Source organism: Streptosporangium sp. NPDC051023 (assembly GCF_040689595.1).
GTDB lineage: Bacteria > Actinomycetota > Actinomycetes > Streptosporangiales > Streptosporangiaceae > Streptosporangium.
This window is the reverse complement of record NZ_JBFBCE010000044.1, coordinates 1-57671: the sequence shown is the minus strand read 5'-3', so window position 1 is coordinate 57671 and position 57671 is coordinate 1. Positions and strand designations below refer to the sequence as shown.

Here is a 57671-nt window from a genome sequence, read left to right as displayed (position 1 = left end):
CAGGGCTTCCTGCACGCCTTCCGGCGGTTGTACGGCCAGCCGGGCGGCCCGCCCGACCGGTTCCTGCGCGGTCTGGACACCGAGTTGAGGCGGCAGGAGACGGAGGCCTGGACGGCGGAGCGGACCGTCGCGTGGGCCCTGCGGGAACTGGCCGTGCCGGAACCCGAGTGGGGCGCCGCGATCGAGGCGACCCTGCTGTCGCTGCGCGGCTGGGCGGGCATGATGCGCCAGTTCGAGCACCGGCCCGACCGCGCGCCGGTCGAGGCGCACGCCGCGCGGCTCGTCGACTACCTGGCCGTGCAACTCGTCCTCGACGCGTACGCGGCGCGGTACGCGATGGTCGGCTACCTCGGCCCTCACGCCACGGTCGCCGACCTCGACCGGCTCCCCGGTCCGAGCGGGGAGCCGCCCGCGCGACCCGTCCTCGAACTGGTCTACGAGGCGTTCGTGCTGGCACAGGTGATGCCCGTGGACATGGCGGTCTTCGCGGAGGCCGGGCACGCGACGGCCTGGCTCGAAGCGGTCGCGTCCTGCGACGAGACCGAACGGCGCCGCCTGCTGCACCTGGCCTACGAGCGACGGCACCGGGTCGGGGTGCTCGACGCGCTTTCCGCGCACCAGCAGATCGTGGGCGGGGCCACCCAGGTCACGCCGCCCGCCCGGATGCAGGCCGTGTTCTGCATCGACGAGCGGGAGGAGTCCCTGCGCAGGCACCTGGAAGAGCACTTCCCGCAGGCGGAGACCTACGGCTACGCGGGCTTCTTCGGGGTCGCCATGACCTACCGAGGAATCGACGAGATACGCGCGCGCCCGCTGTGCCCGGTCGTCGTCACCCCTCAACACCTGGTCGTCGAGGAGCCTGCCGCGACGCGCGCGGGACGGCACGCGGTGCCGCGACGCGGGCGGGGCGGGCTGAGCCGGGGATTCACCGTCGGGAGCAGGACCCTCGCGCGTGGGAGCGTGATCACGCTCGGCCTCGGGTTCGCCCACGTCGTCACCCTGGTCGGCCGTTGCCTCTTCCCACGTCTGTTCCACCGCTGGTCCCAGCGTCTGGACCACGGCACCGGCGCCGCGCCCGTCACCAGGCTGGCCCTCGAACGGGCCGCGACCGCGACGGAGGAGCACGGCGACGGCCTGCTGCGGGGATACTCCGTGCCGGAGATGGTCGGCGTGGTCTCCGCCGCCCTGCGGACGACCGGCCTCGGCCGCCGGTTCTCCCCGGTCGTGCTGATCGTCGGGCACGGCTCGTCCAGCCTCAACAACCCGCATGAGTCGGCGCATGACTGCGGCGCGACCGGCGGCGGGCGCGGCGGCCCCAACGCGCGCGCGTTCGCCGCCATGGCCAACCACGCCGGGGTGCGCGAGGGTCTGCGCGACCTGGGGACGGACATTCCCAAGGACACGTGGTTCGTCGGGGCGTACCACAACACCTGCGACGACTCCATGACCTACTACGACGAGGACCTGATCCCCGAGCGGTTCCTTTCCTCGGTCGAGGAGGCGAAGCGGGTCATGGCGGAGGCGTGCGTCCTGGCGGCGCACGAGCGGTGCCGCAGGTTCGAGTCCGCACCCCTCGACCTTCCCCTCGACGCCGCACTCGCCCACGTCGAAAGCCACACCGTCGACCTCGGCCAGCCAAGGCCCGAGTACGGCCACGCGACGAACGCGGCGTGCATCGTCGGACGGCGCTCGCGGACCCGGGGACTCTTCCTCGACCGGCGGGCCTTCCTCGTCTCGTACGACCCGGAAGGCGACGCCTCAGGTGACCTCCTGACGAACCTGCTGCTCGCGGCGGGGCCGGTCTGCGCGGGCATCAACCTGGAGTACTACTTCAGCTACGTGGACCCAGCGGGCTACGGGTGCGGGACGAAGCTCCCGCACAACATCGTGGGACTGCTCGGCGTGATGGACGGCCACGCCTCCGACCTGCGCACGGGACTGCCCTGGCAGATGGTCGAGATCCACGAGCCGGTACGGCTGCTGCTGGTCGTCGAGGCCGAGCCCGAGCGCCTGACGGCGATCCTGGACGCGCACGCGGGGCTGAACCGGCTCGTTGCCAACGGCTGGATCCAGCTCGTGGCGTGGAGCCCGGTCTCCGACGCGATGCACGTGTTCACCCGGGGCCGTTTCCTGCCGTACACCCCGGAGGACGCCGTGTTCCCCATGGTGAACCGCTCCGCGCAGTTCTACGCGGGCAACCGGGGACATCTGGGATTCGCGCACGCGATGGCCGCGTTCGAGACGGTGCTCCCCGAGGGGACGTCCCCGGAAACCATCTTCCCGGGAACCGTCCCCTCGGAAACCGCGGAGCTCTCGGAGGCGATCCCCTCAACGCGGGTGTCTCCAGAGGCGGTCCCCTCGGGGACGGCGGGGAACGAGCCCGCGAGTCCCATGGCGCACGTCCAGGAGGTGCCGTGAGCGACACGGTTCAGCAGTTCCTCCTGCTGTCGATCGTCGGGTTCCCCCTCTGCGCGTTCGCGCTGATGGCGGTGTTCGCCTGGCAAGGGCGGCGACGGGTCGAGCGTGCCGTCTCCACGGCCGTCGTGCTGGCCTTCGGGCTCGCGATGGCGTCCGCGATCGCGCTCGCCTGCATGATGCTGGGCGGCGGCCAGCGGATGGTGACGGTGTCCGTCGGCACCTGGTTCGGCACGGGAGAGTCCGAGTTCCACCTGCTGCTCGTCGGCGACCGCCTCTCGCTTCCCTTCGCCGTCCTCACCGCGCTCCTGAGCGGCCTGATCGGCGTCTTCTCCCAGCGGTACCTGCACAAGGAACCGGGATACCTCCGGTTCTACATGCTCCTCGCGCTGTTCGGCGCGGGCGTCGAGCTCGTCGCCCTCGCCGGAGCCCTGGAGCTGACCTTCGTGGGATGGGAGCTCGCCGGCCTGACCTCGGCGTTGCTGATCGCGTTCTTCCACGAGCGGAGGAAGCCCGTCGAGCACGGCCTGCGCGCGTTCCTGACCTACCGGGCGTGCGATGTGGGACTGCTGGCCGCCGTGGTGTGGCTGCACCACGCCACCGGTTCGTCCACCGTGACCGGCGCGCTCGCGGGTACGGGCGTCCAGGGTGACAGCGGATGGGCGGGCTTTCAGGCCCCCACCTCCACCTGGGACGCCTTCCTGATCGGCCTTCCGCTGCTGTGGGCGTCGATGGGCAAGGCCGCCCAGGTGCCTCTGGGCGGCTGGCTGCCCCGGGCCATGGAGGGACCGACGCCGTCGAGCGCCGTCTTCTACGGCGCGATCTCCGTCAGCCTGGGGCCGTACCTGCTGCTGCGCACCGAATCCGTCTGGTCGGGAGCACCGGCGGTGCGGATCGCGATCGTCGCGGTCGGCGCGCTGACCGCCGTCCACGCCACCCTGGTCGGACGCGCCCAGACGGACATCAAGAGCACGCTGGCCTACGCCTCGATGACCCAGATCGGGGTGATCCTGGCCGAGGTCGGGCTCGGCCTGCGCTATCTCGCGCTGGCACACCTGATCGCGCACGCCGCGTTGCGCAGCGCCCAGATCCTGCGCTCTCCCAGCCTGATCCACGACCACCACCACCTGGAACAGGCGACGGGCAGGCCACTGCCGCCGACGGGCAGGTACCTGGACCGCCTGGTCCCGGCTGGTACCCAGGCGTGGCTGTACCGCTACGCGCTGGAACGGGGCTACTTCGACGCATGGCTGCGGGACCACGTGGTCGGCGGTCTGGCCCGCCTGGTCAGGCGGGCGGAGTCGCTGGACGACCGGTGGGCGCGGCTGCTGAGCACCGGGTGGACTCCGCTGCCCCACACAGGGGCGCGCACGGAGCCCGCGGGCCTGAGCGTCGCGGCGGTGACCGCGGAGGGCGAAGGGCGTGGGGAGACAACGGGACGAGGAGAGCAAGAATCATGATCGCGCTGGTCCCGCTGCTGGTCGCGGCCCTGTTCCTGGCGTCCTCCGCCGTCGTCTCCCGCATCGCCGATCCGCAGGCCGCGCGCCGTACCGCGGTGTACTGCGCGTCGGCCGCGACGGCGCTCTCGATCGTGCTGCCGCCGCTCAACCGGTCCGTCTTCTTCGTCACCGGCAAACAGCAGGTCGCGGGCCTGACCGTCGTCGCGCTGCCGGAGGGCGCCGCCAGGCTCGTCATCGTCGTGACCTGCGCGGCGGGCCTGCTGGTCGTGGCGATGAGCCCGCTCGCGTCGCATCCGCCCGCGACCATGGCCCGGATACTGCAGGTGCTGGCGGTCTCCTCCGGTTTCGTGGCCGTCCGACATGCGGCGGTCGCCGTCGTGCTGTGGGCGCTGTCCGCCTGGCTCGTCTGGGCCGGGCTGCGGCGCGACGGCGGCGGCGAGGGGGCGCGGCGAGGTGACGGGCTCGACCGTCTGTTCGCGGTCTACCACGTGCCCGGCGTCCTGCTCTTCGGCGTGGGCACCGCGCTGGCGGGCGCCGGTCTGCGGGTGACGGGAACCGTCCTCGTGGTGCTCGCGATCATGATCAGGTTCGCGGTCATCCCCCTGCACAGCTGGTATCCCCGGTTCGTCGAGCGGGCTCCGCTGGGGGTGGTGGTCGCGTTCGGCACGGCCCCGCTCGGCGTGCTCGCCCAGCTCGACCTGTCGGCCACGGCGCTGTCGGCGTCGCTTGCGCACGACGTGGCCCTGGTCGGCGGCCTGACCGCCATCGTGGCCTCGGTGTTCGGAGTGCTGCAGAACAACGCGAGGCGGGCGCTGGCCTTCCTGATGATGAGTCAGACCGGGCTGGTCGCGTGCGGTCTCGGCAACGGCTCGCAGGCCGCGGTGTCCGGAGCGGTGCTCACCTGGGAGGTCTCCGCCCTGGCCGTCTCGGGATTCGCCATGGCGCTGGCCGCGCTCGAGGCGCGACGCGGCACGCTGTCGCTGGTCGTTCCCAGCGGGAACTTCGCCAGGACCCCGCGACTCGCCGTGGCGTTCCTGCTGTGCGGGCTCGCCACGGCCGGTTTCCCGCTGTCCCTCGGATTCGCGGGCGGCCACCTGCTGATCCACGGCTCGGTCGCCGAGTCCCCGCTGGTCTGGCTCGCGCTGATCGGGGCCGTCGGCGTCAACGGGATGACGGTGATGCGGTGCTTCTTCACCCTGTTCGCGGGCAGCCGCGTGCACTCGGGTGAGCGCGATCTCGTCCCGTTGGAGACGTACGCGCTGACGATGGCGATCGGCGCGTTGCTGCTCGGCGGTGTCTTCCCCGTGGTTCCGTGAACCGGAGAACGTCTCGACCGGCTGCCGGACTCCGGCGGCCGGTTCTGGCACAGGCCGCCGGACAACTCCGAGATCCGGATGCGGGAACTACCGGTTGGGCAGTTCCTCGGTGTTTTCCTCCGCCCGGTCGTCCGCCGTGGAGCCAGCGCCCGCGCTGAGCTCCTCACGCAGCCGATCGAGGTCAATCCCGTGGCTGCTGTACTTCAGCTCGCGCGCCACCTTCGTCTGCTTCGCCTTGGCTCGACCCCGCCCCATTGGCTGTACTCCTCACGCAGGCCGTGCTCGACCTCTTGTCACCATCGCGTCGCCGGCGAATCCAGCCTGGCGCGGCAGGTCAGGCTGTGCTCGCCGGTACCCGTACCCAGCGGCGCCCTGCCTCATCCTCGAATCGACCGGGATCGGGGCTGGCCGGGCGGCGTTGGGGAACAGAACACTGGCTTATCCTACCTAGAAACCTGACGATTTGAACAATTATGCAATTTGCCAGATCATAAGTGTCTTGTGTTCCTGGGTTGGGTACAACGGGTCGCCGATCCACGAGAAGTGGGCCGCATGACCGAGTTCGCGACAGAGCCGCGGGCGCGCGTCGATGAGATCGACGGAGCGTCCTGATCATGCCGGTGCCGCTCTACCAGGTCAAGGCCGAATTCTTCCGCACGCTGGGGCATCCGCTCCGCATCCGGGTGCTGGAACTGCTGCAACGTGGCCCCCTGCCGGTCCGGGACCTCCTGGTCGAACTCGACATCGAGGCCTCCAACCTGTCCCAGCAGCTGGCGGTGCTGCGCCGCGCGGGCATCGTGAACGCCACCCGGGACGGGGCGACCGTCGTGTACGCGCTGTCGACTCCGGACGTGGCCGACCTGATGGTCGCCGCGCGCCGGATCCTGGCGGACCTGCTGGCCGGCCAGGGCGAGCTGCTCGCCGAACTGCGCTCCGAGCCTCACCCCTGAGCTCTTCCCATCCACCGCGCACGCCCGGATAATCGTCACCGGCGCACGCGGGAAATCGGAGATGCGCGGGACGACAGAACTTTCCCGGAGCCGGAAGCCGAAGACGAGCAGAGCACAGGGAGCCGACATGGACCCGGCCGTACTGACTGCGATCATCTCCGCCCTGGTCGGCGGTGCCGCGGGTGAAGTCGGCAAGAACGCGTGGACCTCGCTGGTCACGCTCGCCAGGAAGCGGTTCGGAGACGGCTCTGACGAGGTGGCCGCCCTGGAGGGGGCGACCGGCGACACCTCGGAGGAGATCACCGGAATCCTCGTGGACCGCGCCGCGACGGATCCCGCGTTCAAGGACGCGCTGGAGTCCTGGACCTCCGAGACGGCAAAGGTCATCCGGCAGAGCCACGACGTCTCCAACACCATAAGCGGCGACGCCCGGATCCACGGCTCCGTGATCCAGGCGGGCGACGTGTTCGGCTCGATCAACCTGGGACCTCGCTGACCGGACGCATGGCTCCGTCGCGGAGTTCGAGGACCCGGTCGGCCAGGGTGATCAGCGCGGGATCGTGGGTGGCGACCAGCGCGGTCACGCCCTCGCTGCGGGCAACGGCGCGGATCAGCCGCATGATCTGACGGCCGGTCTGCGAGTCGAGCTGACCGGTCGGTTCGTCGGCGATCAGCAGGCGGGGACGGTTGGCCAGCGCCCTGGCGATGGCGACCCGCTGCCGCTGGCCTCCGGAGAGCTCGTAGGGGCGCTGACCGGCGTGGTCGGCCAGGCCGACGAGCGCGAGCAGCACGCGGACGCGCTCCTCGCGCTCGGCCACCGGGGTGCGGACGAGCCGCATCGGCACGCCGACGTTCTCCGCCGCCGACAGGACGGGGATCAGCCCGAAAGACTGGAAGACGAAGCCGACCACGTCCCTGCGCAGGGCCAGCAGCCCCTCCTCGGTCAGTGAGGTGACCTCGTGTCCCGCGACCGTGACCCGGCCCGCGTCGGGGCGGTCCAGGCCGCCGACCAGGTTGAGCAGGGTGGTCTTGCCCGATCCCGAGCGGCCGCGGATCGCGACCAGCTCCCCGGGATGGGCCTCGAAGGACACCTCGTGCAGGGCGACGACCTCCTTCGGGCCGCTCCGATAGACCCTGCGCAGCCCCTCGACGACGACCAGCGGTTCCTCACGCCCCATCCTCGGCCCCTCCCGGCTCGCCACCGGCCCGGCCGGCGCCGTCCCCGGCCTCCGCCCGCCGGCCGCCCGTCTCCTCCGGCCAGACGCCGATGTGGTCGTTCTCCAGCCGCAGACGAACGCGGCGTTCCATGTCCAGCTCGTTCATGAAGTCCCTGGGCAGTTGCAGACGGCCGACGCGGTCGAGCACGGCGTACTCCTCGGCGACGACCAGGCCGTCCGAGGAGGCGCGGCGGAGCGTCTCGCTGCTGGTCCGCCCGTCCCTGATGCCGATGGTCCGGTCCACCTGCCCGGAGACCAGGGTGTCGTGGGTGACGATCACCATGGTGACGCCCAGCTCGCGGTTGGCCCTGCGCAGCGCGGCGAACACCTCCTCCGACGTCTCGCTGTCGAGCTCACCCGTCGGTTCGTCGGCCAGGACGACCTGCGGGGAGTTGGCGAGGGCGACCGCGATGGCCACCCGCTGCTGCTCACCGCCGGACATCTCCCCCGGCCTGCGCCTGGCGCAGTACCCGACGCCCAGTAGCTCCAGCAGCTCCCCTGCCCGCGCGCGCGTGCCCTTTCGCGTCGCCTGCGGCGTCGTACGGCTCGGCCGCCCGCGCCGCCCGCCCGCCAGGCGCATCGGCAGTTCGACGTTCTCCGCGGCGGTCAGATAGGGCAGGAGGTTGCGGGCGGTCTGCTGCCAGACGAAGCCGACCACCTCGCGCCGGTACCTCAGCCGGTCGCGCGCCGTCATCGCCAGCAGGTCGACCCCCGCGACCCTGGCGACCCCCGCGGTCGGCACGTCCAGCCCGGACAGCACGTTGAGCAGGGTGGACTTGCCCGAGCCTGAGGCCCCGACGACCGCGACCAGCTCACCGGCGTCGATCAGCAGGTCGAGCCCCTGCAGGGCGACCACCTCGACGCCCTCCGTCTTGTAGATGCGCACCAGGTTGTCGCACAGGATGTGCGCGCCCTCCCCGAAGGCGGGGCTGTGCCGTACGGCCTCGGCCTCCAGCTCGGCCAGCGAGGACGGCAGCACGTCGGATATGTCAGGCGCGTCGGGCTCGGTCGGTCGGCTCACCGTCACTCTCCTCCTCGGAGTCCTCGAAGGGCGGTTCCCAGCGGACGCCCACGGCCGAAAGCCGCGTACGCGAAGGCGCCGAGCACGGCCGCCGCCGCCAGCCCCGCGGCCAGCAGGACCGGCACGGTCAGGTCGGCGGGGTAGGCCTCGACGGTGAGGCCTCCGGTGTAGGCGCTGAGGTCGACGCCCGGCCCCAGCACGGCGGGCAGCGCGAGGCCGAGCAGCAGCCCGGCGACGGCGGTGAGCACGATCATCGGGGAGATCTCCAGCACGGTCAGGCGGCGGGCCTGGGCCTGGGACAGTCCCAGGGCGCGCAGGTGGGACAGGGCGCCCGCGCGGTCGGCCCCGCCGGTCACCAGGGCGACGAACACGGCGGTCAGCGCGTAGCCCGCCAGGGCGATCGTGACGATGCTGAAGGCGCGCTCGATCGTCGCGGTGAACGGCGTTCCGACGATGTCGGCGAGGACGTCGTCGAGGGTCGTCACCTGTGCCCCCGGCAGGCCCGCGGCGGCCAGGAGCCGCCTGGCGTCCAGGCCGTCGCCGTCGACGAACACCGTGTTGGGCGAGGAGCCGTCCGGCGGGGCCAGGACCAGCGGGCCGCCGCCGTACACACGGGACAGGCCGGTGACGACCCCGCCGGGCGTCAGTGTGCGCGGGGGTGTGCCGAGCAGTTGGAGCGTGCCGCGGTCGGCGAGGTCGGGCGAGATCAGCACCGGCGCGTCCGGCAGGACGAGCGGGCCGTCGCGCAGGACGGCCCGGTAGGCGGGGACGTCGATCGCGAGCAGGGTGACCTGCTGCCGGTCGGTGCTCAGCATGGCGATGGTCCGCCTCGCGGTGACGGCCGACCGCACCCCGGGAAGCCGCCTGATCCGCTCGACCGTCTCCGGGAGGACGGGAAGGTAGCTGTCCAGGCGGGCGCGGGCGCCCACCTGCTGCCAGGCGGAGGTCTTCTGTGCCATGGCCAGCCCGCCGGAGATCACGGCGCCGAACACCGCGACCGCGAGGGCGGGGAGCAGGATCAGCGCGGACAGCGTCGCGGCGGGCCTGGCCCTGGCCGCGAGGGTCAGGCCGAGGAAGGGTACGGCGGGCCGCAGCCTGCCGGCCAGCCGTACGGCCAGGCGCAGCGGGTAGGGATAGCAGCGCACCACGACCAGCGCGACGGCCAGGGTCAGCCCGGCGGGTACCAGGAGCAGGAAGGGGTCGGAGCCCCGTTCGTCCACCTGGGTGGTGAGCCCACGTGAGCGCAACAGGTAGGTCCCGGCGAGGGCGAGCACGACGACCGCGACCTCGGCCGTGATCCTCCGGGGCGAGGGACGCGAGGCGACGACGTCGTCACGCCGGTCGGTCTGCGGCCACCGATGGGTGACGGCATGCCCGGCGGCGAGCAGCGCGGTGGCGGCCGCGACGGCGAGCGGCCCGAGGTGCACGATCGGGGTGACCGGGCCCGGCATCGCGTAGGACAGGGCGTATCCGGCCGCCGCCGCGGGCACCGCGACCGCCGAGACCGTCGCCGTCGTCGTCGCGGCGATCCGGGCCAGAGAGGCGCCCCTGGCCCGCAGGAGGGCCAGGCCGTGACGCATCCGCTCGGCCAGCAGCCGGACGGCCAGCGCTATCACGCCGAGGGCCACGGCGAGCAGCCCGCCGACGACGAGGAGGAGCAGGGACTCGGCGACGCGCAGCCGGGCCAGGTGCCCGGTGAGCAGGTCGTCGAGCGTGGTTTCGAGGGAGCCCGGCGAGGGGCCGTCGATCACGACGGGGACGGCCCCGCGGAAGGCGCGCACCGCCTCGACGAGCTCGGGCGCCCGCAGGGTCGTGACCGACGGGCCGTCGACGCCGATCACCCACCGGTAGGTGGTGTCGCGGTACAGCCTGCCCAGCTCGGGCAGGCTCGCGTCGGAAACCAGCCCGGTGGCGTACGAGTCGGGGATGTCCGCCCCCGGCTTGGTGACCTTCATGACCTGGTGGACGGCCACGTTGTGCGCCCAGTAACGATTCGCCGGGTCCAGCGGCTCGAACAGCCCGCTGACGCGGGCCGCCAGCTTCTCCAGACCGCCGAGCAGCACGGTCGAGCCGACGGACAGTTGCATCTCCTCGGCGGCCTTCCTGGCCAGCGCCACCTCCAGCAGCGGCCCGCCGTCCAGTTTCTCCGGCGGCCCCGGGGGACGGCCCGCAACGTAGCGGACACGCCGGGCGGAGTCCGACAGCCAGCCCAGGTCCAGGTACTCGTGGGAGCGGATCTCGCCGTCCACCGAGATGATGGGGTTTTCGCGTTTGTACACGCCGTAGTGGCTGCCACCCGTGCCGAGCGGCGACACGACCGGGTGGAGCTCGGCGGGCAGCGCCTCCCTGAACCTTCGCTCCATCCCCAGCAGGGTCTCGGGGGTGAGCGGTATGTCTGGGCTGCTGCGACGCCGGCTGGACACGACCAGGTCGGTACGGCTCGGCTCGCTGTCGGCCATGGTGTCGCGCAGCGCCTCGTCGTAGGCGGACTGCGTGACCTTGGGCAGGGCGGCGACCAGCAGGCAGGCGCTGAGCACCAGCAGGCCGAGCACGGCGGCGACACCCCGGTTGACCCGTACCAGTGTCCAGGGGTTCATCGGTCCTCCCCGATCCGCAGGGCGCGGCCCATGCCCTGGCGCCGCAGCACGCGGGCCAGCACGGCGACGATCACGAACAGCAGCACGGCGACCGCGGCCAACAGGGCCAGCGTGGCGGTCCAGGGGATGTCCAGCAGCACCCGCGGGGTGACGGCGGCGGCCTGGCCGGTCAGCACGATGTGCGGGACGACCAGGGAGGCGACGACCACGGCGACCGTGGTGCCCGCGGTCAGCGACAGGCAGATGAGAAAGGCCTGCTCGACCGCCAGCAGCCCGAACACCTGGCGGAAGCCGACGCCGAGGGCCCGCAGGATGGCGAACTCGGCCATGCGCTCCCTGGCCGCGACCGCGGCGTTGACGACGAAGCCGAGCAGGGCGAAGGCGAGCGCCGCGAGAAAGCCGAGGACCAGCGCGCCGCGCAGGCCGTTCGCGAGCGGGTCGTCCCTGAGCCCGCCCGCCAGGGAGGACAGGTCGACCACGGTCACATCCCACGCGGGGTGACGGCCGAGCTGTTCGGCCGCCGCCGCGGTCTCCGCCCCGCCCGTGCCCAGCCACCACTCGGTCGGCAGGCGGGGGGTGCGGTGGCCGAACAGGTCCCACGCCTGCATGGTCTGCCAGTCGAGCAGTACGGCCGGTTTGTCAGAAGGCGTCCCGGGAAGCTCGTCCACGATCCCGGCGACCTTGATCACGGTGTTCCGCCGGTCGAGGGTGACCTTGGCCGTCGAGCCCGTGACCAGGTGCTGCCTGGCGGCCAGGTCGGCGGTGAGGATCACCGGCAGCGGGCCGAGGTAGGTGCCCTGCGGAGCGCCCTCACCGGGGAACAGGGCCTTGTCCGGCACGTCCCGCGGCACGGGCACGACCGTGATCCGCTGCGGGGCGAGCGTGTCGTAGATCTCGCGGCGCGGCGGGACCCCGAACGCGGCGGCGAACAGTCCGTGCCCGGTTTCATAGCTCTGCTCCATCGCGAGCTCGGCCGTGATCCCGTGCGCCAGCCGCATCCCCGCCGCCGGTCCCACCTGGGCGCCCTCGCCCGTCTCGATGCGCAGCACGGCCGTCTCGAAACCGGTCCCCACCGGGGGCAGCGGCACGTCGGCGACGATCTCGGCGACGGTCAGCGGGTAGGTCAGCCGTCCGCCACGCCCGTGCAGAGCCGCCAGGTCGATCGCCGTCTCCCGCTCCCCCAGGCCGGGAGTGAACCGGACCGGGTGCCGGACGTTCTCGCCGTCCGCGATCACCAGCGTCAGCGAGGCCGACCCGTACGGCTCGGCCAGCGCGGGGTCGTCGGCCGCGAGCCGCGTCCGCACGAGCAGCCGTTCCGGCCTGCCCGGGATCGGCAGTCCCGGCAGCCGGGGGCGCGCCGCGGTGAGCCTGCGCGCGAGCACGCCGACCGGGTCGCCCGACAGGTCGGGACGGAGCTTGAGCATGCCGGGCAGCTCGCTCCCGTCGACGGCGAGCAGGTTGGTCTCCTCGCCCGCCAGCTCGCTTCCGACCTGGTAGGCCGGGCTGAGCGAGGTCACGCCCGGCAGCGCCGCGTAGGCCGCCGCCCGTCCGAGCGGTCCCAGTTCCGCGTTGTCCGGCGGCGAGGCCACCCGCAGGTCGGTTCCCGCCTGGTGCCTGGCCTGGTCCTCCTGGGAGTCGCGCCAGGTGGCGGTGGTCGCCATGCTGACGACGCCGATCGCGATCGCCATGGTCAGCAGCAGCGCGGGTCCCGAGTAGCGCGCGGGACGGCGGCTGACCTGCCAGGCTCCCAGCGCGGGCGCCAGGTCGGCGCGGCGGGAGGTGAGCCGCTCGGCGATCCGGGAGACCGGAGGCACGAAGCGCAACCCGATCAGGCCTCCGCAGAGCAGGGCGACTGCGGGGCCGGCCACGATCAGCGGGTCGATGCCGAGCTCGCCTCCGGCGGTCGTGGTGACCGGGGCGCCGTAGCGCTGCATCTGCCACACCGCCAGCGCGGCGACAGCGAGCAGCACCACGTCCGCGCCCGCCCGCTGGAGCAGGCCGTACCGCTCACCGCGCCCGCGCGTCCCCTGCTCGGCCACATAGGTACGGCGGGCGCCGCCCAGCGCGGGCAGGGTCATCAGCACGGCGCAGCCCAGCGCCACCGCCGCCGAGACGGCGTAGGCGGCGGGGTAGACGGCCGGCCCCGCGCCGACCTCGATGGGCGTCCCGGACGTTCCCGTCCAGGGAAGCGCGTTGACCGCCCCGAGCAGTGGGAGGGCCAGGAGCGGGGCGACCACGGCGCAGGGCAGCGCGACCAGCAGAGCCTCGCCCGCGGCGAGCAGCGCCAGCCGTACGGCCCCGGCCCCCCGGGAGCGCAGGAGCGCCGTCTCCATCCGCCGGTGGTCGGCCAGCAGCCGGGCCGTCAGCGTCAGCGAGTAGGCGGCCAGCAGCAGCAACTGCAGCACCGGGACAAGCATGGTCGACCTGGCGACCAGGGTCGCGGTGGCGAGCTGGGTGAGCCTTTCCGGCAGGCGGGTGGACAGCGAGCAGCCCTCGCAGCCCGGCCGCGCCCTGAGCACCTTCTGGAGGGAGCCGACCTCGGCGGCGAAGGGCCGCAGCCGCTCGCTCGGGAGCGGGCGCAGGTCGGGTACGGCCAGCCAGGTCACGGACGTGCCCGCGACGAACCGCCGCAGGAACGTCCGCTCGGACACCATGAGCGGCCCGTGGGTGACGTAGTCGCCGATCTCGACGCCCCGGGCGAGCAGCGCCTGGCCGTTCCAGCGGCCGGAGCGGGGCTCCCGCAGCTCGAAGACGCCGACGATCCTGACGCGGACCTTCGCCTGGTCGAGCCGTCCCTCGATCGTGAACACGTCCCCGACGGAGAACCCGGTGTCCCGCGCCACGGTCTCGGTGATCGCGGCCTCGACGATCCCGTCCTCGCCCGCGCCACCCCCGCTCCCGCTTGTCGCGCCGGTCCCGGTCCCGTCTGTCCCGCCAGTCGCGTTCCCAGTCCCGGTCCCGGTCCCGTCTGTCCCGCCAGTCGCGTTCCCGGTCCCGGTTCCGGTCCCGTCTGTCTCACCGGTCGCGTTCCCGGTTCCGGTCCCGCCCGCGTCCGGCCAGGCGCCCCGGACGAGTCGGGCCTGCTCCGCGAGTCCCTGCTGCACGCCGAACCGCAGCAGCTCCGGCTTTGCCCTGCGCTCCTGACCCGGCATGGCGTAGGAGACCGACTGGCCGCTCACCGTCACCGAGACCGGCACGCCCGCGTAGGTCTCGGCGACCTGCGCGCGCAGGGCCCGGTCGGTCGCGTCGAAGGAACCGGTGTGCACCGGCGCGTTGATCACGGCTCCCGAGATCTCGATCGGGACCGTCTCCAGGGTGCGGCGGACGCCCGCGTCGACCACCGTGGTGGCGTACATGGTCAGCCCGACGAGCGTCGTGGTGGCGAGCAGGATCGCACCGAAGGCCGCGAACAGCAGCAGCGGCTCACTGAACGAGCGACGGAACACCAACACCGTGCGCCCCGGCATGGCACCGCCTCCCCGCGCAGTGATCACATCCGTTGCAAGCACATTCCGGGGAAACGGGATTTAGAACAAGTTAAATGCCCACAAGGTGATATAGCTGATATTTCAGAGAAACGAATGTGTGATATTGAAATCGTGACATTCAGCAGGTGTCGGGCTCGCAAACGCCCCGGGACCAGGTGACATCGAATATCCGGCGAGTCCGGTCCGGACTCAGTGCGCGGCCAGGGCGTCGTTCCTCACCGGGCGGCCGTTTCTGACCCGGAACCAGACGGCGCCGCCCGTCTCTCCGCGACGCGCGCCCCATCCGGCCGACAGCAGGTCGACCAGGAACAGCCCCCGGCCGCCAACGCTGTCCGCCACCACCTCACGTACGGCGGGCATGCTCGCGGACGACCCGGCGTCGAGCACCTCGACATGGACCAGGCCGCGCCCGACCCCCAGGCGCACCGTGACGATCCCCTCCTCGCGACGCCCCGACTCCGAGTGCACGACGGCGTTCGTGACCACCTCGCTCAGCAACAGCATCACGTTGTCGAGGGCCTCGCCCCTCACCCAGCCCACCAGCAGCTCACGAGCCCACCCGCGGGCCTCCGGCACCGAGGAGGGCGTGCCCGCGAAGGCGCGCAGGCCCAAGGGGTGCACCGTGTTCCACCGTTCGTCCCAGCACGCGTCCCAGCGCGCCGCCCAGCACCTGGCCCAGCACGTGGCCCACCGCCCGGCCGTCGCCTCTCTGCACTCGCCCTCAAGGAACACGCACGGGCGGGGCTGCTGCGCCGTCACGGCCATGTCGCGTCTCCGTCACTCTCTCGCCACATCCTCGACATGTCCTCGCCGTATCCTCGTCACATCCTCGCCATCTCCTCGTCACCGGCACACTCTGGGGCGGAGAAGACCGGTAACCGTATGTGAAGCACCATCCGCCACGGAGTGGGACGGAACAATCCGTAGAGACCTCCGTAGGGGTACGTGATTCATCCGAGAACACGGTGTTCCCAACCCGAATCAGTTCACCTACGCTTTTCACCTCACGCGATGCGGCAGGGCGATGCGGGACAGGGGCATGCGATGGCCACAGCTCCGAGGCATGAGGTGTCCGGTCTGACACGAACGGCGTCGCCCGTGCTCGTCGGGCGCGAATCCGAGCTGGAGTCCCTGGCCACGACGCTCTCCGGGCAGCCCACGGTGGCGATGATCGAGGGAGAGGCCGGGGTCGGCAAGAGCAGGCTGGTGCTGGAGCTCCTGGCCCGGCCCGACCTGCGGCATCTGCGTGTCATGCTGGGCCGCTGTCAGTCGCTGCGGGAGCCGTTCCTCTACGGCGCGGTGCTCGAGGCACTCGGCGGCCTGCGCGGCCCCTCCCCCCTCGTCGACCGGAACCGGCTGAGCCCGGTGACCGGCGTGCTGCGCGCGCTGCTGCCCGAGCTGTCGGAGCACCTGCCGCAGGCGCCCGAGCCGACGGGTGACCCGCGGTCGGAACGCCACCGGCTGTTCCGCGCGGTCAGGGAGCTGTTGTCCGAGATCGGGCCCGCGCTGCTCGTCGTCGAGGACCTGCACTGGGCCGACGACGGCTCACGGCACCTGCTCCGTTTCCTGATGGCCGACCTGCCGCGCAACCTCGCGATCGTGGTCACCTATCGGCGGGAGGACGTGCCGGGCGGGGTGCCGCTGGGCAGCGCGTACCGCCCGCCTCCCGGTACGGCGAGCGTCCTGGTGAACCTGCGCCCGCTGAACCCCGAGGAGGTGCGCACCCTGGCCTCCGCCATCCTCGGCAGGCACTCCATCTCCACGGAGTTCGCCGCGAAGCTGTACGAGCGCACCGCGGGCATCCCGTTCGTCGTCGAGGAGACGCTGTGGGCCCTGCGGAACTCCGCGGGGAAGGTCCACCTCGACGGCGTGGCGGCCAGGCAGCTGCTGGAGAACGTTGAGGTGCCGGTCCTGCTGCGCGAGGCGATGGCGGAACGGCTCACGGGCATGCCCTTGGCCGCGGTCCGGCTCGCGCAGGCGGCGGCCGTACTGAGCGTGCCCGCAGGCGTCGAGCTGCTGCGCGAGGTCGCCGGGCTGACCGAACGGCGCTGCCACGCGGCGCTGGCGTCCGCGCTCGGCAACGGGGTGCTGTACGAGATCGACGACTGCTCCTACGGCTACCGCCACTCGCTGGCCAGGCAGGCGGTCTACGACACCCTCCCGGGATACGAAAGGAGGCGGCTGCACGCGCGGGCACTGCGGGCGCTCGAACAGTGCGTTCCCCGGCCCGTGGTGCAGATGGCCGACCACAGCCACCGCGCGGGGGACGCCGCGCTGGCGCTGCGCTACGGCGAGGAGGCCGCCGACCTGGCGGCGCGCGTCGGCGACGTGTCGACCACGACCCATCTGCTGCAGCGTCTGCTGAAGGCCCCCGGGCTGGCCACGCGGGACATCGACCGGCTCGCGGTCAAACTCGGCCAGGTCGCGTACACCGGGATCGACCAGTACGACCCGGTGGCCACCCTGGAGCAGTTGCTGAGAGACCCCAGGCTCTCCACAACCGCGCGGGGCGAGGTGCGGTTCTTCCTGGGCATGCTCCTGGTGCGGCAGATCGGCGGCCTCGAAGCGGGACGCGCCGTGATCGAGACGGCCCTGGAGGAGCTGGGGGAACGCCCCGCCCGGCTCGCCAGGGGGGTGTCCGTGCTGGCGCAACCGTTCTACGGGACGACGCCGCTGGCTGAGCTCCTGCCGTGGCGGGAGCGGCTGCGGGGGCTGATAAAGACCTCCGAGGGCGAACTGCGGCTCTCTCTGCAGGCCAACCACCTGTCGTCCCTGCTGCAAACCGGCGACCCGACCATCCTGCGGGACCTGACGTTCCTGTCGCCGAGCACCTCGCTGTCCTCCGGCGAGCAGGGGCAGCTGGCCCGCGTGCACTGCAACCTGGCGGACGCCTGCACCTGCATCGGCCACTACGGACAGGCAAGGACGATGCTGGCGACGGGCCTGCGGCTGGCCATCGACGCCGGGGAGCCGTTCGTCGTGAGCACCGCGCGGGCCACCCAGGCCAGGCTCGACTGGTTCCTCGGCGAGTGGTACGGCCTGGCCGAACGCGCCGCCGAGCTCCTCGACGAGTACCACGACCTGTTCCCCGTCGCCAGCGAGCTGTCGCTCGTCCTCGGCTCGCTCGCGCTCGTCCGCGGCGACTGGGAGGAGGCGGAGGAGCGCCTCGCGGCCACCGGCGTCGGCTCGCCGCACGACGCCATCACGCCCGTCGCCCTCGGCGGCTTCGCGGGACTGGCCGAGCTCAGGCTCGCGCAGGGCGAGGACGCCCTCGCCCTCGCCGAGATCGACCGCGCGCTGTCCGTCGCACGGTCGAAGGGCATCTGGCCCTGGACGGGAGAGCTGGTCCCCGTCGCGGTCTCCGCCCTCGTCAACGTCGGCAGGACCGACGAGGCCGCGGAACTGGCCGACGAGCTCGAACGAGGCGTCGCGGGCAAGGACGCGCCGCTGGCGAAGGCGGCGCTGGAGATGGCCAGGGCGCGTCTGGCACGGGCCGGGGGCGACCTGGCGGCGGCGCTCGACCACTACGACCGCGCCCGGCGGCGCTACCTCGGGCTGCCCGCGCCGTACCACGAGGCGCTGGCCGCCGAGCAGGCCGCGCTGTGCCGGTTGGACGCCGGGACCGCGGACGCGCCGGAGACGGCACGGGCCGCGGAGGAGCTGTCCGCACTGGCCGACAGGTTCGCCGCGATGGGCGCGACGCGCGATGCCGACCGCTGCAGGCACCGGCTGCGCAGCCACGGCACCGTCAAACCGTCCCGCAGAGGACGCCGGGGGTACGGCGACGTGCTGTCCCCCCGCGAGGAGGACGTGGCCAGGCTGCTGGCGCGGGGACGGACGAACCGCGAGATCGCACAGGTGCTGTTCCTGTCCCCCCGCACGGTCGAACAGCACGTCGCCCGCACCCTCAAGAAACTGGGCAAGCAGTCCAGGACCGACCTGCTCGACGACTGACATCGAGCACCGACCGTCGAGCGCCGCGAAATCACGTACCCCTACGGATGTCATCCCGGATTGTTCGAGGACACCCGCCGCCGCAGAGTGGTCCACGACGCCTTCCTCGTCCTGCGGAGCGCGGAAAGGACAGCGGTGGATCTGCCGGGGTCGTGGCTCCGCCGCCGTCACCACCGGCCCGAGGGCGCTGCCAGGCGTCGCCCGTATCCATATCGGAGCACCTCGCCGGCGGTAGGAGTGAAACGGCATCTTCACTCCTACCGTCGCGAGGTCCGGGAGCCAGGGATCGGCAGTGCTGTTGGAAGCCGCCGGACAGGGCATCCCTGGCACGGGCGCGGCCCCCGGGTTCCTGGTCTCCCGGGGGCCCGCCGCACTCGGCGCCCCTCAGATCCGTTCGGCGGGAACCACCTCGGCGATCATCAAGTGCATGTCGCCGGGCAGGTGCTCCCTGTCTGCGACGGTCAGGCCCGCGGCCGCCATCAACGCCATGTAGTCGTAGAAGGTGCGCTCCTGGCCCTGGGTGTACAGGCTCATCATGCGGATGTCCGCCAGGTCCGCGAGCGCGGATGCTGCGGCGTGCGCCCGTACGGGGGAGAGCAGCAGGTCAACGCACCACACCTGCGCCGGGTTGCCGGAGGCCTCGATCGCGGTGCGCACGTTGCACAGGATCCGCATGGCGTCGGAGTCGCCCCAGTTGTGGAGCACGTTGACCAGCACGTACACCTGCCCCCCTGAGGGAACGGCCTCGAAGAAGTCACCGACGACGACCTCGACCCGCTCCCGCAGGCCGAGCGCGTCGAGATGCGTGCCGCCCTCCTCCGCGACGCCGGGCAGGTCCAGCAGCACCCCGGAAAGGTGCGAATGTTCGGTCAGGAGGGCCGCCAGAACGGTGCCGTGACCGCCGCCGACGTCGACCACGGTGCGCACCGTCGAGTAGTCACGTTTGGCGAGCGCCGCGGCGATCGGCGTGGTGCGGGCGGTCATGGAGCGTTGAAACCGGCCTTGGGCGTCCGGGGTTTCGGCCAGGTGCGGCCACGGGGTGCGCGGGGTGGGATGGCCGTCACGAACGGTCTGGGGCAGAGTCCGGATCGCCTCTCTCCAGAACGGGTCAGCGGCCATGAGCACTGCGGGGAGCATGGAGTCTGCGGCGTCGCTGCGCAACCGTGCCCCCTCGGTGGTGAGGGCGTAGTGGTCGGGGGTGTCGGTGGAACGCAGCAGTCCGAGGATGGAGGCCGCGCGCAGGATCCGGCGCAGACTGGCCTCGTCCGCCTCGCACAGTCCGGCGAGTTCGGTCACGGTGCGGGCCTGGTCGGACAGATGGTCGGCGACACCGAGCACTGCGACGGCCAGCAGGGTGCCGAGGGCGGGTTCCCCGTCGAGGATCCGCTCGATCAGCGTTCCGGAGTGCGGCTGTACGAGAGGCTCGGCCGAGGGCGAGGCTCCACGGGGTAACGGGGGGTGCTGCTCGCTGTTCATGACGTTCCGTTCATCGAGGTCTCCCCGCCTGACTGCTTGTTTACGACACTGTCAAGCATGCCGTCGAGGCAGGCGACGGTCGATCCCGCCTGTTGGAGTTGCGAGGTACAGCTGGCCCTACCACCACCCCCGGACCGGTCTTCGACATACCGAGCGAAACGCACTTCCGTAGTTTTATTTGAAACTTACAGTATCTATTTCGTTACAACCGGGGATGACGCGCCCTTCGCCCGCCGACAGCGGCTCGTCCACGGCATGGCGGAGAAACGGGATCGGTGACCGACCGGCCGACTGATGCCACACGCCGATCCACAGGCCGGGCGGGCTCGGAACCCGGCAGACCGGGGGATGCGGTCTGCCGGGTGTCGGGCTCACCCGGCCGTGGTCACTCGACGGTGGCCGCCCATCGGCCGTGCCACAGATGGACGCCCCCATCGGGAGTGATCTTCACGGTAGCGCCGTAGCGCACGGGACTCACCCTTATCGGCCTACTGGGCAAGGCTCAGTGTTCAGATGAAGGAGGCGGTGCAGGCCGGCCGAGTGCCACCCCGGGCCGACCTGCACCACGGATCCCGTGCGCCGCCGGTGACGGCCACAGCGCTCTGGTTGAAGGGTCGGCGATCGTAGGAGACCTGGGCGGCAGGCTGACCTCCGTACGGGGCCTCAACGAGCTGCGACCTGTCCACCAGGCGGTAGACGACTCTCTTGGCGTGCACGGTGCTGACGCCGTCGAGCTTCTGCTCCCGGCCGCTCTCGTTGACCAGGGTCAGGTACAGGCCCAGGTCATCGCCGGACTTCTGCTGGCTCGGTGAGTGTGGTCACCGCTTCAACGGCCGGCAGGGACATCCGCAAAGCACCAACCACCGCTTCGCCACCAGGCGAGCCGGCGAGCCCAATGGCGAATGGTTCGGCAAGACCACGCTGCGCACCTACAACTTCGCGCCCCAGATGGCCAGCCAGGCCGCCGAGATCAAGGTTCAGGTCATGCTCGGCGGCAGCGGCGCCCCGGAATTCGAGTGGAGAAGCCGCCGGTCAGAGCCGGCTTCGTTGGATTCTCCGCGATTACTACTGAGACCCCCATCGCGCGGCGAAAGCGCGGGCCGGATTGTCGATGAAGATCGCGGATGCGAGTTCGGGTCCGAGTTCCCGCTCGATCCGCGGGCGCAGGCCGCTGAGCAGGAACGGCATGCCCGGGCCGTCGGCGGTGTATCTGGCATGCCGGGTGACCGTGTCGGCTCCGAGCAGGATCTGGTGAGCGTGGCCGGCGTCGGCCAGGGCCGCGAGGCTGTCCAGCAAGCGCCAGTCGGTGGCGTGGTGTGCCCGCGACGGGCCGTCGAACGCCAGGAACGCACCGGCCTCAGCGGCCTGCTGGTGGATCCTCGTATCCGGGAATCGGTGCAGGTGCCCGAGGATCACACGGTGCGAAGCAATCCCGTGCGTCCGGCTCAGTAGGTCGAGTACGTCCAGGGCGGCGCTTCCGGCCTCTAGGTGGACACCGATGGGCGCGTCGGTGGCGTGGTGCGCCTCGGCGGCGGCGGCCATGACACGCCGGGCGTGGTCGTCGAGGCGGTGGTATGCGCCGGCGACTTTGATCATTCCCGCCTTCACGGGAGAGCTGGTCAGTTCGTGGATGAAAAGGTCGGCCAGCCCGCCGTGGACGCGCTTCAGCTCGCCTGGGGGATAGTGCCTGGCCTGGTGCATTCCGGTGGCGGAGATGACGTGGACGCCGGATCGGCGGGACAGGTCAGGTAGTTCCTCTGCCCGTGGCCCCATGCCCCAGGGCGTCCACTGCGCCACGGCGCGTCCGCCGAGCGCGGCGAAGGCCTTCAGTTCGGCGAGCGCGGCCTCCGCGTCGTCCAGTTCTTGGCCCGGCAGCGTCGGTGAACTGATGAACAGATGGTCGTGGGCGTCACAGACACCCAACTCCTCGGGCGGGATGTCCCCGAGTACGGTCCGTATCATCGCGTTCATCGTCCGGCACCCTGCTCCGCGTCGGCTAGCGCGGTCGCGGCGACGCGCAGCCCGGCCAGTGCCTTGGGCACGCCGATGTAGGGCGCCAGGTGCACAAAGACTTCGATCACCTCCTGGCGGGTCATCCCGATTCTGAGCGAGGTCCTGACGTGACCGGATAGCTGCGGGTCGACACCGCCGACTGCGGTGAGGGCGGCCAGGTTGATGATCTGCCGGTCACGCAGCGACAATCCATCACGTAGGTAGGTGCCGCCGAACAGGGCGGTGATGATCCAGTCGGCATACCCGGGGGCGATCTGCTCGAGGCCGGGAAGAGTCGTCTGCTGCGTCGCCTCGTCCTGGAGAAGGTCCAGCATCCGGTAGCCCTCATCGCGATCCAGCTGTGCCGGTGTCAGTTGCTCCGATAGCGCCTGGCCTGCAGCCATGGTCCTTCCCTCACTCCTCAATCGTCCCTGTAACGCCTTGGGCGTTACAGGGACGCTAGCAGATGTAACGGCCGAAGCGTTACAGTTGGTTCATGGTCAAAGAGGACAAGCTCGCCTTCCGCTTCGACTGCGGTGCCGCCTGGTTGAACCTCCTTGCCACCCGGGGCCGCACCTTCAGCGCGGCCCCGGTCGAACGGCTGGCCACGCCCGGCCGCCTCGCCGAGTGGCTGGAGCACTGTGAGCTGTCTCCGGCTCAGCCACCCGATCAAGACGACCTGCACCTGGCATGGGCGCTGCGCGAAACGCTGCGCGCACTCGCGCTGGCCACCGTCGACGAGCAGCCGCCGCCCGCGGGCGCCGTGGCGAGCCTGGCGACGTTCCTGGTCCGACACGACGATCCGGTCCGGCTCACCTCGGACAACCGACTGCGACGCGAACCCCCGGCGTCCACGGCGCACGCCCTGGCCCGGCTCGCCCGCCAGGCCGTGGACCACCTGACCGGCTCTGATCGCCTGGCTCTCAGGAGATGCCCGGAAGATGACTGCAGAGGCGTCTTCATAGACCCGCCAGGACGCCGACGCTGGTGCCCGTCCCCGGCGTGCGCGAGCCGAGGACGGGTCCGCGCACTCCGTGCCCGCCGTAGCACCGCCGCCCCCAAGCCGAACGACGATCACACCCCAGCGTCGGCGCAACGATGACCTCGGCCGCCCGCGGGGAGAGATCTCGGCACTCGGCGTATTCGAATTGCGTCATCAGACCTTCGCACGCGCGGTCCAACTGTCCGTAACGGAGGTCGACGAACAGTTGCAAACGCGATGTCTGCCGATCTTTAATTCGTGACGTCGGATGGCATGGTCGCAGGGGGCATTAGGGTCAGACCACGCGTTCGCCGTGTTGCCAGACGGCTGCCACCAGGGGCACTCCGGGGCGGTAGGCCAGGTGGACATGGGAGGGGGCGTCGAGTAGGACGAGGTCCGCGCGGGCGCCGGGGGTGATCCGGCCGACGTCCGTACGGCGTAGCGCCCGCGCCCCGCCCAGCGTCGCCGCCTGCACCGCCTCATCCGGGGTCATCCCCATCTCCCGCACCGCGACGGCGACGCAGAACGGCATGCTGGTGGTGAAGCTGGAGCCCGGGTTGCAGTCGGTGGACAGCGCGACCGTCACGCCCGCGTCCAGCAGGCGCCGGGCGTCCGGGTAGGGGGCCCGGGTGGAGAACTCGGCGCCGGGCAGCAGCGTGGCGACCGTGTTCCCCGAGGCCAGGGCGTCGATGTCGGTGTCGTCGAGGTGGGTGCAGTGGTCGGCGGAGGCGGCTCCGAGTTCGACGGCGAGCCGTACGCCGGGGCCGTGGCCGAGCTGGTTGGCGTGGACGCGGGGCACCAGGCCGCGCTTGGCGCCCGCCTCCAGGACGGCCCGGGACTGGTCGCCATCGAAGGCACCGCGCTCGCAGAAAACGTCGACCCAGCGGGCGTACGGCGCGCACCGCTCCAGCATCGGCCCGGTGACGAGATCCACGTAGTCATCGGCGTCGACCCCGGCCGGGACCACGTGGGCGCCGAGATAGGTCACCTCGTCGGTGTGCTCGCCCGCGATCCGCAGCGAACGGGCCTCGTCCTCGACGGTGAGCCCGTAGCCGGACTTGCACTCGATGACCGTGGTCCCCTGGCGCAGCGCCTCGGCGACCAGCCGTGCGACGCCCGCAGACAGCTCGGCGTCGCTCGCCGCGCGGGTGGCGGCGACCGTCGTGCGGATCCCGCCCGCCGTGTACGGCGTGCCCGACATCCGGGCGTCGAACTCGGCCGTGCGGTCCCCGGCGAAGACCAGGTGGGCGTGGGAGTCGACGAACCCGGGAATCGCGGCCCTGCCTCCGGCGTCGTGGACCAGGTCGGCCTCCGGGGCCGCGGAGGCCGGTCCCGCCCACGCGACCGTGGCACCGTCGAAGACGACGGCGGCGTCCTCGATCACGCCGAGCGGTCCCTCGCCCAGCGAGGGGTCGTTGGTGACGAGGCGGGACAGACCGGTGACGAGCAGACTCACGATGCCTCCAGGCGGCCGATGGCCTCGCGCAGTGCGTCGGGAACGTCGGGGACGAGGACGTGGGCGCCGTGCCGTACGACCATCCGGCCGCCGACGACGACGTCGCGGACGTCGGCGGCGGTCGCGGCGAAGACGGCGGTCTCCGCGCGGGGCCCCGGCCCCGCGGTGCGGACCGAGCCGAGCGAGACCGTCACCAGGTCGGCGACCGCGCCGACCTCGATGCGGCCCGCGTCGGACCAGCCGAGCGAGGCGTGGCCGTCGCCGGTCGCGGCGCGCAGCAGTTCCCCCGCGCTCCAGTGGCCCCTGCGGCGGGTGCGCAGCCGCTCGTTCAGCTCCATGCCGCGCGCCTCCTCGAACAGGTCGACGACCGCGTGACTGTCGCTGCCCAGGGTGAGCCGCGCCCCGGCCTCCTGGAGGTCCTTGGCGGGCCCGATGCCGTCGGCGAGGTCCCGTTCGGTCGTCGGGCACATGCAGACGGTGGTCGCGCTCCCGCCGAGCAGGGCGATGTCGGCGGCGGTGAGGTGGGTCGCGTGTACGGCGGTCGCGCGCGGGCCCAGCACGCCGTGGTCGGCCATCAGCCTGGCGGGCGTGACGCCGTACGCCTCCAGGCAGCCCTCGTTCTCCGCGGGCTGCTCGGACAGATGCGCGTGGATCGGGGCCCGCCTGACGTCCGCCCAGGCGGCGACCGTGCCGAGCTGGTCGGCGGGGACGGCGCGGACCGAGTGGACGGCGGCGCCCGCCCTGGCGTGGTCACGCTTGTCCAGCGCGACGGCCAGCGCCTCGGCACGCTCCGCCCAGGCCTGCGCCGAGCCGTCGCTGAACCGGAGCTGGGTCGGGTCAGGGGCCGCGCCGAACCCTGAGGACAGGTAGCAGGTGTCGAGCAGCGTGATCCGGATGCCCGCCTGCGCCGCGGCCTCGACGAGCGCCTCGCCCATCGCGTTCGGGTCGGCGTACGGCCTGCCGCCGGGCGCGTGGTGGAGGTAGTGGAACTCCCCGACACAGGTGATCCCGGCCAGGGCCATCTCGGCGTAGACGGCCCTGGCGAGGTCGAGGTAGGTGTCGGGGTCCAGGGCGGAGGCGACCCGGTACATGGTCTCCCGCCAGGTCCAGAAGGTGCCGCCGCCGACCTGGGTCGCGCCGCGCAGCGCCCGGTGGAAGGCGTGCGAGTGGGCGTTCGCCAGGCCGGGCAGGACCAGGCCGTTCAGGATGACGGCGTCGCCGGGCGCGCTGCCCGCCCGCAGCGAGACGATCCGGCCCTCGGCGACCTCGATGAGCACACCGGACTCGACGCTGCCCTCCGCGAAACCCGCGCCGACCGCGAGGTCCCCGTCTCCCGTCGCGAGATCCCCGGGCGCGCCCGTACCGGAGGCCCCGGATCCGGAAACCCCAGCCCCAGGGGTTCCGGATCCGGGGGCTCCTGACCGTGCCCCTCCCATCCAGGCGTATTCGGCCCAGAAGCGGCCGTTCACAACAGGTCCTGCAGAACGTCGGCCAGGGCGACGATCCCGGCCAGGCAGTCGGGCTCCTCGGCGTACTCGTACGGGGAGTGCGAGACACCGGTCGGGTTGCGCACGAAGAGCATCGCGGTGGGCACCGCAGAGGAGAGGATGCCCGCGTCGTGTCCCGCGCCGGTCGGCAGCACCGGGACCCCGCCGAGCACCCGGGAGAGGCGGTCCCTGAGCGGCACGTCGAAGTCGACGACCGGCGTGTAGGACTCGCGGGTGACCTCGGCCCCCTCCGCCGCGCCCGCGATCTCCTTCACGAGGGTGTCCAGCGTCGCGGAGTCCGCGGCCCTGGAGTCGAGCCAGGCCGTCACCAGGGAGGCGATGGCGTTGGTCCCGTTCGGCTCGACGCGGATCTTGCCGAAGGTGGCCAGGGCTCCGGCGGTCCGCGCGAGCTCCCTGGCGGACAGGACGGTGGCCGCGTAGGCCAGCATGGGGTCGTCGCGGTCCCCCAGACGGGTGGTTCCCGCGTGGTTGGCCTCGCCGCGGAAGTCGAACCGCCAGCGGCCGTGCGGCCAGATGGCGGAGGCGACGCCGACGGGGTGCGGCGTGTCCGCCAGATATCTGCCCTGCTCGACGTGCAGCTCGACGAAGGCCCCGATGCGGGCCAGCCGTTCGTCGTCACGGCCGATCGCCGCGGGATCCTGGCCCGCGCGTTCCATCGCGTCGGCGAGGAGGACTCCGTCGCCGTCGCGCAGGCCTCGCGCGTGCTCGGGGTCGAGGACACCGGTCAGCAGCCGCGATCCGACGCAGGCGACGCCGAACCTGGCGCCCTCCTCGTCGCCGAAGTTGACGACGGCCAGCGGCCGTCCCGGTGTGACGCCCCGCTCGCGCAGGGCGTCCAGGGCGGCGAAGGAGGAGACGACGCCGAGCGGCCCGTCGTAGGCGCCGCCGTCCGGCACCGAGTCCAGGTGGGAGCCGATGACGACGGCGTCACCGGCGGCGGGGTCGCCGAGCCAGGCCCACTGGTTGCCGTTGCGGTCGACCTCGTAGGCCAGGCCCCTGCTCGCCGCCTGCTCGGCGAACCAGGCGCGGCACTCGCCGTCGGCCGCGGTCCAGGCGTGGCGCCGGTAGCCGCCCGTGGTCCCGTCGCGGCCGACGGGGAGCAGTTCCCGCCACATCCGGCGGAAGCCGTCCTCGGCCTCCCCCGCCCGCTCGTCCCGCCGGTCCCGCTCGTCCCGTACGGCCCGGCCGGGCTCCTGTGCCCTCCGGTGCCGCCCGGCCTCTTCGGCCCGCCGCTCTCTCCGGGACCGCTCGTGTGCGTCCGTCACGCGTCGCCCTCACGCATCGGGACCCGTACCTCGCGCTCCCGAGCGATCTCTGTCGCCCGGTCGTACCCGGCGTCGACGTGCCGGATGACGCCCATGCCCGGGTCGTTGGTCAGCACCCGGCGGATCTTCTCCCCGGCCAGGGCCGTACCGTCCGCGACCGAGACCTGGCCCGCGTGGATGGAACGGCCGATGCCGACGCCGCCGCCGTGGTGGATGGAGACCCAGGACGCGCCGGAGGCGACGTTCACCATGGCGTTGAGCAGCGGCCAGTCGGCGATCGCGTCCGACCCGTCGAGCATCGCCTCCGTCTCCCGGTACGGCGAGGCGACGGAGCCGCAGTCGAGGTGGTCACGGCCGATCGCGACCGGGGCGGACAGCTCGCCCGAGGCCACCATGTCGTTGAAGCGCTCACCCGCCCTGTCGCGCTCGCCGTACCCGAGCCAGCAGATGCGCGCGGGAAGGCCCTGGAAGTGGACCTTCTCCCCGGCCAGCCTGATCCACCGGGCCAGCGACTCGTTCTCCGGGAACAGCTCCAGGATCGCCTTGTCGGTCTTGGCGATGTCGGCGGGGTCGCCGGAGAGCGCCGCCCAGCGGAAGGGTCCCTTGCCCTCGCAGAACAGCGGCCGGATGTAGGCGGGGACGAATCCGGGGAAGTCGAAGGCGCGGGCGTATCCCGCCAGCTGGGCCTCGCCGCGGATCGAGTTGCCGTAGTCGAAGACCTCGGCCCCCGCGTCCTGGAAGCCGACCATCGCCTCGACGTGCCTGGCCATGGACTCGCGGGCGCGCTGGGTGAACCCCTCGGGGTCCTTGGCGGCCTCGGCGGCCATGTCCTCGAAGGCGACGCCGATCGGCAGGTAGGCGAGCGGGTCGTGCGCCGAGGTCTGGTCGGTGACGACGTCGATCTCCGCGCCCCGGGCGAGCAACTCGGGCACGGCCTCGGCCGCGTTGGCCTCGACGCCGATGGACAGCGGCCTGCGGGCGTCGCGCGCCTCGTAGGCCAGGCGCAGGGCCTCGTCGAGGTCGGCGGCCTTGACGTCGAGGTAGCGGTGCTCGATCCGCCGGTCGATGCTGCGGGGGTCGCAGTCGACGCAGATCGCGACGCCGCCGTTCATGGTGACGGCGAGGGGCTGGGCGCCGCCCATGCCGCCGAGCCCGGCGGTGAGCGTGATCGTCCCGGCGAGGGAGCCGCCGAACCTCTTGGCCGCGACGGCGCCGAAGGTCTCGTAGGTGCCCTGGAGGATGCCCTGGGTGCCGATGTAGATCCACGACCCGGCGGTCATCTGCCCGTACATGGTGAGCCCGAGCTGTTCGAGCCGCCGGAACTCGGGCCAGGTCGCCCAGTCGCCGACCAGGTTGGAGTTGGCGATGAGCACGCGCGGCGCCCACTCGTGGGTGGTCATCACCCCGACGGGGCGTCCCGACTGCACCAGCAGGGTCTCGTCGCCCTTCAGTGTGGTCAGGGTGCGCACGATGGCGTCGTAGGAACGCCAGTCGCGCGCCGCCTTGCCGGTGCCGCCGTAGACGACGAGCTTGTCGGGATGCTCGGCGACCTCGGGGTCGAGGTTGTTCATGAGCATCCGCAGCGCGGCCTCCTGCTGCCATCCCTGCGTGGTCAGCCCGGACCCGCGCGGAGCCCTGATCTGACCTCGGCCGTTCTCCTCAGTCACGCTTCCGCCCTCCAGCACGCCGGCCGCCGACCGACATGTTCAAATAGATATATTCAGTTTTATCTCGCGTGAATAGTTTCAGTCAACAGGCTACTCCACGAAGATCTCCCTGGCCGCGGCCGACACCTCGAAGGCCTCAAGACGGCCCTCGGCGCCCGGTATCTCATCGCACATCGCCTCAAGCAGGACCCGGCCGAGCATCATGGGCCCGCAGGCGGTGTCGAAGACCAGGCTGGTGCCGACGGCGGCGGCGAGCACCAGGTCGGACAGCGCCGCCGCGGGCGCGAAGGCGCTGTCGGCCACGGTCACCACGCTCAGCCCGACATCCCTGGCGACGGCGAGGGCACCGGTGAGCTCGGCCGGATAGCGGGGCAGCGCGAAGCAGAGCAGAGCGCTCGCCCCGGCGGAGGCGGCCCGCTCGATCCGGTCGGCGAGCATCGAGCCGCCCTCGTCGAGGAGACGCACGTCGGGGTGGACCTTGGCCGCGAAGTAGGCGAACCCGGCGGCCTGCGCGGCGGCGGCGCGCAGACCGAGGATCGGCAGGGGGCGAGAGGCGGCCAGCAGCCGCGCGGCGGCGGCGACGGGCTTGGGATCGGCCAGCGTCCCGGCGAGGCGCTGGAGGTTGGCGATCTCGGCGAGGACGGCCCGCTGGTGCTCGTTCGGCGCCGTGTCCCCCGCCCGCTCGTCCGCGCGGGCGCCCGGGGCGCCGGGGACGCCGGTCTCGGGGAGGCCGAGCTCGCGGAGCTGCCTGCGCAGCGCGGGATACCCGTCGAAGCCGAGGGCCATCGCGAAGCGGGTCACGGACGGCTGGCTGACCCCGGCCAGCTCCGCGACCTCCACGCTGGACAGGAACGCCGCCTCCGCGGCGTGCTGCACCAGGCAGTGCGCGATCCGGCGCTGCGCCGGGGTCAGCCGGTGTCCTTCGAACAGGCGCAGCAGGCGGGGGCCGGCGTCGTCTGGGTTCATGCTTCTCCTCATTTGCATATCTTCATTCACCCTAAAGCCTGCATGGCTACATACAGAGCGATTGGAAGGCGCTAATGGCGTATTCGGTCGTCGTATGACCCCGGGGCGCGTGCCCCTCACCGATGCCTCCCGGGGCCACGGCGGTCGTTTCCTGGCCTTCCGTGCCAGGTTGTGACACCGGGCGCGTGATCATGCGAAGAGTGGGACATGAGCCGGATCGAACGGTCGAGGACCGCCAGAGCTGGGGCCACCGGTTGCCGGAATATGTCCCCCAGGCATAAGGAAAGCGGATAACCTCCGCAGAAACTGGATCTGCTGGACGGAGAACACGGTGGCATCGTCGAAGCCGGAACGGCCGAGGCTCGACACCACGATTCCCAACATGGGACGGGTAGCCGACTACTTCCTCGGCGGCAAGGACAACTTCGCCGTCGACCGGGAGGCCGCCGAGGCCGCGATGGCGATCACCCCCGAGCTGCCCGTGCTCTGGCGCGAGGGGCGCCGATTCCTCGGCAGGGCCGTTCGGTTCCTCGCCCAGGAGGCCGGGATCCGCCAGTTCATCGACATCGGCTGCGGCCTGCCGACCCAGGGCAACGTGCACGAGATCGCCCACGCGGTCGCGCCCGACGCGCGGGTGGTCTACGTCGACAACGATCCGATGGTCGTGGTCCACGGCCAGGCCCTCCTTCAGGACGACCGGCTGACCGTGGTCATCGAGGCCGACGTCCGCGACCCCGAGGCGCTGCTGTCCCACCCCCGGCTCACCGAGATGATCGACCCCAACGAGCCGGTGGCGATCCTGCTCCTCGGGGTGCTGCAGGACATACCGGACGACGCCCTGGTCCTGCAGATCACCGAGCACCTGCGCAAGGCGATCTCCCCGGGCAGCTACATGGCCATCTCCCAGCCCGTCTCCGACCTGCGTCCCGAGGCGACCGCGAAACTCGCCGCCTTCTACCAGGACGAGGGCGCGATCACCGGCCCCCGCCGCGCGGGGCTACGCACCAGGAGCGAGGTCGAGCCCTGCTTCGAGGGGCTCGACCTCGTCGAGCCGGGGGTCGTCTACCTCCCGCAGTGGCGCCCCGACGGGGACGTGCCCCACAGGCCCGACTCGATATGGGTCATCGGCGGGATCGGCCGCAAGGAGTAAGACCACGGCGGTCACGAGCGGTCACAGGCCGCCGTGACGCGGCGCCCTCGCGCGGGTGACGCGGCGCCCTCGCGCGAGTGACACAGTGACCGTATGCGCGTGGACATCCTGGGGCCGCTGGCCGTGACCGACGACGGCGGGACCGTCGAGATCGGAGGGGCGCGGCTTCGCGTGCTCCTGGTCCGGCTCGCCCTGAGCGCGGGGCGCACCGTCACGGTCGAGGAGTTGTCGGACGCGCTGTGGCCGGAGGAGAAGCCCACCGACCGCGTGAACGCGGTGCAGTCGCTGGTCTCCCGGCTGCGCCGGACCCTGCCCGACGCGTCGGTGCTCGGCTCCGTCCCCGGAGGCTACCGGCTCGGCGTCCCCCGGGACTCCGTGGACGCGCACCGGTTCGAACGGCTCACCAGGGAGGGACGGCGGGCGCTGGCCTCCGGCGATCCCGCGACCGCCGCGCGACGGCTCCGCGAGGCGCTCGGGCTGTGGCGGGGACCCGCCCTGGCGGACGCCGCCACGACCGCCTTCGCCACCGCTTACGTCACCGGGCTCGAGGAGACGCGGCTGACGGCTGAGGAGGACCGCGCCGAGGCGGAGTTGGCGACCGGCCACCACCCGGAGGGGGTCGCCGGCCTGGTCGCCGAACTGTCGGCGCTCGCGGCCGGTCATCCGCTGCGGGAGCGGCTGCACGGGCTGCTGGTGAGGGCGCTGGCCGCCGCGGGACGCCAGGCGGAGGCACTGGCCGCCTACGAGGACTTCAGGCGCGGGCTCGCCGAGGAGCTGGGCGTCGATCCGGGACCGGAACTGCGGGAGATCCATCTGGCCGTGCTCCGCGCGGACCGGGCGCCGCGCCCTGAGCGCGGGCGGCGGGGGAACCTGCGGGCCCCGCTGACCAGCTTCATCGGACGGGAGAAGGAGATCCGCCGGATCGGCGAGCAGCTCGCGGAGGGCAGGCTGGTCACCCTGGTCGGTCCGGGCGGCGCGGGGAAGACCCGGCTCGCGACCACCGTCGCCGCAGGCCTTCCCGAGGGGGCCTGGCTGGTCGAGCTGGCACAGGTGACCGATCCCGCCGACGTCCCGCAGGCCGTGCTCGGCGCGCTCGGCCAGCCGGGTTTCCTTGAGATGATGCCCGCCGTGCCGCATGACACGACGAGCCGCCTCGTCGAGGCGCTGGCCTCCGACGACGGCGTCCTGGTCCTGGACAACTGCGAGCATCTGATCGACGCCGTCGCCCGCCTGGCCGACGAACTGCTTGGGCGCTGCCCCCGGCTGCGGGTGCTGGCCACGAGCCGGGAGCCCCTGGGGATCCTGGGAGAGGCCCTGTGCCCCGTGCCCCCGCTTGAGCTGCCGGAGCCGGGCTCCGCGCCCGAGCAAAGCCCCGCGGTGCGGCTCTTCCTCGACAGGGCGGCGGCCGTACGGCCCGGCCTCGCCCCCGGTGAGGAGGTGGTCGAGATCTGCAGGCGGCTGGACGGGCTGCCGCTGGCGATCGAGCTGGCGACCGCGAGGCTGCGCTCTCTCACCGTCGAGCAGGTCGCCGCGCGCCTCGACGACCGGTTCCGCCTGCTCACCGGCGGCAGCCGTACGGCGCTGCCCCGCCACAGGACGCTGCGCGCCGTGGTCGAGTGGAGCTGGGACCTCCTCGACGACGCGGAGCGACGCCTCGCGGAGCGGCTCGCGGTGTTCCCCGGCGGGGTCACGCTGGAGGCCGCGGAACGGCTGGGCGGCACCCTGGATGTGGTCTCGGCCCTGGTGGACAAGTCGTTGCTCCAGCCGGTCGAGGGGCAGCGCTACCGCATGCTGGAGACGATCAGGGAGTTCGGGCTCGAACGTCTCGCGGAGAACGGGAGGATCGCCGAGGTCAGGGCGGCCCACGCCGCCTACTTCCTCGAACTGGCCGAGACGGCGGAGCCGCGCCTGAGAACCCCCGAGCAGGTCGTCTGGATGAGCAGGCTGGAGGCGGACGGCGACAACCTGCTCGCCGCGCTCCACTTCGCCGCCGACACCGGTGACGCGGAGACGGCCGTACGGCTGGCCGCGGCGCTGAGCCAGTGGTGGGCGATCAAGAACAGGCACGTGGAGGCCGCGGGATGGCAGCGGCTCGCCCTCGACGTCCCCGGCGAGTCGCCGAAACAGGCGCGGGCCATCGTGACGGGCCTGTACCTGGTCAACATGGCGGTCTCGGGAGACCGCGAGATGCTGGCGAGCATCGCCGACCGGGTGCGCGAGCTCCTCGACGAGATCGGCCCCGCCGTGGACCATCCCCTTCTCGCCCTACTCGAACCCGGCCTCGCGCTCTTCACCGACGACACGAAGCCGGGTCTGGATGCGGCCGAGCGGCTGCTGTCCCATCCCATCCCCTGGACCAGGGCGATGCTCAGGATGCTCCGGGGCTTCCTCAGGGAGAACGGCGGCGACATCTCCGGGATGCGGCACGACATGGCCGTCGCGGCCGAGGGGTTCCGCGAGACCGGGGACCGCTGGGCGCTGGCCCACGCGCTGACCTCCCTGTCGGACGGGCACGTGGCGTTCGGCGAGTCCGACGAGGCCGTCGGGACCCTGCAGGAGGCGATCAGGCTCGTCCAGGAGCTGAACCCCGGTGACCCCGCGGGCCGTCAGCGGATCCTGCTGGCGACCGTGCTGATGCACAGGGGCGACCTTGAGGCGGCCCGCGCCGAGCTGCTGGAGATGGCGGAGCTCGAGGCCAGGGGGTGGGTGGCGCGGGACGTCTCGTTCGCCGGGCTCGGTCTCGGCGACCTGGCCCGCTACAAGGGAGACCTCGACGAGGCGGCCAGGCGCTACACGACGGCCGCGGTCACCATCATGAACGCGCCCGTCGTCTCACCGCAGTTCCGCGCCCTGATCCTCAGCTCCCAGGCCCAGCTCGCCATGGACCTGGGCGACCTGGAGACGGCGAGGACGCGGATCGCGGAGGCGGCGGGTTACGCGGCCGAGGCGAACGACATGCCGGTGCTGGCCAGGGTCGGGGTCGCCACGGCGACGCTGCAGGCATGCCGCGGCGATCACCGCCTGGCCGCGCGAACGCTGGGCGCCGCGGAACAGGTCCGGGGAGCGCCCGACCACACGCATCCCGACGTCGCGCGGCTCACCGGACGGCTCCGCGGCGAGCTGGGCGAGGAGGCGTACGACGAGTTCCACGCGACGGGCCGAGGCCTGGACCGACCCGCCGCGCTGGCCCTCATTCAAGGCCTCCGAACCTCCGAGGGACGGTTCAGATCTCCTTGAGGATCCGCTGGAGGATCGAGGACGCCGCGCCCGGCTGCTCGGCCTCGATGTCCAGGCGGTTCATGACGTGCCAGTAGCGCTCGGTCTCGGCTGGCTTGTCCAGGTAGAGGGCTCCGCCGAGCTGTTCGAGGTAGACCACGTCCGGCAGCTCCCCCTCGGGAAAGCGCAGGATCGTGATCGGCCCGGCGGCCCCGGAGTGACCGCAGGCGTAGAACGGCATGATCTGGAGAGTGACGTGAGGAAACTCCGCGATGCGAATGAGGTGCTCGATCTGGGCGCGCATCGTCGCCGCACCGCCGATAAGACGGCGCAGCGCCCCCTCGTCGATCACAATCCACAGCTTGGGAGGGTTCGAACGGTACAGCAGCTCCTGGCGTCGCATCCGCAGGGCCACGCGACGCTCGACCTCGGGACCGGTGACGTCGCGGCGACCGAGCTGGATGACGGAACGGGCGTAGTTCTCGGTCTGTAGCAGGCCGGGGACGAACTGGACCTCGTAGCTGCGGATGACGCAGGCGGCCTGCTCAAGGCCGAGGAAGGCGTCGAACCAGCCGGGCACCACGTCGCTGTACGCCTGCCACCACCCCGGCACACTCGCCTGCTCCGCCAGCGAGAGCAGCGTCGCGCGCTCGGCGTCGTCGGTGACGCCGTACAGGGTGAGAAGGTCGGCCACGTCGCGCCGCTTGAAGCTGGTACGGCCGAGCTCCAGCCTGCTGATCTTGGAGTGCGACGCCCGGATGGCGTTTCCCGCCTCCTCGCGGCTCACGCCTCTGGCCTCGCGCAGCCGACGCAGCTGCGCGCCAACCAGCATCCGCGACACCGTGGGCCCCGCCTGCCGGTAATCCGGGGTGAGGCTCTCATCCGGTTCGCCTACGGTCGTCCGAACAGTGCGCAAGCTCGCTCCCTATGCAGCAAACCGACACGGCAGACCACTGGCGTACGGCCGCGTCCAAGCTTTCCACGCCGGTCGGGTCTCGCACAGAGGGAAAGACTCCCGCAACGAAGAGTTCATCTCACTGCCAGTGATCTCACCGAAGGCGTCACCGTACCCCAGGCGGCGAAACCGGGCGAGCCGCGGGGGCGCGAGAGCAAGGAGAACGCGCGGGCGGCAGCCCGGGGCGTCCTGGCCTGACAGGCGAAACCCGAGCGTCGCGCACAGTTCCGAGGTCTGGAACCACTGGCCTCGCGGTAAGGGCCGTCACATCACGACCTGCGCCAACCACCGAGGGCGTCGTCGACACCACACCCCGCACGTCGCCTCCACACCGTCCCGAAGCATCTCGGCCACGAGTTTTCGGACGTCCTTTATTGGGATTCAGATCGCTTCATGAAATCGAGGTAAAAGCGTCAAACAGAGATACCGGCCCGACATAACCCTCCGCCCCCCTCTCGGCGGCACCGCGGCAATGACCGGAGAGAAAGAAGGGATCGTAGAAGTAACAGCAATTCGCTATCGTCTGGATCGCCCCGGTTCCGGGGTGCTTGGGGACGTCCATCTGGCCGGCGACCACGACGAGGTTCACATGAAAGAGTTCGAGAATCTGCGAACCTCACCGAATTCCCCCCCGCCCACGGAAGACGCGCCACCCACGCCACGCCTCCCTTCGCTAACCGGCCTGAGATGGTTTGCCGCTTTTGGTGTTTTCGGTTTTCACCTGTTCGCGGGTGACGTGGCAACCGACCCGGGATTGCGGACGCTGCTCAGAACACTCTTCGCGGCGGGTTCGTCGGGGGTGCCGTTCTTCTTCATCCTGTCCGGGATGGTCCTCACCTGGTCGGCCAGGCCCGGAGACAGGACGAGGGCGTTCTGGCGGCGGCGGGTCGCCAGGATCGTTCCCGCCCACATGGTCACCTGGCTCGTCGTGCTCGCCATGCTCGCCGCGGTCGGACGCGCCGCCGCGCCCGGCCCCGCCGTCAGCGGGCTGTTCCTCCTCCAGGCGTGGATACCGGATGAGAGCTACTACTTCGGCGGCAACACCCCCTCGTGGTCGCTCTCCTGCGAGATGGCCTTCTACGCGGCGTTTCCCCTGCTCCTCCCGCTGATCAAGCGTGTTCCGCGGAACCTGCTGCCGCTGACCGCCGCCGGATCGCTGGTGGCGATCTGGGGGGTTCCGCTCATCAGCCTGTCGATGCCGGAAACGATCGGCTACTGGTTCGTGTGGATCTTCCCGGTGACCAGGGCGCTGGAGTTCGCGCTCGGCATGACCGTGGCGCTGTTGGTCAGGGACGGCCGCTGGCGCGGGCCCGGCCTGCTGCCGTCCATCGGCCTTGTCCTGGTGGCGTACGCCACGGTTCCGCTGGTCTGGGAGCGCGTCAGCTGGGTCGCCTGGCTGGCCGGGCCGTTCGCCGTGCTGATCGCCGCGGCCGCCGTCGCCGACGTGCGCGGGACCCGGTCGTTGCTTCGCGCTCCCGCCCTGATCTGGCTCGGGGAGATCTCGTTCGCGTTCTATCTGGTGCACCAGCCGACGATCAGTCTCGTCAACCGGCTGCTGGCGCACTCATCGACGTCCCCCGTGCGCGCGGTCCTCGTGATGCTCACGGCCCTGGTGCTGGCCGTACTGCTCTCGTGGGCGCTCTACCGCTTCGTGGAGCGGCCCGCCGAGCGGCGGCTGTCGGCCAGGAGCCGTCCGAAAACGGCGTAGAGGCGCGAATCAACATTCCTCAGCCCCAACCAAGGCTTGGCCATGCGAAAAGACGACGCGCCGTTTTTCACCGGACCGACCGGGAATTATTCCATCGTCGAATGGCGGCGTTCATGCCCTCCAGCTCATTTATGCATTGAGCGCCGGACATGATTCACCTCGACCAATTCACGAATGGAGCTTCCCCTGGCGATGACCGCGGAAGCACTCCGGCTCGCCGAACAGATTTTCCAGATCGTCCGCTTCAACGGAAGGGCCCTGCACTTCGTCGCGGGCGTCACATTCAGTGGAGAGTGGCGGAGACAGCGGTGAAGACGACGCGGGTGGGCGGAGCCGTCACTCCGCCCACCCGCGTCCCCCCTCGCCCGCCCCTTACCCCGGAACAGCCGGGTAATCCTCACGCGGACGTTCGTCCGGCCCGGCCCGCGCCGGGCGGTCAGCCGCCGGCCGCCGATCGTCTGGTGTTCAGCTGGTCGAACCCGACCGCGACGAGGATGAGCACGCCGATGGCGATCTGAAGGTAGAAGGCGTTGATGGCGAGCAGGTTTCCGCCGTTGTTGAGAACGCCCATGATCAGAGCGCCGGTGGCGGCGCCGAGCGCGCTGCCCTTGGCCCCGAACAAACTGGCGCCGCCGATGACACAGGCGGCGATCGCGTTGAGCTCGAAGCCCGTGCCCGCGGTGGGGATGCCCGCCCCGAGACGGGATGCCAGCAGCACCCCGCCCAGACCGGCGAGCAGGCCGGAGATCGCGTAGACGGACGTCGTCACGAGGCGCACCGGCACACCGGCGAGACGGGCCGACTCGGGATTGGAGCCGACGGCGTAGATGTAGCGGCCGAAGACCGTACGGCTGAGCACGAACCACATCACCGCCGTGACCACGATGGCCACGATGAGCAGGTTGGGAACGCCGAGGATCGTGCCGTTGGCGATGGCCTGGAACGCGGGCGGCAGGCCCTGGATGGTCTGGGCGTCGGTGGTGACCAGGACGATTCCCCTGGCGATGCCGAGCATGCCCAGGGTCGCGATGAACGGCGGCAGCTTGGCCCGGGTCACCAGCAGGCCGTTGACGATCCCGAGGCCCGCGCCGATCGCGACCCCGAGCAGGAAGGCGGGCACGATCGGTACGCCCGCGACCAGGAACTGCGCGGTGGACGCGCCCGCCAGGCCGAGGACGGAGCCGACCGACAGGTCGATGCCCGCGGTCAGGATGACCACGAGCTGACCGACCGCGATGATTCCGAAGATCGCGACCTGCCGGGCGAGATTGGCCAGGTTGTTGCCGGTGAGGAACTCGTCGCTGGCGAGTGTGAGAGCACCGACGGCCACGAGCAGCACGACGAGGCCGCCGCTCTCGCGCCCCGCGATGTCTCCCAGCGTGATGACCCGTCGTCGCGGAGCCGCTTCGGCCGCCTCGACGGCGGCGGCATCGGGTTGGAGGTCCGGCTCGGCCTTCGGCAGGGTCTCCAGGTCCGGCGGTCCCCCGGGAGCGGGTGGCCGGTTGACGATCGTCGTGGCGGTGATCGGCTCACGCCAGATCAGCTTGGGCATCTCAGCTCACCTCTCCTGGTCGTCCGAGGCCGGTGGCCGCGCGGGCGGCTGAGCGGTCGGCGTCACCGGAGTCAAGGGGGTCGGTGGGGACCCGGGGGTCAGCATGGTCGGCGGCGGGGGCCAGGGCGGGGAGGCGGGCGGCGCCGTACCGGGGGACGACGGTGGCGGTGTGGCACCGAGTTGCGATGCCGTACCGGTCGGTGGCGTCGTGCCGGGTGACGATGCCGCGCCCGGCGGTGCCGGGGAGGTTCCCTTTCGAGGAGCGGGGATCTCGTCGCTGAGCACCGGCGTCTCCGCGCCCCTGCCGCCGCTCGCCAGGCGCAGGACGTCCTCCTCTGTGGCCGTTCCCGGCAGCTCGCCCGCGATCTCCCCGTCACGCAGCACCAGGATGCGGTCGGCGAGTCCCAGCAGCTCGGGGAGATAAGAGGAGACCACGACGATGCCCAGCCCCTGCGCGGCCAGGTTTCCGATGACCGAGTAGAGCTCGCCCTTCGCACCGACGTCGATTCCCTTGGTCGGCTCGTCGAACATGAGCACCTTGGGCTTGGTGAGCAGCCAGCGGGCGAGCAGGACCTTCTGCTGGTTGCCGCCGGACAGCGTCGAGACGGGCTGCTCGTAGGAACCGGCCCGCAACCGCAGGCTGTCGAGCAGCCGGTCCGCCTCCTCGACCTGCTCACGGCCAGGCAGCAGGCCCTTGCGCGAGCCGCTGCGCAGGCTGGCGATGGTGACGTTCTCCCTGATCGACAGCTCGGGCAGCAGGCCCAGGACCTTGCGGTCCTCGGTGAGCAGCCCGACCCCGGCGTTCATCATCGTGCGCGGCCCCGACGGTTTGACGGCCTTGCCCTCGACCTCCAGCTCGCCCGCGACGATGGGGGCGGCGCCGAAGATGGACAGCAGCAACCCGCTGCGGCCCGAGCCGAGCAGCCCGCCGATCCCGAGGATCTCCCCCGCTCCGACGTGGAGGTCGATGGTCGGCGATCCCTCGAACCGGCGCAGGCCGCGCACGCGCAGCGCGGGCGCTCCCGCGTTCCTGTCAGACTCCGGGTAGAGCGAGCTGATCTCGCGCCCGACCATCGCGGTGATCAGACGGTCCTCGTCGTAGCGGTCGATCGGCCCCGCCTCCGACAGTGCTCCGTCGCGCAGCACGGTCACCCAGTCGCCGATCGCGAACATCTCCTCAAGCCTGTGGGTGACGTAGAGCATCGCTATGCCGCGCTCTCGCAGCCGCAGGATGTGTTCGAGGAGCCGCTGCGACTCCGCCTCGGTGAGCGCCGTCGTCGGCTCGTCGAACACGATCACCTTGACGGAGTCCGCGGTCAGCACCTTGGCGATCTCCACGAGCTGGCGGGTCGCCGCGGGAAGGCGCTCCACGACGGCGTCCGGGCTGAGGTCGGTCAGGCCGACCTCGTCGAGGGCCTTCCTGGCACGGGCGTGCAGCCTGCTTCTGGCGATGACCCCGGTGCGCGCGGGAAGGCGGCCCATGAACAGGTTCTCCCCGACCGACAGGTGCGGCAGGAGGCTCAGCTCCTGGTAGACGGCCTGCACGCCCGCGGCGCGCACCGAGGCCGGAGTCGGCGCGGAGACCGGCTGTCCGTCGATCTCGTAGGTGCCGCTGTCGCGGCGTAGCGCGCCCGTCAGCACCCGGATCAGCGTCGACTTCCCCGCCCCGTTCTCTCCCGCCAGGCAGTTCACCTGGCCGGGGACAAGGGTGAGCGAGACATCGCTGAGCGCCTGGACGGGACCGAACGCCTTGGAGACGTCGCGGAGCTCGACGACGGGCCTGGTCGCCGCTCCGCCTCCGCCGGGCCCGCCCGTTGTTCCCCTCTCCTGTGGCGCGCTCATCACTCCGCCTTCATGGTCGGCGGGTTGAGGAGCTGCTTCACCTCCGGCTGGTTCATGTTCTGCTTGTCGGCGACCACCGCACCGGGGTCGATGTCACGCGGCGGAATACGGCCGACCGAGGCCATCCCCGCCGCCACGACACCCTGGTAACCGAAGAAGTAGGGGTTCTGCACCACCAGCGCGTCGATGGTCCCGGCGGCGAGTGCCGCGTTCTCCTGCGGGTCGGAGTCGAACGCCACGACCGGGACGGTGTTGGTCGCGTTGTTGTCCTGAATGGCCCTGGCCGCGCCGACTCCCGAGGTGTTGTTGTCCGCGAACACCCCGGCCAGGTCGCGGTTGGCGGTCAGCGCGTCGTTGACCTGCGACGCCGCGGTGTTGATGTCGTTGTTGTTGTAGCGCTGCAGCGAGACCTTGACCTGGGGGCAGTTGGCCGCCAGCCCCAGCTTGAACCCGGAGTCCCGGTCGACCAGCGACTGGATCCCGGCCACCGAGGACTCGATCATGACGCTGCCGCTCGTCTTGTTCTGCGCCTTGAGCAGCTCGCACATCCGCTTGCCCGCCTGGGTCCCGGCCTTGACGTTGTCGGTGCCGATGAACCCCTCAGAGGGAGTGGTGACGCGGCTGTCAACGGTGATGACCTTGACGCCCGCCTTGCGGGCGCGGTCGATCGCCGAGTTCAACGCGCTGGAGGAGTTGGGTGCGATGACCAGGCCGTCGACGCCCCGGGAGATGGAGTTCTCGACCAGCTGCACCTGCTGGTCGATGTTCGTCTCCGAGGTGGGACCGAAGGTACTCACCTTGAGCCCGAAGTCACCGCCCGACTGTTTCGCCCCGGCGATCATCGTCTGCCAGAACGAGGAGTCGCTCGCTTTGATGATCACATCGATCTTCTTGCCGCTCGCCGCGCCGCCCGCGCCCCCGCCCGCCGCGTGGGAGGCCGTACTGGTCGCCCTGCCTCCCACGACTCCGAGTACCAGTGCCACCAGTGCGATGGCCGCGACGAGCGAGAGGGAGAAAACGATACGTGAGCGGGCCATGGCGATCTCCCGGAGATCTTTCAGAGGCTCTCGACAGACCTTTCAGGCGATCACCGCGACAAAGTTGTCGGCGGTCAAGTGCCTCCGGCGGTCAGTCGGCACATGAAGAACTCTGTATTCAAAAAGACTCATGACAGTCGGTTGTCTCCAGCAAAACCTCGGAAAGGTAGTGGCGGAAACTAGCAAAGAGAAAAGAAGTCATTACTCACAGCACCCGCCTCCGTTTTCGCCGTCTCCGCGACCACCCGGCGGGTCCGCGGTGAGGCCGGTCAGCCTGCGAGCAGTTCGGTGGCCGTGACGGCTCGCAGCCTGCGCGTGCGCAGGCCGTCGAGGATCTTCGGCAGTGCCTCGGCCGTGCCGGTGTGGCCGAGGTGCAGGCTGACGATCGAGCCTGGCCGTACGGTGTCCAGGACGTTGGCCACGACCGTGGCGGAGCCCGGGTCGGTGTGGTCCTGGGAGTCGACGTCGTAGGACAGGCAGGCCCGGTAGCCCACGCGGGCCGCGAGCCCGCGAACCAGCGGCGTCGCGTGCCGGGCCGCGGAGGGCCTGAACCAGGAGCCGATCGATCCGGTGAGCTCGCGCAGCCTGGCGGCGCACTGGGCGATCTCCGCGTACGCCGCCTTCTCGTCCATGGCGGAGATGTCCAGGTGGTGCTGGGTGTGGTTGCCAAGGTCATGGCCGCCGGACAGGACGCGGCGGGCGATCCCGGGATACCGGTCAAGCCAGTCGCCGACCGCCAGGACCGTCAGGCGCGCGCCGTGCCGCTCCGCCTGCGCCAGGATCTCTTCCGCCAGCCGTACCGGACCGGCGCCGTGGAACGTCAGCGCGACCAGCGGCCGGTCCCGCGGGCCGTTCCGTACCTCGGGAGGCACGTTCCGCCGCGACGCCGTCGGGGCGGTGCCTCGCGCGCGAGCGGGCCGCGCGGGCCGAGCGGCCTGCGCGGGTGTCCCGGCGCCCGTTCCCCCCGCGCCTTCCTCGCTGCCCCCCGCCGCCGTTCTCCCCGATCCCGCCTGCCCTGCCTCCTCCTGCCGTGGCGAGCAGGCGATCGTGGTCCCCAGGGTGACGGCGGCTCCGAGACGGAGGACGAGGCGCCGCCCGACGGCCGCCGGGGCACCGGTGTCGTCGTCCCTCATCGGAAGATCCCCGTGTGGCCGAGCGAGTAGCGTCCGGGCTGGGGATAGATGGCGAGCCCGTGCGGACCGGCACCGACGGGGATCTTGCGGATGAGACGGCCGCTGCCGGTGTCGAACACGTAGACGACCCCGTTGTAGCGTCCGGACAGCCACAGACGGCGCCCGTCCGCGGACACGCCGCCCATGTCCGGCGAGCCGCCACCGGGGATGCGCCAGGTCGCGACGGGCCTGCGGCTGGCGAAGGAGATGACGGAGACGGATCCCTCACCGCGGTTGGACACGTACAGCAGCCGCGAGTCACGGCTGACGTAGAGCCCGTGAGCGCCCGCGCCGGTCCTGACGAAGCGCCTGACGCGGAACTTCTTCGCGTCGACGAGCCACACCCCGCCCATGGCCATGTCGGCGACGTAGAAGGTGGTGCCGTCCGGAGAGAGCTTGACGTCCTGGGGCATGCTGCTGTGCCCCACGGCACCGTGTGTCATATCGTGTGCCATGCTGTGCGCCACACCATGCGCCACACCATGCGCCGTGCCGACTGTCATGCCGGCTGCCATCCCGTGTGCCGTGCCGGGCGCCATCCCGTGTGTCGTCCCGCGCCGGGAAGGGGCCTCGTGCGAGGGAGCGCCGTGGGAGTCGCCGGAGCCCTGGGAGTCGTGGGAAAGGGGGTCCCGCCTCGCCTTGAGGTTACGCACATCGGTGTGCGGCACGTCTCTGCTGAGCAGGTCGATGACGGTACGGACCTTCCGCGCGGCCACGTCCACGACCACGAGCTGGCCGGAGAACTCACAGCTGGCCAGGAAGACGGTCTCGTCGACGGTGAAGTCGCCGTGGTTGATCCCCCTGCAGGGCATGTCGAGCGAGTGCCGCAACCGCATGGTGTGCGGGTCACGGAAATCGAGGCGGTTGTTCCGCTCAGCCATCACCAGGGCGGTACGGCCGTTCGGGGTGAAGTACAGGTTGTAGGGGTCGTCGACGGGAACGGCCTTGCCGGGTTTGCCGGTCATCGGGTTGATCGGGATGAGCGTGTTGCCGTCGTTGTTGTTGACCCACAGAGTCTTCAGGTCCCACGACGGGACGACGTGCTGCGGCCTGCCGTGAACGGGGAACTCGCGGATCACTCGATAGGTGCGCGGGTCGATCACGCTGACGGTGTCGCTCTCGCTGTTGGGCACGTAGACCCGCGAGGGGAACCTCTCCACGACCGGGCTGAGCATGCTGGGCCGGTCGTGGGCGTAGACATCGACCGGGGCGGTCCCGTGAGCCTTGCGGGCGCCGTGCCGCGAGCCTGCCTGCGCCTCCGCCGGGGAAGGGGAGGAGGTGGCGGGGCCCGCGTTGACGGCCGGGTCGTGCGACGCGGAGGGGATGCCCGCGCAGCCGGACAGAACGCACGCCGCCGAGGTGATCAGGACCACGCTCGCGGCGAGCCGCCGTCGTTCGTCTTCCAGCCACCGCATGGCCCGCCCCCGGTCGCCTCCGGCGCTTGTCGTGGCCGGCTACGAGAACGGTAGGAACAGGCAGGTCAGCAGACGCCCAAACCACGGTTAGCCGACCCCCTTGCCTTTCCGAGACGCCCCGCGAATCCGAGGCGCCCCGCAAAGGCCGTACGGCGGGCGGCGAGGCGGCGGGTCCGAGGCGGGCACCCCCGTCCCCTTCGCGGCGAAGACCGTGAGACGTCAGGGTTCGGGGATGGTCACGGCACGCACCCCGGCCAGCGCGATGTCGGCGGCTCGCCTGCAGGCCTCGACCATCTCCTCCGAGGAGTCTCCACGCTTGAGGCTGACGAAGCCCGCGAGCTTGGCGGCGCCGATCACCGCGCCGACGGCGGCGGATGCCTCGATGAGGTCCAGCTCATCGGGGCAGACCCGGTGCAGGGCGTCGGCCAGCTGCCGCTGGGTGTCGAACAGCAACAGCAGCGCCTGGGCTCTGAGCGAGGGGACGCTCATGACCAGCTGGTTGATCGACGCGAGCTCCCGCGCCACCTCCGCGTCCTCGGCGAAGGTCGTGAAGACCAGGCCGACCGCGCGGGCCAGCAGGTCGGCGGGGCTCTCGTCGCTCCGGCGCTCGGCCACCGCCCGCAACGTGCGGTCGAGGTTCTCCCGAGCGTTGTACAGGAGCACCTCCTCCTTGCTGGCGAAGTAGCTGAAGAACGTCCGTGTCGAGACGTCGGCCGCCATGGCGATCTCGGAGACGGTCGTCTGCTCGTATCCCTTTTCCAGGAAGAGGCGTAGCGCCTCCGCGATCAGAGCATGCCTGGTACGGAGCTTCTTGCGTTCACGCAGCCCGGGAACCTCACCCATGGAGGAAGCTTAGTGCATGTGATTATCTTATGCACTTATTGCAAATTTACATCACATGTATTTTTATGGGGATGACGGAGCACATCAATGCCAAGGAGCATGGGATGTCAGAGTTCCGGACCGAGCCGATCGTCTTCCCTACCGGCCGTCCCGATCAGTTCAACCCGCCCGAGCAGCTGCGTTCGCTGCGGAACGAGCGGCCCGTCACACCCATGACCTACCCGGACGGCCACGTCGGATGGCTGGTGACCGGCTACGCGGCAGCGCGGGCGGTGCTGGCCGACCCGCGCTTCAGCTCCCGGCGCGAGCTGCTGCGGATCCCGGTCGACCACCCGCTGGCGCAGGAGAGCCGGCGTCCGGCCGAGCCCGGCCTGTTCATCCGGATGGACCCGCCGAACCACACCCGCTACCGGAAACTGCTCACCGCCCAGTTCACGGTGCGCCGGATGAAGCAGCTGGAACCCAGGATCGAGGAGATCACCGCGGAACGGCTGGACGCGATGGAGAAGGCCGGGCCGACGCAGGACCTGGTGCGGGAGTTCGCGCTGCCGATCCCCTCGCTGGTGATCTGCGAGCTGCTCGGCGTCCCCTACGCGGATCGCGCCGAGTTCCAGCGGGCCACGGCGGTGCTCATCAACCGCGAGTCCACCCTTGAGGAGATACGGACCACGTTCGCCGGGGTCACCGAGTTCCTCATCGGTCTCATCGCCCGCAAACGGGCCGAGCCGACCGACGACCTGCTCAGCGGGCTCGTCTCGGGCGGCGAGCTGACCGACGAGGAGCTGGGCAACATCGGCTTCATCCTGCTCGCCGCCGGACACGAGACCACCGCGAACATGCTCGGCCTCGGCACCTTCGCCCTGCTGCGACACCCGGAGCAGCTCGCCGCGCTGCGCGCCGACCCCTCACTGATCGACAACACGGTCGAGGAGCTGATGCGCTATCTCAGCATCATCCGCCTCGGCCCGCTGCGTGCCGCCCTCGAGGACGTCGAGCTGGAAGGAGAGCTGATCAGGGCGGGCGACGCCGTGACCATCTCCGTTCCGGCCGTCAACCGTGATCCCGCGCGCTTCGACGACCCCGAGCGCCTCGACGTCACCCGGCCCGCCGGGGGCCACCTCAGCTTCGGCCACGGAGTGCACCAGTGCCTCGGGCAGCAGCTCGCACGGGTGGAGATGCGAATCGCCTTCCCCATGCTGTTCGATCGTTTTCCCGAGTTGCGCCTTGCCGTGCCGGCGGAGGAGGTGCCGATGCGTGACACGATGTCCATCTACGGCGTGCACTCACTCCCGGTCAGATGGTAGGAGGCGCGTCGATATCGTCCACAGCCGAAGCTTTGCGCCATACAGACTGGAGGATCAGATGAAAGTCCAGACCGACAGGCATCGGTGCATCGGCGCGGGTATGTGCGCGCTCACGGTGCCGGAGGTGTTCGACCAGGACGAGGAGGACGGAACCGTCGTCCTCCTCGACGCGGAGCCTCCACCCGCGCGGCAGGCCGCCGTACAGCGAGCCGAACGGCTCTGCCCGTCGGGGGCCATCTCGGTGCTTCTCGGCGACGACTGACCTGACCCGCCCACCCCTCGGCCGCGCCCCTTCACGGGCTCACGGCCGGGGGTGCCATGGTCGGCCTCAGACTGCCCCGAGGCCGACCGGGAAAGGTCCTACAGGTGGTAGGCGTACTCGCGGAACTCCCAGTCGGTGACGGTCCGGGAGAAGCGCTGGACCTCGTCGCGCTTGTAGGCCAGATACGCCGCGGCGAACTCCTTGCCCAGGACCTCGATCAGTTCGGCGTCGGCCTCGAAGGCATCCAGCGCGGCCGGCAGTGTCATCGGCAGGACCGGCGCCTTGGCCGCGTCGTAGCCGTAGCCCTCCAGCGGGGCCGGGGGCCGGATCCGGTCGCGGATGCCGAGGTAGACCGCGGCCAGCAGGCCCGCGATGCCCAGGTAGGGGTTGGCCGAGGCGTCGCCGAGGCGGACCTCAAGGCGGCTGCCCGGACCGCGCTCCGGCGGGATGCGCAGCATGGCGCTGCGGTTGTCCAGTCCCCAGTCGTTGAGCCAGGGGGCCAGGGTGTCGGGACCGAAGCGCTTGTAGGAGTTGATCGTGGGGTTGAGCAGCGCGGCCAGGGCCGGGGCGTGGGCCAGGACGCCGCCGATGGCGTGCATCGCGGTGGCCGACAGCCCGTAGGCGGCCCCCTCCTCATCGGCACCGGGGGTGGCGGCGAAGATGTTGCGGCCGGTGGCGTCGACGCAGGACAGGTGGACGTGGAAGCCCGAGCCGCCCTCGTCGTCGAAGGGCTTGGCCATGAAGGTGGCCATCAGGCCGTCGTGCCGGGCGAGTTCCTTGATGGCGTTCTTGAAGCGGAAGGCGCGGTCAGCGGCGTTGAGGGCGTCGGAGTGGTGCAGGTTGATCTCGAACTGGCCGCCGGAGAACTCGTGGTTGCCCATGGTGACGCCGATGTCGAGCTTGCGCAGGGTGCGCAGGGTGCGCAGGACGTGTGAGCCACGGTCGCCCTTGCGTCCGGTGACGTAGACGTTGCCCAGGGCGTCGTCGTAGCGTTTCCAGCCGGTGGGGGCGGCGGGGTCGGGTTCGAGGAGGTAGTACTCGAGTTCGGGGCCGGCGATCGCGGTCAGGCCGAGGTCGGCCAGGCGGGTGGCGGCGGCGCGCAGGACCCCGCGGGGGGATTCGAGGAAGGGGTGGCCGGTCTCGGGGTCGTAGGCGTCGCCGAGGACGTGGGCGACGCCGGGTTCCCAGGGGAGCTCGGTCAGGGTGGACAGGTCAGGGCGGATGGAGACGTCGGGCAGGCCGCGGTCCAGGCCACCGGGCACGGGCACGGTGTCGCCCTGGGGGGAGGTGTAGTAGACCGCCTGGCAGAACGCGACGCCGCCGTGGAGGATGTCGGGCAGGCGTTCGAGCAGGACGTCCTTGCCACGCTCGGTGCCGATCAGGTCGGGATAGCCGACCCGGACGATGTCGATGCCCTGTTCGCTCAGGCGCTCGACGGTCCGTTCCACGGACTCCGCGCTCACTGGGCCTCCTTGGTTCGTCCTGACACTTCGTTTGGGTGCAAAACATACGCCTCGAACGCTCGGGGAACAAGGTTCCCCAGCAGAAGGCCATCGCCTCCATCGTGACATCTCGCACTTCAAGGCATATCGTATGGCCCCAAACAGTCTGAATGACCCGAGACGTTCCTAGACAAGGAGGCATCGTGGCCACGGTGCGCGGCTTCTTCACTCCCAAAACGGCGACCGGTCGCTCCTCACTGGTCCCCGCCCCGCCGTGGTACTACTCCGGTGACCTGCTCACCGTCGAGTATCGCACCGACCCGGCCCGGGTCGCCGAGCTGCTGCCCGAGCCGCTGACCCTGGCCGAGGAGGACCCCGGCGCGGTCGCGATCATCTGGGCGGACTGGCAGTCCTGCTCCGGCAGCAAGGAGGAGCTCCTGGACCCGGTGCGCTCGCAGTACAAGGAGTGCTTCGTGGTGGTGCGCTGCGCCTACCAGGGCAAGACCTTCTCCCGCTGCGTCTACATCTGGGTCGACAAGGACTTCGCGATCGTCCGCGGCATCCACCAGGGCTACCCCAAGAAGCTCGGCTCGATCCACCAGACCCGCCCCTACCCGTACGGCCAGGCCGCGCCCCGGATCGGCGAGGGCGGCACGTTCGGCGCGACCCTGGCCGCCGCCGACCGGCGCCTGGCCCAGACCGTGGTCCAGCTGCGCGAGCCCAGCCAGACCAACGGCTTCGTCAACGGCCACCCGATGGCCCACAACCGGTGGCTGCCCTCCATCGAGCTGGGCGGCGGCCTGGCCCTGGACGAGCTGGTCTCCAGCGCCGGGCAGTCCTTCGAGGGCGGCCAGGCCTGGAAGGGCGACGCCGAGCTTGAGCTGTTCGACGCCCCGACCGAGGAACTCGCCGCCCTGCGCGTCGATGAGATCATCGGCGGCTACTACCAGCAGGTCGGGGTCGTCTGGAACGGCGGCACCCTGCTGCAGTCCGGCGGCTCCGGCGCCTCCTGACCTCCGGGGAAGACCCGGCAGCGGGCAGGCGTCAGGTGTGCAGGGCCCGTACGGCGGTCGCGACCGCCGTACGGGCCCTTCCGTGTCCGGCACCGGCCCCGCCCACGTGCGACGGCCCGGCCATCGGCGGGGAACGGCCCGTTGACGAGCACGGCGATCTTCCGCTGGGATGGGAGAAGGAGAGCGCTCCCCTCGCCGCCCGGCGCCCCCGAGCAGGCCAGGGGGAGCGAGACGCCACCGCGAATCGTGCACTCCGTGTGGGGAGAATCACACCCATACGCACGAAGATGGCGTAAGGACCTGCTCGCCCAGGCCGGCTCTCCCGCGAGAGTCTTCTACCGCTCGACATCGAAGGAGTCCGTGTGCCCGCGCACTATTCATTGACGGAGACCGAGGAAGCGGTCAACCGCCGCCTCGGGACCATCCCGATCCGACGCGAGGCACTGGCTGCCGTCTCCAACCTGCACCGCGCGGCCACCGCCGTACGCCAGCATCTGGAGAACTCCGCCCTCCGCGTCGCCGATCTGACCTGGAGCGCGTTCGTCGTGCTGTGGGTGGTGTGGATCTGGGAGGAGATCGAGACCCGGCACGCGGCCGCCGAGGCGGGCATCTCCAAGGGCACCCTGACCGGCATCATCAAAACCCTGGAATCACGTGGCCTGGCCCGGCGCAGCCAGCACCCCGACGACGGCCGCCTCGCCCTGCTGCGCCTGACCCCCGAGGGCCAGGCGCTGATGGAACGGCTGTTTCCCGCCTTCAACGACGAGGAGGCGTTCGTGGTCGGCGCCCTGGAGGCCGACGAGGCCCTCCATCTGGCCCAGACCCTCCGCCGGATCGTCACCCACCTGGAAGAACACGGCGAGGAACGCCGCAAGACCCTGCGCAAGCAGACCCCGGTTCCCCCACGCCGCGGTGGCCGCCGCCGCGCCGAATAGCCCCCTTCGCCTATCGGCCCGCGCCGGCCAACGGTGATCATCAGCCCCCGCGCGCCGGTGGCGCCTGGTCCGGCGTGTCCTCCGGGTAAGGAGCGCCACGCAGGATCAGATAGGCGTCGAGCTCGGCCGCGCCGGCCAACATTGAGCGGCCGCGGGCGGACAGCCTGCTGCGCCAGTCGCGCAACGTGGCTTCCAGAGGCGCCAGTCCTCCGGCCGCCCGTATCTGCTCGAGCAGCGGGGAGATCTGCTCCAACAGGTATCCACCGCGTCTGAGCTGGTGAGCCAGTTGGGCGTCCCGTACGTCAGCCGGGGTGTAGACGCGATAACCGGTTCGGGGATCCCGTCGCGGACGGATCAGCCCGGCCCGCTCCCATTTGCGGAGGGTCGCCGGTCGGATCCCGAGTTTTCCGGCCAGCGGCCCGACGAACGTGACGCCGGGCTCGGGAGGGCCTGGCGATCCTGACGCCACCAGGTCGCGGAGTGCCTTCTCAACGGCCGAGAGGGTCCGGCGGTCGTCGAGGAGCTGGGCATGGCTCTCGTCGATCAGCTTCAGGGCGTCCTCGACCAGGTTCTGGTTCACCGCCTGCATGATCGACGTCGCCGTCTGGTGGCCGTGAGCCGGGATCAGGGCGATGAACGCGCGCAGAGCCCGCGCGTGGAGACGGGTATAGGTCCGGTAGCCGTGAGGGGTGCGGTCCGCAGGCGGGAGGATGCCGGCTTCCTCGTAGTTTCGTATCGCCTGTGTCGACAGGCCGTGCTCACGCGCCAAGTCGATCGGCCGAAGCCGGTCACCGGACATGGGACTTCCTCCAATTATTGAAGGTTATGACCCGGCGGTCGCCCTGAAAACGCGTCAAAGTTTACAGGGAAGGTTCAACGATACGGTTGAAGGAATTGCCGACGCCGTCGAAACGGGCAGAAGCCGTCGTGGTCACCGAGCCGTCGGTCCACGATGCCGCCTGATCCTTCGCCGGCGGGAGTGCCGTGGGAGCGTCCCCGCCGACGTCAAGGAGTTGTGCCTCGTCGGCGATCATCACCGAGAGGCGTCGACCAGGGCGTCGAAGAGGCGCTGGTTGACCGGGTCGGTCGCGGCGGTGTCCTCCGGATGCCACTGCACCCCGACGAACCAGCCCGGCGCCCCGGTCAGCTCGGCGGCCTCGACGGTCCCGTCCGCGGCATGCGCCGCCGCGACCAGCCCGTCGCCCAGCTCCGACACGCACTGGTGGTGGTAGCACGACGCCGTGATCTTGTCGGTCTGGGCGATCCCGGCCAGCAACGAGCCAGGCCGTACCTCCACCGGATGCACCACGTGCCGGTGATCGACCTCCATGTGCTGGCGCAACCGGCCGCCGCGCAGCACGTTGACCACCTGCAGCCCCCGGCAGATCGCCAGCGTCGGCACTCCGGCCGTCAGCGCGTACCGGGCCGCGGCCAGGTCGAAGGCGTCCTGCTCCGCGTCGACGTCGTAGACCGCCTCGTGCGCCACCGCCTCACCGTAGGCCTCCGGCGACAGGTCCCCGCCGCCGGGCAGCAGCAGCCCACCGGCCACCGCCAGCCGCTCGGCGGCCTGCCCGGCGTCGACCGGATGCATCAGCAGCGGTTCCCCTCCCGCCCGGTACACCGCGTCGGCCAGCGCCCGGGCGGTGACCACGGCCGCGTAACGCAACGCGGATGTGCTGGCGGCGAAACGCGACGGGATCGCGATCAGCGGGCGTCGAGACATCCCGGACTCCTTCGGACTCCCACGGAGGTTCATTTGAAGCCAAACGGTACCCTAGAGGTTCCCCTGGGTCTTGACCGGTCATCACGGTGCACCCTAGGTTGTTTGGAGTCAAACGATTAGGAGAAGCGGATGACCACAGTCGCCGGCGTCCCCGTCAACGGCGATCACTGGATCGGCGGCCAACGGGTCACCTCACCCACCACGTTCGACGATGTCTCCCCCATCGACGGCCAGATCATCGCCCGCATCGCCCGCGGCGGCGCCACCGAAGTCGACGCCGCCGTCAGCGCCGCGGCCGCCGCCTTCCCCGCCTGGGCCGCCACCAGCCGCGAAGAGCGCGCCCGGCTGCTGCACGCCATCGCCGACGGCGTCGAGGCCCGCCTGAACGACCTGGCGATCGTGGAGACCACCGACAACGGCGCGCTGCTGCGCTCCCACCTGCGCGGCGTGATGCCCCGGGTGGCCCACAACTTCCGCTTCTTCGCCGACTGGCTCCTCAAGCTGGGCCACGACGACTTCGAGACCCGCGGCCACACCAACCACGTCAGCTGGGACCCCGCAGGCGTCTGCGCGCTGATCACCCCGTGGAACGCCCCGCTGATGCTGGCCACCTGGAAGATCGCCCCGGCCCTGGCCGCGGGCAACACCGTGGTCCTCAAGCCCGCCGAGTGGACCCCGCTGACCGCCTCTCTGCTGGCCGACATCACCGCCGAGGCCGGCCTGCCCGCCGGGGTGTTCAACGTCGTGCAGGGCTACGGTGCCGAGGCCGGCGCCGCCCTGGTCGCCGACCCCCGCGTGCGCCGCATCAGCTTCACCGGCTCGGTCCCCACCGCCCGCCACATCGCCGGCGCCGCCGCGGCCAACCTCACCCCGCTGTCGCTGGAGCTGGGCGGCAAGTCCCCGCTGATCGTCTTCGCCGACGCCGACCTGGACCTGGCCGTCACCCTGGCCGTCGAGCAGTACGACAACGCGGGCCAGGTCTGCCTGGCCGGCACCCGCCTGCTGGTCGAGGACTCCGTCGCCGAGGAGTTCACCGCCCGCTTCGTCAAGCGCGCCGCCGCCCTGAAGCAGGGCGACCCCCGCGACCTGGAAACCGATCTGGGCCCCAACATCCACCCCGTCCACCTGGACCGCATCGACGGCTTCGTGCAGCGCGCCCTGGCCGACGGCGCCAGCGCGCTGATCGGCGGCGGCCCCAACACCGACCTGGGTGGCCTGTACTACCGCCCCACCCTCATCACCGACGCGGCCCCCGACAGCGAGATCGTCAACGAGGAGGTCTTCGGGCCGGTCCTGACCCTGCAGACCTTCACCGGCGAGGACGAGGCCGTGACGCTGGCCAACTCCACCCGCTTCGGCCTGGCCGCCACCCTCGTCACCGGTGACGCCGAGCGTGCCGAGCGGGTCAGCGGCCAGCTGGTGGCCGGAACCGTCTGGGTCAACTGCTTCTTCGTCCGCGACCTGCAGGCCCCCTTCGGCGGCTCCCGCGAGTCCGGCGTCGGCCGCGAAGGCGGCACCTGGAGCTTCGATTTCTACTGCGACCTGAAGAACACGGTGAGCGCACCATGGGCCAAGTAACCGGAGCGGGCCTGCTGGCCCACGTCCCCACCATCGTGCTGCCCGAGCACACCCGCCGCGAGCTCAACAACGGCCAGGAGATCACCCTGGTCACCGGCCTGCAGCAGCTACGCAAAGACGTCTTCGACACCGTCGACTACGACACCGTGGTCGTGCTGGACTCCCACTGGGCCACCACGGTGGAGTTCGTCGTGGCCGCCCAGCAGCACCGGGCCGGGCTGTTCACCTCCGAGGAACTGCCCCGCGGCATGTGCCGCATGCCGTACGACTTCCCCGGCGACCAGGAGCTGTCCCGCGCCATCGCCGCCAAGGCGGGCGAGCACGCCACCTGGATCACCGCGATCGAGGACCCGTACCTGCCGATCTACTACGCCACCATCAACCTGTGGACCCACCTGGGCGTGCCCGGCAAACGCTGGGTCAGCATCGGGGTGTGCCAGACCGGCGACGCCGAGGACCACCTGCGGCTGGGCCGCGCCCTGGGCGACGCGATCGCCGAATCCGACCGCAAGGTGCTGCTGATCGCCTCCGGCGCGCTGTCGCACACCTTCTGGCCGCTGCGCCACCTGCGCGCTCATGAGGCCTCCGGCCCCGAGCACATCATCAACGACGCCGCCCGCGCCGCCGACTACGAGCGGATCGACTGGTTCAAGGCCGGTGACCACGCCCGGGTGCTGGACACCATGGACCAGTTCGCCAAGGTCAAGCCCGAGGCCCGCTTCGGCCACTACCTGATGATGATCGGCGCGCTGGGCGAGGGCGACTGCACCGTGCCCGGCCGCCAGTACGGCGAGTACGAGAACTCGGTCGGTACCGGCCAGGTCCATCTGTGGTTCGACCGGCCGGAGGGCGGGTTCCCCGCCCCGCACCGCACCGATTCCTCCAACGACCCCTATCCCTATCCCTACCCGTCCTGAACTGCGCGTTCGGATATCTTCTGATGACGGCTGCGCTTGTCTCGGCTGGTCGTCTCCACTCGACCCCGGACACCGGCGTCCCCGCCGGAGTCCGGGGTCCGGTGCTGCTCGGCCGCCTCGCGGCCGTTGGGTTTCTGTCTGATCTGTTGTTGCTCGCTATTTCGTTCGCGATTTCACATGGAAGGGGCCGTTGATGCCCGAGTACCGCAGGATCCTGCTCGACGGCGCCGCCACCCAGGTGCGCCGTGAGGGTGACGAGCTCGTCAGCGCCGACGGCCGCGTCGTCGGCGTCGACGACGCCGTGCACCTGCCCCCGTCCGTCCCCTCCAAGGTCATCGCGGTGCACCTCAACCACCGCAGCCGGGTCGAGGAGTTCATGACCTCGCTGCCGGACGCGCCGACCTACTTCCACAAGCCCACCTCCGCCCTCAACGGCCACAAGGGCGCGATCGTCCGCCCCGAGCGGTGCAAGTACCTCAACTACGAGGGCGAGGTCGCCATCGTCATCGGCCGTACCGCGCGCAACATCTCCCCCGCGGAGGCGGGTGACTACATCGCCGGCTACACCATCGGCAACGACTACGGCCTGCACGACTTCCGCGACACCGACGCCGGGTCCATGCTGCGCGTCAAGGGGTCGGACACCCTGTGCCCGCTGGGCCCCGGTCTGGTCACCGACTGGGACTTCCACGGCAAGCGGCTGCGCACCCTGGTCAACGGCCAGGTCGCCCAGGACGGCTCCACCGACGAGATGGAGTGGGACATGCACTATCTCGTCGCCGACATCGCCCGCACCATCACCCTCTACCCCGGCGACGTCCTGCTGTCGGGCACCCCGGCCAACTCCCGCCCGGTCCAGCCCGGCGACGTGGTCGAGGTCGAGGTCGAGGGCCTGGGCACCCTGACCAACCACATCGTCACCGGCCCCGCCCCGATCCGCGACGACTGCGGCGCCCAGCCGACGGAGTCCGAAGAGGTCATCTCCACCACCTTCGGCGGCGACTGGGAGTTCCGCGGCATCCGCGCCCCCCAGCGCTAGATCGGACGGCCCGCGAGGCTCTCCGAGAACCACCGCGCAGGCGTGCGCGGCGCTCTTCCGCTTCCGCCGATTCTCAGGATCGGCGGGAGCGGTTTTTCAGTTCACCGTCCCGTTTCGTCTCCCGTTCCGCAGCGGCCCCGTGGACGAGACCGCCCGCGAATCAGTGACCGCGGCGATCAGGCTTCCGATCTTCTGGTGATCAGGGCCGCGACGCCGTCGAGGATGCGTTCGAGGCCGAAGGCGAAGGCCTGTTCCGGGTCGGCGAGCGCCTGGTGCGCCTCCCCCGCCGCCTGACCGACGCGAGAGGCGACGGGGAACCTGCTCCCGTCCATGACCTTGTCGAGCAGCGGCGCGTTGACCGTCCACCATTCGGCGTCGGTCATCCCACTGTCCCGCTGAATCTGCGCCATGTTCGTCTGGAGCCTGGCGACGCCCTCGACGTGGGTCAGGATCAGGGCGAGGACGGAGTCCATCTCCAGGTCGGACAGCCCGACACCGTCGAGGGGACGCAGTTCGGCCTCGTACTTGAGCGAGGCGTTCGGCCCCAGGACGGAGCGACCTCCGACGACGTGCAGCATCCAGGGGTGCCGCCGGTAGATCTCCCAGTTGCGCGCGGCGACGAACTCCAGCGCCTCCCGCCAGCCTCCCGGCCGCGAGGACGGCGCGTCCACGTCGTCGTAGAGCCGCCCGAACGCGGTGTCGACCATCAGGTCGACCAGCTCCCCCTTGCCCGGCACGTGGGTGTAGAGGGACATGGTGCCGACCCCCAGCCGCTCGGCCACCTGACGCATGGAGACGGCCTCGAGCCCCTCCGCGTCGGCCAGCTCGATGGCGGCGGTGACGATCGACCGGATGGTCAGCCCGGACCTGCCGGGCTTGCCGTGCGCCCCCCACAGCAGGGCCAGGCTACGCGCGGGATCGGCGTCGGCACCCTTTCTTCCGCTCACGGAACAATCTCCAAACCCTCGGCGTTGACCCCATCATAGTCATTCAGTACGGTGTACGGTACGCCGTACGGAACCTGTGGAACGGGACGGCCCTGAGTGACGGGGGCCGCCCGTACAGGGAGGACGTGCGTGAAAGGGGTGGAAATGAGAGAAGCCGAGATCACGATCAGCGCGGAGGACGTGCGCAAGAGCTACCCGAAGACTCCCGAGGGGACGGGGCTGAACGGGTTCGACCTCCAGGTCCGGGCGGGATCGGTGCGCGGGCTGCTCGGCCCGAACGGAGCGGGAAAGACCACGGCGGTGCGAATCCTGTCCACACTGCTCGAACCCGACGCGGGGCGGGCGAGCGTGGCGGGGTTCGACGTCAGGACGCAGGCACGGCAGGTCCGCCGCCACATCGGCCTTGTGGGGCAGTACGCCGCGGTCGACGAGGTGCTGACCGGGCGGCAGAACCTCGTGATGTTCGGGAGGCTGAACCATCTGCCCGCCCCGGTGGCCAGGAACAGGGCGGACGAGTTACTGGAGCGCTTCTCGCTGTCTGAGAGCGGCACGAGACCGGTCGGGACCTACTCGGGCGGCATGCGCCGCAGGCTCGACCTCGCCGCGAGCCTGATCGTGGCCCCGCCGGTGCTGCTGGTCGACGAGCCGACGACGGGGCTGGACCCCGCGGCCCGCCTTGAGGTGTGGGCGGCGATCCGCGACCTGGCGGAGTCCGGCACGACCGTGCTGCTGACCACCCAGTATTTGGAGGAGGCCGACCGGCTGGCCGACCGCGTCTCGATGCTCAGGGCGGGCCGGGTCGTCGCCGAGGGCACCCCCGACGAGCTCAAGGCCGCGATCGGCGGCGACTGGATCGACGTCGTGCTCTCCGGCCCCGCGGACCTGGACACCGCGAGAACCGTGGCGGCCAGGATCGCCTCGGGCGAGCCGCACACCGACGAGGCCGCCCGTAAGGTCAGCGTCCCCGTCGCCGAGCGCACCCGCGCCCTGGTCGAGCTGGTGACCGCGCTGAACGAGGCGGGCGTCGAACCGGAGGACATCACGCTGCGCCGCCCGACGCTCGACGAGGTCTTCCTCCGGCTCACCGGAGACACCGGAGACACCGTCGGCCCGGCCGTGCCGGCCGCCGACGGCCGGGGGCGGGCCGTACGGGAACCCGGCCCCCCGGAGCAGGCCGTGGAAGACGCCCTCGGCCCGGGGCACGTACGCATGGAGGCGACCCCTTGACGACCACCACCCCTCTTCCCGCGGGCTCGCCCCTGTCCGCGCTCGGCTGGGCGCTCGCGGACACCTGGACGATCACCAGACGCGACCTGCAGCACTGGGCGCTGCGGCCCGGCACGGTCATCGTCGGATGGGTCTTCCCCGTCATGATCGTGCTGATGTTCGGCGGGCTGTTCGGGGGCGCGATCAGCGTGCCCGGCGGCGGATACTTCGACTTCCTGATGCCGGGGATGTTCGCCATGGCGATGTTCTTCGGGCTTGAGGGCACCATGATGGCGGTGACGACCGACGCCGCCAGAGGGGTCACCGACCGGTTCCGCTCGATGCCGATGAGTCCCCTGGCCGTCGTGGCGGGCCGCTGCGTCGCCGACATGCTCAACTCGGTCGTCGGCCTGGCCGTCATGGTCGTCACCGGGCTCGCGCTCGGCTGGCGCGCGCACGCCGGGCTCGCCTCCGCCCTCGCCGCCGTCGGCCTGCTGCTCCTGCTGCGCTTCGCCCTGCTCTGGGTGGGGGTCTTCGCGGGCCTCGCCGTCAAGGGACCGGAGTCGGTCACGGCCGTCCAGATCCTGGTCTGGCCCGCCGGGTTCCTGTCCAGCGTCTTCGTCGACCCCGGCACGATGCCCGCGTGGCTCGGCGCCATCGCCGAGTGGAACCCGCTGTCGGTCAC

General features: G+C 71.1%; 45 protein-coding genes (1 of these 45 running past the window's edge). 19 read left to right on the top strand and 26 right to left on the bottom strand.

Annotated elements, in window-relative coordinates:
- The 3 genes in view from AB0395_RS27055 to AB0395_RS27045 are tightly spaced (each overlapping or abutting the next) and all read left to right on the top strand, a layout consistent with a single transcriptional unit that may run on beyond the window.
- A protein-coding gene (locus AB0395_RS27055; RefSeq protein ID WP_366285366.1) for a DUF2309 domain-containing protein crosses the window boundary here: on the top strand, positions 1 to 2418 show its 3' portion. It extends 738 nt beyond the left edge of the window; 2418 of the gene's 3156 nt are visible here — the last part of the coding sequence; its start codon lies off the left edge, out of view; the stop codon is at positions 2416 to 2418.
- Entirely contained in the window at positions 2415 to 3875 is a 1461-nt protein-coding gene (locus tag AB0395_RS27050; RefSeq protein WP_366285363.1) for a proton-conducting transporter membrane subunit, read from the top strand. The genes AB0395_RS27055 and AB0395_RS27050 overlap by 4 nt, the downstream gene beginning before the upstream one ends.
- Positions 3872 to 5191: a proton-conducting transporter membrane subunit gene (locus AB0395_RS27045; RefSeq protein WP_366285360.1), complete on the top strand. Its 1320-nt coding sequence runs from the start codon at positions 3872 to 3874 to the stop codon at positions 5189 to 5191. The genes AB0395_RS27050 and AB0395_RS27045 overlap by 4 nt, the downstream gene beginning before the upstream one ends.
- Before the next feature lie 87 nt (positions 5192 to 5278).
- Here the strand turns inward: AB0395_RS27045 and AB0395_RS27040 are convergent, their stop codons facing one another.
- Complete coding sequence (locus AB0395_RS27040) at positions 5279 to 5446, bottom strand: DUF3073 domain-containing protein (RefSeq protein WP_366285358.1); 168 nt, start codon at positions 5444 to 5446, stop codon at positions 5279 to 5281.
- Between the two features lie 359 nt (positions 5447 to 5805).
- Here AB0395_RS27040 and AB0395_RS27035 point away from each other — a divergent pair, with 359 nt between their 5' ends.
- Together AB0395_RS27035 and AB0395_RS27030 are read left to right on the top strand one after the other, a co-directional pair.
- A complete protein-coding gene (locus AB0395_RS27035) occupies positions 5806 to 6141 on the top strand; it encodes a metalloregulator ArsR/SmtB family transcription factor (protein WP_366285355.1) in 336 nt (111 codons plus the stop codon).
- Between the two features lie 127 nt (positions 6142 to 6268).
- Positions 6269 to 6637 (top strand): hypothetical protein, encoded by a 369-nt coding sequence (locus tag AB0395_RS27030; protein WP_366285352.1) that lies wholly within the window; start codon positions 6269 to 6271, stop codon positions 6635 to 6637.
- Here AB0395_RS27030 and AB0395_RS27025 read toward each other — a convergent pair.
- The 5 genes from AB0395_RS27025 to AB0395_RS27005 all read right to left on the bottom strand — a co-directional run bounded on the left by AB0395_RS27025 (position 6618) and on the right by AB0395_RS27005 (position 15229).
- Entirely contained in the window at positions 6618 to 7319 is a 702-nt protein-coding gene (locus AB0395_RS27025) for an ABC transporter ATP-binding protein (protein WP_366285349.1), read from the bottom strand. The genes AB0395_RS27030 and AB0395_RS27025 overlap by 20 nt on opposite strands.
- Positions 7309 to 8379 carry an ABC transporter ATP-binding protein gene (locus tag AB0395_RS27020; RefSeq protein ID WP_366285346.1) on the bottom strand — a complete coding sequence of 357 codons (1071 nt, stop codon included), beginning with the start codon at positions 8377 to 8379 and terminating at the stop codon, positions 7309 to 7311. Before AB0395_RS27020 ends, AB0395_RS27025 begins: the two co-directional genes overlap by 11 nt.
- 2 nt (positions 8380 to 8381) lie before the next feature.
- The gene (locus tag AB0395_RS27015) at positions 8382 to 10976 is read right to left on the bottom strand and encodes an FtsX-like permease family protein (RefSeq protein ID WP_366285343.1); all 2595 of its coding nucleotides are present in this window, start codon (positions 10974 to 10976) and stop codon (positions 8382 to 8384) included.
- Positions 10973 to 14443, bottom strand: a complete 3471-nt coding sequence (locus AB0395_RS27010; RefSeq protein ID WP_366285340.1) for an FtsX-like permease family protein — start codon at positions 14441 to 14443, stop codon at positions 10973 to 10975. The genes AB0395_RS27015 and AB0395_RS27010 overlap by 4 nt, the downstream gene beginning before the upstream one ends.
- A 210-nt stretch (positions 14444 to 14653) precedes the next feature.
- On the bottom strand, positions 14654 to 15229 hold the full coding sequence (locus AB0395_RS27005) for an ATP-binding protein (protein ID WP_366285339.1): 576 nt from the start codon (positions 15227 to 15229) through the stop codon (positions 14654 to 14656).
- Positions 15230 to 15508: 279 nt separating this feature from the next.
- Here AB0395_RS27005 and AB0395_RS27000 point away from each other — a divergent pair, with 279 nt between their 5' ends.
- On the top strand, positions 15509 to 18418 hold the full coding sequence (locus AB0395_RS27000) for an AAA family ATPase (RefSeq protein WP_366285337.1): 2910 nt from the start codon (positions 15509 to 15511) through the stop codon (positions 18416 to 18418).
- A 384-nt stretch (positions 18419 to 18802) separates the two neighbouring features.
- Here the strand turns inward: AB0395_RS27000 and AB0395_RS26995 are convergent, their stop codons facing one another.
- From AB0395_RS26995 to AB0395_RS26985, 3 genes are all read right to left on the bottom strand, one after another.
- The gene (locus AB0395_RS26995) at positions 18803 to 19894 is read right to left on the bottom strand and encodes a methyltransferase (protein WP_366285334.1); all 1092 of its coding nucleotides are present in this window, start codon (positions 19892 to 19894) and stop codon (positions 18803 to 18805) included.
- A gap of 1065 nt (positions 19895 to 20959) precedes the next feature.
- Positions 20960 to 21865 carry a hypothetical protein gene (locus tag AB0395_RS26990; RefSeq protein WP_366285332.1) on the bottom strand — a complete coding sequence of 302 codons (906 nt, stop codon included), beginning with the start codon at positions 21863 to 21865 and terminating at the stop codon, positions 20960 to 20962.
- Positions 21862 to 22290, bottom strand: a complete 429-nt coding sequence (locus AB0395_RS26985) for a carboxymuconolactone decarboxylase family protein (protein WP_366285330.1) — start codon at positions 22288 to 22290, stop codon at positions 21862 to 21864. Before AB0395_RS26985 ends, AB0395_RS26990 begins: the two co-directional genes overlap by 4 nt.
- A gap of 92 nt (positions 22291 to 22382) precedes the next feature.
- On the opposite strand from AB0395_RS26985, the gene AB0395_RS26980 reads away from it, so the two are divergent.
- Positions 22383 to 22988: a CGNR zinc finger domain-containing protein gene (locus AB0395_RS26980; RefSeq protein WP_366285327.1), complete on the top strand. Its 606-nt coding sequence runs from the start codon at positions 22383 to 22385 to the stop codon at positions 22986 to 22988.
- A gap of 175 nt (positions 22989 to 23163) precedes the next feature.
- Here the strand turns inward: AB0395_RS26980 and hutI are convergent, their stop codons facing one another.
- The 5 genes from hutI to AB0395_RS26955 all read right to left on the bottom strand — a co-directional run bounded on the left by hutI (position 23164) and on the right by AB0395_RS26955 (position 29730).
- Positions 23164 to 24324, bottom strand: coding sequence for an imidazolonepropionase (hutI, locus tag AB0395_RS26975; protein WP_366285324.1), 1161 nt, complete (start codon positions 24322 to 24324; stop codon positions 23164 to 23166).
- A complete protein-coding gene (locus tag AB0395_RS26970; protein ID WP_366285401.1) occupies positions 24321 to 25760 on the bottom strand; it encodes a formimidoylglutamate deiminase in 1440 nt (479 codons plus the stop codon). The genes hutI and AB0395_RS26970 overlap by 4 nt, the downstream gene beginning before the upstream one ends.
- 29 nt (positions 25761 to 25789) lie before the next feature.
- Positions 25790 to 26947, bottom strand: coding sequence for an allantoate amidohydrolase (locus AB0395_RS26965; RefSeq protein WP_366285400.1), 1158 nt, complete (start codon positions 26945 to 26947; stop codon positions 25790 to 25792).
- Between the two features lie 146 nt (positions 26948 to 27093).
- Entirely contained in the window at positions 27094 to 28764 is a 1671-nt protein-coding gene (gene hutU, locus AB0395_RS26960; protein WP_366285321.1) for a urocanate hydratase, read from the bottom strand.
- Between the two features lie 90 nt (positions 28765 to 28854).
- Positions 28855 to 29730 carry a MurR/RpiR family transcriptional regulator gene (locus AB0395_RS26955; protein WP_366285319.1) on the bottom strand — a complete coding sequence of 292 codons (876 nt, stop codon included), beginning with the start codon at positions 29728 to 29730 and terminating at the stop codon, positions 28855 to 28857.
- A 331-nt stretch (positions 29731 to 30061) separates the two neighbouring features.
- On the opposite strand from AB0395_RS26955, the gene AB0395_RS26950 reads away from it, so the two are divergent.
- Positions 30062 to 30880 carry an SAM-dependent methyltransferase gene (locus AB0395_RS26950; protein ID WP_366285316.1) on the top strand — a complete coding sequence of 273 codons (819 nt, stop codon included), beginning with the start codon at positions 30062 to 30064 and terminating at the stop codon, positions 30878 to 30880.
- 93 nt (positions 30881 to 30973) lie between these two features.
- On the top strand, positions 30974 to 34117 hold the full coding sequence (locus tag AB0395_RS26945; protein ID WP_366285313.1) for a BTAD domain-containing putative transcriptional regulator: 3144 nt from the start codon (positions 30974 to 30976) through the stop codon (positions 34115 to 34117).
- On the opposite strand, the gene AB0395_RS26940 is transcribed toward AB0395_RS26945, so the two are convergent.
- Positions 34104 to 34928, bottom strand: a complete 825-nt coding sequence (locus AB0395_RS26940) for a helix-turn-helix transcriptional regulator (protein WP_366285397.1) — start codon at positions 34926 to 34928, stop codon at positions 34104 to 34106. The two genes, AB0395_RS26945 and AB0395_RS26940, sit on opposite strands and share 14 nt — an antisense overlap.
- A gap of 595 nt (positions 34929 to 35523) precedes the next feature.
- Here AB0395_RS26940 and AB0395_RS26935 point away from each other — a divergent pair.
- Complete coding sequence (locus AB0395_RS26935; protein ID WP_366285310.1) at positions 35524 to 36759, top strand: acyltransferase; 1236 nt, start codon at positions 35524 to 35526, stop codon at positions 36757 to 36759.
- A gap of 436 nt (positions 36760 to 37195) precedes the next feature.
- Here AB0395_RS26935 and AB0395_RS26930 read toward each other — a convergent pair whose 3' ends face one another.
- The 6 genes from AB0395_RS26930 to AB0395_RS26905 all read right to left on the bottom strand — a co-directional run bounded on the left by AB0395_RS26930 (position 37196) and on the right by AB0395_RS26905 (position 44620).
- The gene (locus tag AB0395_RS26930) at positions 37196 to 38311 is read right to left on the bottom strand and encodes an ABC transporter permease (protein WP_366285307.1); all 1116 of its coding nucleotides are present in this window, start codon (positions 38309 to 38311) and stop codon (positions 37196 to 37198) included.
- Between the two features lie 6 nt (positions 38312 to 38317).
- Complete coding sequence (locus AB0395_RS26925; protein WP_366285304.1) at positions 38318 to 40153, bottom strand: sugar ABC transporter ATP-binding protein; 1836 nt, start codon at positions 40151 to 40153, stop codon at positions 38318 to 38320.
- The gene (locus AB0395_RS26920; RefSeq protein WP_366285301.1) at positions 40153 to 41190 is read right to left on the bottom strand and encodes an ABC transporter substrate-binding protein; all 1038 of its coding nucleotides are present in this window, start codon (positions 41188 to 41190) and stop codon (positions 40153 to 40155) included. The genes AB0395_RS26925 and AB0395_RS26920 overlap by 1 nt, the downstream gene beginning before the upstream one ends.
- 269 nt (positions 41191 to 41459) lie before the next feature.
- Positions 41460 to 42323: a polysaccharide deacetylase family protein gene (locus tag AB0395_RS26915; RefSeq protein ID WP_366285298.1), complete on the bottom strand. Its 864-nt coding sequence runs from the start codon at positions 42321 to 42323 to the stop codon at positions 41460 to 41462.
- Positions 42320 to 43777: a hypothetical protein gene (locus AB0395_RS26910; protein ID WP_366285295.1), complete on the bottom strand. Its 1458-nt coding sequence runs from the start codon at positions 43775 to 43777 to the stop codon at positions 42320 to 42322. The genes AB0395_RS26915 and AB0395_RS26910 overlap by 4 nt, the downstream gene beginning before the upstream one ends.
- A gap of 219 nt (positions 43778 to 43996) precedes the next feature.
- Positions 43997 to 44620, bottom strand: coding sequence for a helix-turn-helix domain-containing protein (locus AB0395_RS26905; protein ID WP_366285293.1), 624 nt, complete (start codon positions 44618 to 44620; stop codon positions 43997 to 43999).
- 104 nt (positions 44621 to 44724) lie between these two features.
- On the opposite strand from AB0395_RS26905, the gene AB0395_RS26900 reads away from it, so the two are divergent.
- Positions 44725 to 45924, top strand: a complete 1200-nt coding sequence (locus AB0395_RS26900) for a cytochrome P450 (RefSeq protein ID WP_366285290.1) — start codon at positions 44725 to 44727, stop codon at positions 45922 to 45924.
- A gap of 58 nt (positions 45925 to 45982) precedes the next feature.
- Positions 45983 to 46186 carry a ferredoxin gene (locus AB0395_RS26895; protein ID WP_366285288.1) on the top strand — a complete coding sequence of 68 codons (204 nt, stop codon included), beginning with the start codon at positions 45983 to 45985 and terminating at the stop codon, positions 46184 to 46186.
- Between the two features lie 98 nt (positions 46187 to 46284).
- Here AB0395_RS26895 and AB0395_RS26890 read toward each other — a convergent pair whose 3' ends face one another.
- Positions 46285 to 47649, bottom strand: coding sequence for a glutamine synthetase family protein (locus AB0395_RS26890; RefSeq protein ID WP_366285286.1), 1365 nt, complete (start codon positions 47647 to 47649; stop codon positions 46285 to 46287).
- Positions 47650 to 47831: 182 nt separating this feature from the next.
- On the opposite strand from AB0395_RS26890, the gene AB0395_RS26885 reads away from it, so the two are divergent.
- Entirely contained in the window at positions 47832 to 48641 is an 810-nt protein-coding gene (locus AB0395_RS26885; RefSeq protein ID WP_366285283.1) for an acetoacetate decarboxylase family protein, read from the top strand.
- 362 nt (positions 48642 to 49003) lie between these two features.
- Entirely contained in the window at positions 49004 to 49576 is a 573-nt protein-coding gene (locus AB0395_RS26880) for a MarR family transcriptional regulator (RefSeq protein WP_366285281.1), read from the top strand.
- A gap of 40 nt (positions 49577 to 49616) precedes the next feature.
- Here the strand turns inward: AB0395_RS26880 and AB0395_RS26875 are convergent, their stop codons facing one another.
- The 3 genes from AB0395_RS26875 to AB0395_RS26865 all read right to left on the bottom strand — a co-directional run bounded on the left by AB0395_RS26875 (position 49617) and on the right by AB0395_RS26865 (position 51299).
- A complete protein-coding gene (locus tag AB0395_RS26875; RefSeq protein ID WP_366285278.1) occupies positions 49617 to 50375 on the bottom strand; it encodes a TioE family transcriptional regulator in 759 nt (252 codons plus the stop codon).
- Between the two features lie 61 nt (positions 50376 to 50436).
- Complete coding sequence (locus AB0395_RS26870) at positions 50437 to 50610, bottom strand: hypothetical protein (protein WP_366285276.1); 174 nt, start codon at positions 50608 to 50610, stop codon at positions 50437 to 50439.
- A complete protein-coding gene (locus AB0395_RS26865) occupies positions 50610 to 51299 on the bottom strand; it encodes a gamma-glutamyl-gamma-aminobutyrate hydrolase family protein (protein ID WP_366285274.1) in 690 nt (229 codons plus the stop codon). Before AB0395_RS26865 ends, AB0395_RS26870 begins: the two co-directional genes overlap by 1 nt.
- 129 nt (positions 51300 to 51428) lie before the next feature.
- On the opposite strand from AB0395_RS26865, the gene AB0395_RS26860 reads away from it, so the two are divergent.
- The 3 genes from AB0395_RS26860 (at position 51429) to AB0395_RS26850 (ending at position 54833) form a co-directional block, all read left to right on the top strand.
- Complete coding sequence (locus tag AB0395_RS26860) at positions 51429 to 52877, top strand: aldehyde dehydrogenase (RefSeq protein WP_366285271.1); 1449 nt, start codon at positions 51429 to 51431, stop codon at positions 52875 to 52877.
- Positions 52865 to 53794: a catechol 1,2-dioxygenase gene (locus tag AB0395_RS26855; RefSeq protein ID WP_366285269.1), complete on the top strand. Its 930-nt coding sequence runs from the start codon at positions 52865 to 52867 to the stop codon at positions 53792 to 53794. Before AB0395_RS26860 ends, AB0395_RS26855 begins: the two co-directional genes overlap by 13 nt.
- A gap of 193 nt (positions 53795 to 53987) precedes the next feature.
- The gene (locus tag AB0395_RS26850; protein ID WP_366285266.1) at positions 53988 to 54833 is read left to right on the top strand and encodes a fumarylacetoacetate hydrolase family protein; all 846 of its coding nucleotides are present in this window, start codon (positions 53988 to 53990) and stop codon (positions 54831 to 54833) included.
- 176 nt (positions 54834 to 55009) lie between these two features.
- Here AB0395_RS26850 and AB0395_RS26845 read toward each other — a convergent pair whose 3' ends face one another.
- Positions 55010 to 55780: a TetR/AcrR family transcriptional regulator gene (locus AB0395_RS26845; RefSeq protein ID WP_366285263.1), complete on the bottom strand. Its 771-nt coding sequence runs from the start codon at positions 55778 to 55780 to the stop codon at positions 55010 to 55012.
- Between the two features lie 144 nt (positions 55781 to 55924).
- Between AB0395_RS26845 and AB0395_RS26840 the strand changes: the two genes are divergently transcribed.
- Positions 55925 to 57007 (top strand): ATP-binding cassette domain-containing protein, encoded by a 1083-nt coding sequence (locus AB0395_RS26840; RefSeq protein ID WP_366285261.1) that lies wholly within the window; start codon positions 55925 to 55927, stop codon positions 57005 to 57007.
- A partial coding sequence (locus AB0395_RS26835) for an ABC transporter permease (RefSeq protein WP_366285258.1) occupies positions 57004 to 57671 on the top strand: 668 nt, incomplete at its 3' end. The genes AB0395_RS26840 and AB0395_RS26835, both read left to right, overlap by 4 nt.

What these genes read in the sequence shown, in the direction of transcription:
- AB0395_RS27045 (WP_366285360.1), top strand. Translation starts at nt 3,872, where the DNA reads ATGATCGCGCTGGTCCCGCTGCTGGTCGCGGCCCTGTTCCTGGCGTCC.
- AB0395_RS27010 (WP_366285340.1), bottom strand. Translation starts at nt 14,443, where the DNA reads ATGCCGGGGCGCACGGTGTTGGTGTTCCGTCGCTCGTTCAGTGAGCCG.
- AB0395_RS26865 (WP_366285274.1), bottom strand. Translation starts at nt 51,299, where the DNA reads ATGTCTCGACGCCCGCTGATCGCGATCCCGTCGCGTTTCGCCGCCAGC.
- AB0395_RS26995 (WP_366285334.1), bottom strand. Translation starts at nt 19,894, where the DNA reads ATGAACAGCGAGCAGCACCCCCCGTTACCCCGTGGAGCCTCGCCCTCG.
- AB0395_RS26855 (WP_366285269.1), top strand. Translation starts at nt 52,865, where the DNA reads ATGGGCCAAGTAACCGGAGCGGGCCTGCTGGCCCACGTCCCCACCATC.
- AB0395_RS26900 (WP_366285290.1), top strand. Translation starts at nt 44,725, where the DNA reads ATGTCAGAGTTCCGGACCGAGCCGATCGTCTTCCCTACCGGCCGTCCC.
- AB0395_RS26940 (WP_366285397.1), bottom strand. Translation starts at nt 34,928, where the DNA reads ATGCTGGTTGGCGCGCAGCTGCGTCGGCTGCGCGAGGCCAGAGGCGTG.
- AB0395_RS26955 (WP_366285319.1), bottom strand. Translation starts at nt 29,730, where the DNA reads ATGAACCCAGACGACGCCGGCCCCCGCCTGCTGCGCCTGTTCGAAGGA.
- AB0395_RS26860 (WP_366285271.1), top strand. Translation starts at nt 51,429, where the DNA reads ATGACCACAGTCGCCGGCGTCCCCGTCAACGGCGATCACTGGATCGGC.
- AB0395_RS26965 (WP_366285400.1), bottom strand. Translation starts at nt 26,947, where the DNA reads ATGTGGCGGGAACTGCTCCCCGTCGGCCGCGACGGGACCACGGGCGGC.
- AB0395_RS26850 (WP_366285266.1), top strand. Translation starts at nt 53,988, where the DNA reads ATGCCCGAGTACCGCAGGATCCTGCTCGACGGCGCCGCCACCCAGGTG.
- AB0395_RS26905 (WP_366285293.1), bottom strand. Translation starts at nt 44,620, where the DNA reads ATGGGTGAGGTTCCCGGGCTGCGTGAACGCAAGAAGCTCCGTACCAGG.
- AB0395_RS26925 (WP_366285304.1), bottom strand. Translation starts at nt 40,153, where the DNA reads ATGAGCGCGCCACAGGAGAGGGGAACAACGGGCGGGCCCGGCGGAGGC.
- AB0395_RS26980 (WP_366285327.1), top strand. Translation starts at nt 22,383, where the DNA reads ATGGTCAAAGAGGACAAGCTCGCCTTCCGCTTCGACTGCGGTGCCGCC.
- AB0395_RS26875 (WP_366285278.1), bottom strand. Translation starts at nt 50,375, where the DNA reads ATGTCCGGTGACCGGCTTCGGCCGATCGACTTGGCGCGTGAGCACGGC.
- AB0395_RS26910 (WP_366285295.1), bottom strand. Translation starts at nt 43,777, where the DNA reads ATGCGGTGGCTGGAAGACGAACGACGGCGGCTCGCCGCGAGCGTGGTC.
- AB0395_RS26985 (WP_366285330.1), bottom strand. Translation starts at nt 22,290, where the DNA reads ATGGCTGCAGGCCAGGCGCTATCGGAGCAACTGACACCGGCACAGCTG.
- AB0395_RS26915 (WP_366285298.1), bottom strand. Translation starts at nt 42,323, where the DNA reads ATGAGGGACGACGACACCGGTGCCCCGGCGGCCGTCGGGCGGCGCCTC.
- AB0395_RS27025 (WP_366285349.1), bottom strand. Translation starts at nt 7,319, where the DNA reads ATGGGGCGTGAGGAACCGCTGGTCGTCGTCGAGGGGCTGCGCAGGGTC.
- AB0395_RS27015 (WP_366285343.1), bottom strand. Translation starts at nt 10,976, where the DNA reads ATGAACCCCTGGACACTGGTACGGGTCAACCGGGGTGTCGCCGCCGTG.
- AB0395_RS26840 (WP_366285261.1), top strand. Translation starts at nt 55,925, where the DNA reads ATGAGAGAAGCCGAGATCACGATCAGCGCGGAGGACGTGCGCAAGAGC.
- AB0395_RS26990 (WP_366285332.1), bottom strand. Translation starts at nt 21,865, where the DNA reads ATGAACGCGATGATACGGACCGTACTCGGGGACATCCCGCCCGAGGAG.
- AB0395_RS26895 (WP_366285288.1), top strand. Translation starts at nt 45,983, where the DNA reads ATGAAAGTCCAGACCGACAGGCATCGGTGCATCGGCGCGGGTATGTGC.
- AB0395_RS26935 (WP_366285310.1), top strand. Translation starts at nt 35,524, where the DNA reads ATGACCGGAGAGAAAGAAGGGATCGTAGAAGTAACAGCAATTCGCTAT.
- AB0395_RS26930 (WP_366285307.1), bottom strand. Translation starts at nt 38,311, where the DNA reads ATGCCCAAGCTGATCTGGCGTGAGCCGATCACCGCCACGACGATCGTC.
- AB0395_RS27040 (WP_366285358.1), bottom strand. Translation starts at nt 5,446, where the DNA reads ATGGGGCGGGGTCGAGCCAAGGCGAAGCAGACGAAGGTGGCGCGCGAG.
- AB0395_RS27030 (WP_366285352.1), top strand. Translation starts at nt 6,269, where the DNA reads ATGGACCCGGCCGTACTGACTGCGATCATCTCCGCCCTGGTCGGCGGT.
- AB0395_RS27005 (WP_366285339.1), bottom strand. Translation starts at nt 15,229, where the DNA reads ATGGCCGTGACGGCGCAGCAGCCCCGCCCGTGCGTGTTCCTTGAGGGC.
- AB0395_RS26920 (WP_366285301.1), bottom strand. Translation starts at nt 41,190, where the DNA reads ATGGCCCGCTCACGTATCGTTTTCTCCCTCTCGCTCGTCGCGGCCATC.
- AB0395_RS27000 (WP_366285337.1), top strand. Translation starts at nt 15,509, where the DNA reads ATGGCCACAGCTCCGAGGCATGAGGTGTCCGGTCTGACACGAACGGCG.
- AB0395_RS27035 (WP_366285355.1), top strand. Translation starts at nt 5,806, where the DNA reads ATGCCGGTGCCGCTCTACCAGGTCAAGGCCGAATTCTTCCGCACGCTG.
- AB0395_RS26970 (WP_366285401.1), bottom strand. Translation starts at nt 25,760, where the DNA reads ATGGGAGGGGCACGGTCAGGAGCCCCCGGATCCGGAACCCCTGGGGCT.
- AB0395_RS26870 (WP_366285276.1), bottom strand. Translation starts at nt 50,610, where the DNA reads ATGATCGCCGACGAGGCACAACTCCTTGACGTCGGCGGGGACGCTCCC.
- AB0395_RS26945 (WP_366285313.1), top strand. Translation starts at nt 30,974, where the DNA reads ATGCGCGTGGACATCCTGGGGCCGCTGGCCGTGACCGACGACGGCGGG.